Here is a 57,671-nt window from a genome sequence, read left to right as displayed (position 1 = left end):
ATTGGGTTTATCGTTGGGGTAATTCTAATGATACTACCTCAGCCGCATATTTTTATTGTTAGCGATCTATTGAATGCTTTAAGCGGGGGAGACATCCTTGATGGTCTTATCCATAAATTTTTGGGAACCATCGGCTTTGTTCTCGTGTGTATTTTTGGATATAAAATAGTTACATCCGTTCTTCGGGAGAATTAATAAGGTAACGGAAGGCGGAAAATACATTGAAGAAAATATATCGTATCCTGCTTGTTGTTTGTCTTTGTTGTTTTCTGGCCTCATGCGGGAAAATTAAGGTGTTTGAAGATCGTATAGACACAATCGAAACCAATGAATTAATGGTCAATTGCTCGGCTGAAGTAACTAAAGGTCAGTCGCAAGTTAACGATATCGGATACTTATGCCGTGTACATATAGATGAGAATACGGTCATTCAGAACGAACGAGGTGAGCCTGTCCAATTGTCGGAGCTGACTACCGAAGATATAGTTCGGATCGTTCCCGTGAAACCTCAGAATGTGAAAAAAGGAAAAAGAGAATTTACGGCCAAAGAGATTACCGTACTGGAACAAGATAAATAGAGGAGCGAGAAACAAGAAATGAAGCCTATTCGAAACTCAGCAAAAGCTATTATTATTGAGGACGAGAAAATATTATTGACCGTTAATAAGGATGATGCTGGGCTCTTTTACTTGTGCCCCGGCGGGGGGCAAGAGCATTCCGAGAGTTTGAGGCAAGCGGTAATAAGAGAATGTCTCGAGGAAATTGGAGAAGAGGTAGAGGTTCAAGATCTTGTCTGCATACGTGAATATATCGGCAGGAACTATATTGACGGCGATCCAGGAATGCATCAGGTTGAATTCTTTTTCGAATGTAACCTGGTTTCCCCGAATCCAACCTTCGAACATGTGTCGGTTCCGGATGACCATCAAGTAGGAGTTGAATGGGTTGAGGTAAGCAGGCTGGATGAAATCCGATTCTATCCAAGCGAATTAGGGGTCCGAATAAAAAATAAGGATAAAAGCAAGCGTTATCTGGGTGATATAAATTAGAAACGCTGGTAAAGGAGGCTAAAAATATCCTTAAATCTCTTTCAGTCATTTTATTTATTGTTATGATTTTGAGTTTATCGGCATGTTCAATCTCATCTGGAGAAACAAAGTCTCAGACTCCATTTGGGAATGATATTTTGAAATCCTTCGGAAAAGAAGATGTAGTACGAATGCAGCACTTCATTAATCGTTTTCATGATCATAAATTTGATTATGTTCTCGCCATTCCGCCATTTTTAGATGGAGGTTATGTCATCTATGATTTGATCGCCGATGATGGCGAGGTCAAGGTAAGATTGGACTCAACGCGGGATATTTATAGCAGCGACGCCGGTTTGCAGTTAACTTGCAAAGCTATAGAGTTCGATAACAAAGGAACTGTAGTGGTCAGGCAGTGTACAGGCCCGGAGAGTGTGGAAGTTTCCCATTACTCTTTGTTTTCATTTGATCCCACGCGAAAATAAGGAATAGGAGCATGAATGGTGAAAGTCGTAAACGCAGAGAAAGAAGATATAAAGCAGTGGTTAGTATTGGCTGCTGAGGTGGAAAAGCTGTTTGGACCTATGGTTGATGATCCTTTGTTTGTTCAAACGCTTGAACGGAATATCCGCGAGGGCAGGGCTTTTTGCATACGGGAGGATGACGGTTTTCCCGGAGAACAGCTGCTTGGCGGTATTCTCATCTCAACGAAAAAGGCTCCCTCCTATAAAATCGGCTGGCTGGCAGTATCTGAGCAATCAAGAAACAAAGGGGTGGCCTCCGTGCTTATGAAGCATGTCCTTGAACATTTTCAATCCCCGGCAGAGGTGTCGGTTGTTACTTTTGGCGAAGATGTGAAGGACGGACTTCCGGCAAGAAGGCTGTACGAAAGGTTTGGGTTTGCGCCTCAAGAGGAGCCTGTTCCGAATGGACCGGAAGGCGGCAGCAGGCAGCTATTCAAGCTGATCAAGAACTAATCTATTCGGGAGGTGTAACATGCGGTTTAAAGCCGTACTCTTTGATCTGGACGGAACGCTGCTCGACCGCGATGCCTCTTTGGCTTTATTTATCGATGATCAATATGAACGTTATCCGGCGTTTCAGAAGGTGCCGAAGGATGTTTTTACGAAGCGGTTCATTGAGCTCGATCATCACGGCTATGTATGGAAGGATAAGGTATATCAGCAGCTGCTGGCAGAATTCCAAATTCCAGGCTTGCGCTGGGAAGAGCTGTTAGAGGATTATTTGCAGTCGTTTCAAAAGCATTGCGTCGGGTTCCCTCATCTCATTCAGATGCTCTCCTCTTTAAAAAGCTGCGGAACCAAAATCGCCTTAATTTCAAACGGCTACGGCCAGTTTCAATATGATAATTTCAAAGCATTAAATATCGCTCCTTTTTTCGACGAGGTTCTTATATCGGAATGGGAAGGGCTTCGCAAGCCGGATCCGGCTATTTTTGAGCGGGCGCTCTACAAGCTTGGCGTGAAGGCCGAGGATGCGCTTTTTGTTGGCGACCACCCGGACAGCGATATAAGAGGCAGCCGCGCGGTTGGCATGAAAGCCGTGTGGAAGTATAATTCGAACTTTTCTCCCGATGTACAAGCTGATGGCGTTATTTATGATTTGGAAGAGTTAATCTCCGTTATGAACAGATAGATCTGCATTGATATGGTAAAAGAAAGCAACGGCTTCAGCTCGATGAGCGGGATTCGTTGCTTTTTCTTTCATTTTGACACCAATCGTAAGATCGTCTACCCGCCCCTCCTAGCAGACCTTATTTTTGTATCCCTAAATAGAGCGTTTTATCGGTTTGGCTGGAGATGCAAACACGATAAAGTAAGGATTAAAGAAAGCACTTACATTTTTCGTGAAGCGCTTTCTCCAATAAGAGAGGGGTAGTCGAAACATGAGAACAAAGAAGAAAGCCGGAATGATGCTGACCGCCGGGATGGCGCTTGCGCTAGCCGTAACGGGATGTTCTTCGTCCAACGGCGGCGGTAACGCGGATAACAAAACGAATGCCGGAAACGCAGGAGGCAAGAGCGGCAGCCCGGTAGAAATTACGTTCTGGAATATGTTCGGCGGCGGCGAAGGGGATTTCGTCGATCAGATTATTAAAGGATTTAACGATTCGCAGCAAGAGGTGATCGTGAAGCAGCTGCGTCTGGAATCAAACGAATATTATGCGAAGCTAGGCACGGCGCTTTCTTCTTCCAAGGGACCGGATGTAGCCGTAGCCCACGTCGACCGGCTTTCTCCTTTTGTAAAAGCGAAGCAGATTGTGCCGGTTGACGAGCTGGCGAGCAAAGTCGGATTTGATCTTGGACAGATCAGCGAATCGAATATAACAAGCGTTACTTATGAAGGCAAGCCTTACGCGGTACCGCTCGACACTCACTTCCATATGCTCTACTACAATAAGGACATTCTCAAAAAGGCGAATCTCTTGAATGACGATGAGACTCCTAAACTCGATGATGTAAGTCCCGAAGGTTATTTGAATACGTTAGCTCAAATTAAAACAGCCGTTCCGGATGTGCAGGCGATGGCCGTTAACACGCCTTATTTCCAAGAGCCCTTCCTCAATATGTATTATGAAGCCGGTGGCGATATCCTCTCGCCGGATTTGAAGAAAGCGGCTATCAACAATGACAAGGCACTAAGCGTATTGAAATTCTACGATGATATTTATACCAAGCAGTACGCGGATATTAACGACAAGAATCCTTGGGATACGTTTAGCAACGGCAAAGCCGCCTTCTGGTTTGGCGGGGTATGGGAAGCTGGGGTGCTGCTTGGAGATGCCTCGAAACATATCGGCGCAATGCCGCTGCCTGCAATTTTCGGAAGCCAGACGCATTGGGGCAGCTCGCATACGCTAGTCATTCCGTCGTATGTTTCTGCGGAGAAGCAAGAGGCTGCTGCCAAGTTCATGAAATACTTCTCTGAAGTGGGAGGACAGACTTGGGGTAATGCGGGTCACGTGCCTGCGAACAGCAAGGTGACGGCAAGCGAAGAATACAATAAGCTGCCCTATCGCCAGTTCTTTATCGAAGCGCAGAAGACCGTCAAATTCGCGCCGCAAACGGATAACTATACGACGATCATTACGACGATTGCCGAATCGCTGCAAAACATCATTTTCCATAACGAATCGGCGGAAGACGGCTTGAAGGATTTGGAGAAGCAGATTAACGAGATTTTGGCTAACTAACTAATACAGTTCTTGAAGGGTAGGCTGGGCAGGAACGGCGTTACTACTGCCTGGCCGACTCTAGATAAATGAATGACGTAGAGAAGCAGGGAGAAACACATATGGATACCAAACCGATTGAACTGCGCAAGAAAAGAGTATCGGGCAACCGAGCAAAAGCCGAGCTGAAAGCGATCCTGTATATTGTTCCCTTTTTGATCCCGTTCGCCCTATTCTATTTGTGGCCCGTCCTGCGCGGCACCTGGATCAGCCTGCATGTCTGGAATATTCAAGGGATGCAGCGGTACGTGGCGCTCGACAATTACAAACGAATTTTCGAGAATAGCGATTTCTACAAGTATTTATGGAACTCGTTTTATTTTGTACTCATCTGTGCTCCGACGGTTCTCATATTGGGGCTGATTCTGGCGCTCATTATTAATCAACGGATCTGGCTGAGAACCTTGATTCGTTCCGTTTATTTCCTACCTTATGTCTTGTCGGTTTCGGTAATCAGCTTTATTTGGCTGAAGCTGTTTGATCCGAAGAACGGTCCGGTCAACGGCCTGCTGGGACTTCTTGGCTTGCCTCAGGACATCAATTGGCTGACGGATCACCGGTTTGTATGGTGGGCGATTACGTTTGCGACGGACTGGTGGACGGTTGGATTCGTTATGGTGCTGTTCCTGGCGGGTCTTCAGGAAATTCCCCAGGATCATTATGAAGCAGCTACGATCGACGGGGCTGGAACATGGAGTAAATTCTGGCATATTACGATACCGGGATTGTCCAGAGTCATGAAGATTCAAGTCTTCTATCAGGTCATCAGCTGCTTGAAATTGTTCGGTCAAGTTCAGATTATGACCGGCGGCGGTCCGGGGAACTCTACGAACACGATGATCCGTTATATTTACGTGACGGGCTTCAAGAAAGATATGTTTGGTCTTGCCTCCGCGCAGTCCATCGTATTTTGCGTCATCATGCTGCTCATTGCGGTCATTCAATTTAAACTTACGGATCGAAAGGATTGAGGGGATTAACATGAACAAGTGGGCTCTTAACATCATTGCAACGGTACTGGCGGTTCTTTTCGTGTTCCCGCTCATCTGGATGCTGCTTGTCTCCTTGAAGCCGGACGGTACGAATGTTTATGCCATGTCCGACTGGGTTCATTTCGCGGATTTGACGTTCAGCAATTACAAGAAAGTGATTACCGGCTCCGAGATTCTCAGATGGACCTGGAACAGCACGGTTATCGGCGTCATTACAACGCTGTTATCCATACTGCTCAGCTCCCTGGCCGCGTATTCTTTCTCCAAAATGCCTTTTAAAAGCAAAGGTTTTTTATTTGTCCTCATTACCTCGGGACTTCTTATTCCGACCGAAGCGATTCTGATTCCGTTATACGAAACGACGCTGCATCTGAATCTGATCGATAATAAGTGGGCCATTATTCTCCCCGGCCTTACGAATCCGATTGGCATTCTTCTTCTCAAGCAATTTATGGACGGCGTTCCGAAGGATTATATCGAAGCCGCTCAAATTGACGGAAGCGGAACCTTCCGGATCTGGTGGAACATCTGCCTGCCGCTGACGAAATCGGCGATGGTATCGGTTGGCATATTCTTTCTGATTTTATCCTGGAATAATTTCCTCTGGCCGTATCTGACGATTACCTCGGAAGAAAATATGATATTGTCGGCAGGACTGCCTACGTTTTTATCGAATAATAATATGTCCTTAAATATGATTATGACGGCAAGCGGCATTGCGGCTATCCCAACGATTCTGGTCTTTGCCATTCTACAGCGCCATATTGTGCAAGGGGTGGCGATGTCTGGCGTGAAGGGCTAATGAAATGATCGGGAAGACGTTTGCCAATAAAAACGGCATGTCCGGCAGGAGCAGCGAGGTACAATGAGAAAACAATCCGGCTGGGCAAGGTTTTTGCCCTCGATGAATATATGGAAGAGCAGCATACGCTACAAATGGATGCTGCTCTTATTTCTATTTTCCCTGACACCGTTAATCGTGATGGGTACGATCTCGTATTCGCTCTCCAAATCCACAATTAACGAAAAGGTAACGGAGTATTCGGAGCAGCTGCTCAAGCAGACGGCGGATAACATCGATACCCGCTTGGGCATTTATAAAGACCTGATGATGCAGGTCGTGAATAACGGCGAGATTATCCGGATGCTGCGGGATCTGGATAAGACAAGCGCGGCTAAGCCTTACGATATCGACAGTTTGTCGCTGACGACAAAGCTTTCCACGATTATTGCGATTAATCAGGACATTCAATCCATATCGTTTATTTCCAAGGATCATTATATAAAAGGAATTTACCGATGGAAGAACCGCACGCCCGAAGAGGTAAGCGGTTTCTTGACTACGCTTGAGGACGGAAGCAATTTCAGATGGTTTCCGACCCGGCTTAACACGTATGTAGACAGCTTGAACACGCAAAACGTCCATGTTTTTTCGCTCTCCAAGCAGATTTACAAAACTTCGGACGACAGTCCGGTAGGGATTATAGCGGTACTGGATATCCGCGGCGAGGTGCTGAAGGAGCTTGGTTCAAGCTCAACCAACAACAACCGGGATATTCAAAGCTTCGTTATCGACGGTCAAGGCCAGATTGTTTCTTATGGCGAGAATGACATGATCGGGAAAAATGTAAAAGAAGTACTCGGGGAACAAGGTTATAATCAGATCGTTCATTCCGGCCTGGAGGAATACCGCTTTCCTATTAAGGAACAAGGGAAGAAGCTGATTGTGAATTACAAGAAGCTTCACACCAATGACTGGATAGTCGTGAATGTCATCTCCGAATCGATTCTGTATCAGGATTCCGACCGTCTGCTGCGGACGATATGGGTTATTGCGCTGCTCTGTATCGTGTTCTCCATTATAACGGCCATTTTTCTCGCAAATTCGATCAGCAATCCGATTCTGAAAATGATCCGGCTCATGAGACAGGTCATGTCAGGGGATTTGACGGTTCGGTTCCGGGTCAAGAAGCATAGCGACGAGTTTGATATATTGGGCAATAATTTCAATTACATGGTTGCCCGGATTGATGAGCTGCTGAAGACGGTGTACGAGGAGCAAAATCAGAAAAGAACAGCGGAACTAAAAGCTTTGCAAGCGCAGATCAATCCTCATTTCCTGTATAATACACTCGATATTATTAAATGGACGGCCCTGATCCAGAAGGCGAATAATGCCGCGGAGATGGTCAGCCTATTGTCCCGTCTACTGCGGATCAGCTTGGACAAAGGGAAAGAGACGGTCACCGTTGATGAGGAAATCGAGCATGTGCAATGTTATCTGGGAATCCAGAAGTTCCGGTTTAATTATAAAATCAATACGGAGGTCTATGTGGAAGACGGTGTCCGTCAACTGCAGACCCCGAAGCTGATCCTTCAGCCGATTGTCGAAAATGCGATCCTGCATGCTTTTTCCGATTCGGAGCAAGAGGGGCAAATCGATATTTCCTGTACCAGAAGCCCGGACGGAGGCATACGCTTTCAGATTGCAGATAACGGTAAGGGAATGGATCCGGCTTACGCAAGGAGTCTTCTCCGGAATCAGAATCAGGAGCAGGGCGGCAAGACGGGAGGAATCGGGCTCGCGAATGTGGATGAACGGATCAAGCTCATTAGCGGCAAAACGTACGGCATCGATATTGCAAGCGAACCGGAAGCGGGAACAACGGTTACGATCAAGCTTCCGTATTTGGAATAGGAGAGATTATGGCAGATGTACCGAGTGATGATTGTTGAGGATGAGTTTATCGTGCGCTACGGTATTCGCTCTATGATCGATTGGGAGAAGGTAGGATTGGAAGTAACGGGCGAAGCCGCCAACGGAAAAGAGGCACTGGAGCTCATTCGCCGGGATCCTCCCGATATTCTGATCACGGATATCAAGATGCCGGTTATGGACGGGATTCAGCTTATTGAGGAAGTCCGGAGCAGCGGATTTACGATGAAAGTGATTATTTTAAGCAATCTGGAAGAGTTCCAATATGCCCAAAAAGCCATTCGTTACGGAGTTTCGGAGTATATGATCAAGTCGGATATGATGCCAAGGGATTTCGAAAAAGCATTAATGAACGTTAAAGCTTCATTGGATACGGCCGAGTCAGATCCCGAAATCAATGCAAAAGCGTCTATTGTTGAACCGGCACGGAAGGAAAAGCTGCTGCTGGGATTGATTGAAGGAAGCCGCACGGAAGAAGGGGAAGCCGGTTCGATTCCGGAGGAAGCGGAGCTTAATGGCTTGCATCTGCCTGCCTATCTCCTGTACACGCTTATTCACACGAGAGACTGCGGGCTGTTCGAGAAGCAGCAGGTCATTCATGAAACGTTCGAACAGATCGGAAGCGATCGAAGCTTTGTTGTGTTTGCGGATAAACAAGGGGAAATTAACGTCCTGCTTCCGGTTCCGCAGCATGAGGCGGTCAATTCGGAAGGGATTAAGCAGCTGGCGGAACGGATCATCTCCCATCTATCGCAGGCTTACGGACTTGCATGTACGATTGGGTTAAGCGGAAGAGTAGGCGAATGGACGGAGCTAAGCAAGGCATACGGCGAGGCTTTGGCAGCTGCCAAGCAAAGCATGTTCGCCGGGATCGGGAAAGCAATCTCGTATTCGGAGCTTGCCGGGGCCAAGGAAGCAGACGGCGCGCCAATCAAGGTAAGCCAATCCCATATTCATACTTTGCTGTATGGGCTGCAGTCCAAGGAGCTTCACGATTATGTGTACGGCTTATTCGATCAGCTGGGCAGGCGGCAGGATCCGGATCTGGTGCAGCTCATCTCCCTTGAATTGATTATGATTCTAACTGCGATATGGCCGGATGTCTCCCATGATCAGCAGCAGGTGGTCCAATTGAAAAAACAGTATTTCGACCAATTATCGAAGCTGGAGACGATTGAGCAAAGCCGCGACTGGTTCCTCCAAGCCTTCGCGGAGCTTCTTGAGCATATGATCCGCATTTATAACAGTGACCGGAACAGTATAATAAAAGCAACGCAGTACATTCAGCAGCATTACCAGCAGGAAATATCCCTGCAGTCCATTAGTCATTTCGTTCATCTGAGCAAAAATTATTTTGCGAATCTGTTTAAGAAGGAAGTCGGGGAAAGCTTTCTGGAATACGTAACGAGAGTACGGATTGAGAAAGCAAAGGCGCTGCTGGCCGGTGAGATGAGAGCTGCCGACGTCGGGCAGATGGTTGGCATTCAGGACCCGAAATATTTCTCGAAAGTATTCAAGAAGATTACGGGAGCAACCCCTTCGGAATATAGAAGCTTGGTCAAGGAGAATAAAGGGAATAAAGAAAGCTCTGAAACAGGGCAATAAATATGTCTGCGGAAGGTGAAAGTGTGGGGAAAAAGCTTTCTGCATGGTTGTTCGTTATGGTGGCATGCATGGGATTGCTGGTCGGATGCGACGGTTCGGACAAAGCGGAAGCACCGGTCCGTAAATCGGCCAAAGCACCGGTTGAAATCTTGTTCTGGAATCCGTTCGGTGGCGGAGAAGGAGACTACGTTGGCCAAATCATCAAAGATTTTAACGAGTCCCAGCAGGGAATCGTCGTCCGGCAGCTTCGACTCGAATCCAATGAATATTACGTCCGGCTAAGCACGGCATTATCTTTCGGGAAAGGCCCCGATGTGGCCGTTGCCCATGCGGACCGGGTATCGCCTTTTGTGAAGGCGAAGCAGATTATTCCGCTCGACGGGCTGGCGCAGCTTGCTGGATTAGATTTCAGTCATATTGAGTCAACAAACCGAAATAGCGTCGTGTATAACGGGGAGACGTATGCGGTTCCGATCGATACGCATTTTCACATGCTGTATTACAACAAGGATTTGCTGGCTAAAGCCGGATTGGGCGAGGACGAGGTTATTTCCAAGCTCCGCCATCTAACGCCGCAGGAGTTTATGGATTTCCTTACTTTGCTTCAGAACCGTTTGCCCGGCGTACAGCCGCTTGCGGTGAATACGCCTTTTTTCCAGGAACCGTTTCTGGATATGTATTACGAAGCCGGGGGCGAGCTGCTTACTCCCGATATGAAGCATGCGGCGATCAATAATGAGAAGGCGCTTGAGGTGCTCCGGTTTTACCAGAAGCTGTTCGCCAGCGGTCTAAGCGACCTTAACGATAAAACGCCTTGGGATACCTTTCATAACGGCCAAGCCGTATTCTGGATGGGAGGAATATGGGAAGCGGGTCATCATCTGAAGGATTCGTCCTTTCAGAGCGGAATTGCGGAGCTCCCATCCTTGTTCGGCGGAAATAAGCAATGGGGCAGCTCGCATACCTTGGTTATTCCGACCTATGTGACGAAGGAGAAGCAGCTCGCGGCGATGGCTTTCATCCGTTATTTCTCGGAAGTCGGCAGCTTGACCTGGGGGGAAGCGGGGCATGTTCCCGCCAACAGTACGGTGCAGAACGACTCCCACTACCAGAACCTCCCGTACCGCAAGCTGTTCCTGGAATCGTCGCGTCATGTGAAGCTGGCTCCCAATACGGACAAATATTCCGCTTTGTACACCGTTCTGTCGGAGGAGCTTCAGAATATTATTGCCAATCGGCAGGATCCCAAGAAAGGCCTCGTTGATCTGGAGCAAAAGTTAAACGAGCTGTTAGCGAGCTGAGAAAAGGAATAAATGCGGTCCTTCCGTGTCCCGGAGGTCTATGGAGGAAAAAGTACTAATCACAATAAAAAAGGATAGAGAATTCGGGATACCATCCGAATCTCTATCCTTTTTCATTTCCTCTCTCTCCGAGAGAAGGAGGAATAGAGGAAATGTATCTCCTGAGGAGTGAAACGTTCGCCTTTGTCTGTACTTTGCCACCATTGAGAATAGTTCAAGCAAAGTACAGACAACAGCGACCGAAGGAGATACATTTCTGCCATTCCCCCACATCCTCGACATCTATTTATCGATTTCTCCCATTGCTTTGTACAAATCATCACTCCCACCATCAATTTAAATGGCGAAATCCTCAATTCCCCCTTCTCAAATCCCCATTTGATTGCATCTTTTGCCCATATCGACTCTCCTCCTGCTCCTTTACTCTGTGGATGTAGCCATTTTCACTACACAATTAAACGGAGGTAGGGTCATGAAAAAATGGGTAGCAGGTTCGCTCAGCATCGCTTTGCTGGGAACAATGCTTGCAGCGTGTTCTTCCAATAATGATAAGAACGGCGGCAGCTCGAACTCGGGCAATAACGGCAACAGCTCGGCGGAACAGCCGGCGGAAGCAACAACGTATCCGATTAAGACGGATAAGACGCTCTCGTATTGGGGCGAGATTAACGGTCAGCTGATCGGCGTAAAGGAATCCCACAAGGATATTCCGTTCTTCCAGGAATGGCAGAAGAAAACCGGCGTACCGCTCGAATTTACGGAGCCGCCAACCGGTCAAGTAAAGGAAGCGTTTAACGTGATGCTCGCATCCGGCAAGCTGCCGGATATGGTGGAGTACAACTTCATCGGCGACTTCCCGGGCGGTCCGGAGAAAGCGATCCAGGACGGCTATATCGTGAAGCTGAACGATCTGATCGATAAATACGCGCCTAACCTGAAGAAGTATCTGCAAGATAATCCGGACATCGACAAAATGGTGAAAACGGACAGCGGCAGCTACTACGCCTTCCCGTTTATCCGCGGAGACGAATACCTGCGCGTGTTCCAAGGTCCGATTATCCGCAAGGACTGGCTGGATGAGCTTGGCCTGGCTGTACCTGAGACGATCGACGACTGGACCGCGGCGCTTACCGCATTTAAAGAGAAGAAAGGCGCTGCTGCACCGCTTACGTTCAACAGCAAGCCGCGTTTCTTCAACGACGGCGGCAACGGTGCCTTTATGGGCGCGTTTGGAGTAACGCGCGGCTTCTACCAGGAAGACGGCAAGGTCGTGTTTGGTCCGGAGCAAGAGGGCTACAAGCAATACCTGGAGCTGTTCCGCGACTGGTATTCGAAAGGCCTGATCGACAAGAACATTGCAACGGCGGACACCAAATCGGTTGACGGCAACATTGCTTCCGGCGCAACGGGCGCTTCGATCGGCAATGCCGGCGGCGGTATAGGCAAGTGGCAGCCGCTTGTTGAAGCGAAGGATCCAAAAGCCGTTCTGATCGGCGCTCCTTACCCGGTACTGAAGAAAGGCGACACGCCGAAATTCGGCCAGCATAACACCGCTTACGCATCCGAAGGTACGGTAGCGATCACGACGCAAGCGAAGGATCCTGAGCTCGCTGTCAAAATGCTCGACTACGGCTACAGCGAAGAAGGCGGCCTGTTCTTTAACTTCGGTACGGAAGGCGTCAGCTACAACATGAAGGACGGCTACCCGACTTACACCGATCTTCTGCTGAAGAATCCGGACAAGCTGGCTCCGGCGCAAGCGATCTCGCTCTATACGCGCGGCAGCTACAATGGTCCGTTCGTTCAGGACAAACGTTATGCCGAGCAATTCTTTGCTCTTCAGTCGCAGCGCGACGCGGTAACCACATGGCAAAAAACGGACGCGGCGAAATACCAGCTGCCGCCAATCACGCCATCGCCTGAGGAAGCTTCCGAGTACGCGGCCATTATGAACGATATCAACACGCTGGTGGACGAAATGTCCCTGAAGATCATTCTGGGCACGGAGCCGGCCGATGCGTTCGCCAAATATGTGGACAAAATGAAATCGCTCAATCTGGATCGCGCGATCGAAATTCAGCAAGCGGCGCTTGACCGTTACAACAATCGTTAATAGATAGCAAGAGAGGAGAGGGCCTTGAAAGCCCTCCTTCTCCCTCAATAAGGAGTGAGGCATGTGGGGAAAAACCGCTTTATACGCGATTTTAAGCTAAACAAACTGCTCTATCTGATGATGCTTCCCGTCATCGCGTATTACCTTATTTTTCACTATATTCCCATGTACGGGGCGTTAATTGCCTTCAAGGAATACTCCCCGATGAAAGGCATCCTGCACAGCGATTGGGTTGGCCTCAAGCATTTCCATGATTTCTTCGGCAGCTATTACTTTACACGGATCCTTAAGAATACGCTTGTCATCAGCTTGTATTCGTTAATCTTCGAGTTCCCCGCACCGATTATATTGGCGCTGCTCATTAACGAGGTTCAGAGCAAGACATTCAAACGGGTAGCCCAAACGATTACGTACATGCCTTACTTTATTTCCCTCGTAGTCATTTGCGGGATCATTACGGACTTTACGAACGCTGACGGCATTATCAATAGATTGTTTATGCTGTTTGGCTACGACGGCCAAGCGATGCTGCAGAAGCCGGAGCTGTTCCGTCCGATTTACATTTTGTCGGAGATCTGGCAGCGGATCGGCTGGGAGTCGATTATCTATATCGCGGCGCTGATGAGCATCGACCAGGAGCAGTACGAAGCGGCCAGAATAGACGGCGCAAGCCGGATAAAGCAGATCTTCTTCATTACGCTTCCGGGCATCCTGCCGACGATTACGATCATGTTCATCCTGCGGATGGGCAATATGCTGAATGTTGGCTTCGAGAAAATCATTCTGTTGTACAATCCGGTTACCTACAATACGGCGGACGTGATCTCGTCCTTTGTCTACCGGAAAGGTTTATTGGAATTTGGATGGAGCTACAGCTCGGCAGTCGGATTGTTCAACTCCGTTGTTAACCTTGCCTTGCTCGTTACCGCCAATTACATCAGCCGCAAGGTGAATAAAAGCAGTCTATGGTGAGGTGAGAATCCATGCAAATGAAGGCGACTTTATCCGAGAGAGTGTTCGATGTCGTTGTATACGCCGTCCTGATCCTCCTCATCGTGTCAACGTTGTATCCGCTGCTGTACGTTTTGTTCGCTTCCTTCAGCGACGCGGGGCAGCTTGTAGCCAATAAAGGCATCTTATGGCATCCATTAGGATTAAGCTTGGATGCGTATACGAGCGTGTTCAAAAATCCGGGCATTACGACCGGTTACAAAAATACGCTGTTTATTCTCGTATGCGGTACGGTTCTCAACCTGATTATGACCGCGCTGGGCGCGTATGTCTTATCCCGCCGGGATGTCATGTGGAACAATCTGTTCATGGGCATGATTTTGCTAACGATGTTTTTCAGCGGCGGCCTCATTCCGCTATACCTCGTTGTAAAAGGCGTAGGCCTCTTGAATACGTTATGGGCAACGATTATTCCGTTTGCGATCAGCACGTTTAACCTGATCATTATGCGTACCGCGTTTAAAGGTATTCCGGAAGCGCTGGAGGAATCGGCCAAAATCGACGGAGCCAACCACTTTACGATTTTGTTCCGGATTATCATTCCTCTCTCGATGCCGGTTATCGCGGTTATGATCCTGTATTATGCGGTAGACAAATGGAACGGCTGGTTCTACGCCTCGATCTTTATCCGCAGCCGGGAGCTGTTCCCGCTGCAGCTGGTGCTGCGCGAGATTCTCATCGCGAACTCGACGGACAGCATGGCATCGGGCGCATCGGCAGGAGACCGGTTCCAGATTGGCGAAACGATTAAATACGCGACCATTATGGTGGCTACGGTTCCGATTCTATGCGTTTATCCGTTTGTGCAGCGCTTTTTCGTCAAAGGCGTTATGGTAGGCTCGGTTAAAGGCTGATTTATTTCATAGTCCAAGAGAATAATCCGGGAGGCAGGGAACATGCAAGCAAGCTCGACTCAAAGCAAATTGGATGTAAAGCGCATTTGGAAGCAGCTTGAAGAGAAGGTAGACCGCATGATCGTTCAAATCGGGGAGAAATCCCCGCATGCGGCCAAGGCGGACGGCATTTACGATGATCAAAGAATCGACTGGTGGACTTCGGGTTTCTGGCCGGGGATTCTGTGGCTGATGAACGAAACGACCGGCAACGAGAAATATAAAGAGGCTGCCTGGAGCTGGGATGAGCGGCTGGAAGCGCAAATGCTCCGGCCGAACTCCTTCGACCATGACGTAGGCTTCCACTTCCTGCCGACGGCGGTTGCGAAATACCGGATTACCGGAGACAAAGACGCGTTGCGCCGCGGCTTGTTCGCCGCGAATTTTATGGCGGGACGCTTTAATCTGAACGGGCGGTTTATCCGCGCCTGGAACGGCGACATGCATGGCTGGTCGATAATCGATACGTGCATGAATCTGTCGCTTCTGTACTGGGCATCGGCGGAGAGCGGAGATTCGCGCTTTGCGCATATAGCCAGCGCGCATGCGGATACGGTATTGAAACATTTTATCCGCGAAGACGGCTCGGTGAACCATATTGTCTGCTTCGATCCGGAGACGGGCGAATTCGACCAGGTACGCGGCGGGCAAGGGGCAGCGCCGAATTCCGGCTGGAGCCGCGGCGCTTCCTGGGCCTTGTACGGAATGGCGAACACTTTCCGTTATACCGGCAATATCGAATATTTGCGGGCGGCGCAGCGCGTTGCGCATTATTTTATCGCGAATCTGCCGGAGGATCATGTTCCTCACTGGGATTTCCGCGCGTCGGAGCAGATGGACGAAGAGCCGCGCGATACGTCGGCCGGAGCGATTGCCGCTTCGGGCTTGATCGAATTGGCCGCTCTGCTGGCCGAGAAGGAAGGACGTATCTACCGCGAAGCGGCAGAGCGCATTCTGGCGTCGCTTTATTCGAATTACGGCACATGGGCCGAACCTTCGCATGAAGCGATTCTGAAGCATGGCACCGGCCATAAACCGGCTGGGCAGAACGTGGATGTGTCTCTTATCTACGGAGACTACTTCTTCGTCGAAGCCATCGCGAAGCTGAACGGCTGGAAGCAGCGTATGTTCTAATACCAAATATCGTATAATGGCAAATAGCCCGATTGGATGATTCCAACGGGCTATTTGTGCTGTTTTTGGGGCTCCAGTAGAGCTATCGTCAATCGTTTTGCACATATTGCAACTTCCTCTGGCGCCTTTTGTATGCGTATAATAAGGTTCTAAAGCTGGCAAACAACATGAGCAACCTTAACATTTACGTACAGGCGAGGAGATCTTGGTTTGAATATTCGATCCATATGGGAGAAACGGAAAAGCATCATCGTAACGTGGCTGATTTCCTATTGCGCGGTATTATTCGTACCGATACTAATCAGCTTAATTGTATATTCGCAGTCGAGCGCGGCGCTTCGAAGCGAGATTCACCGTGCCAATGATTCGCTGCTCAAGCAGGTGGGCTACACCATCGATAATCAGGTGGATCAGATGAAGCGCCTGACCATGGAGCTGACCTGGAATGCAAGGCTTCAGACCTTGATGTATTCAAGCAGAACGGAAGCGGATGCGCAATTCGATGCTTATCAGCTCGTGAAGGAATTTCAAACCTATCAGACTTCTTATGCTTCGATAGATGAGTTTTACGTCACCTGGGAGCGGGAGCATGCGGTATTGCGCTCCGGCAATGTCCGCGATATGAAGACGGCCTTTGCCACCCTTCACGACACCGGCCAGATGAGTTATGAAGATTGGCTGGCTGCCGTAGAGACTTCGGAGCATAACCAGTTTACGCTGCTGCCGCTTATGGATGCAGGGGCTACGCAGTCTTCAATCGCTTACATTACTCATTTGCCTAAAGATCTGAACGGCAGGCAAGCAGGCACGGTAGTGGTGATGTCGGATTTGGCCAGATTCCAGAATGCCATCAAGAGCATCTCCGGCTTCAGCGGAGGGTACGTTCTCATTTTGAACCGGAATAACGAGGTGCTGCTGTCCAATCTGCCGAAGAAGCAGGGCGAAGAGGTTATCCTGCAGAAGGTTCGGAGCGGCGGCGAAGAGATGCCGACCTCGATGAAATCGGGAGATTCGGAAATCTTTTACCTGCAATCATCCGTATCGGATCTGAAGTACGCGCTGGTGATCCCTAGCAGCATTTATTGGCAGAAGGCCGAATATGTCCGGAAGCTGACGCTGGTGAGCGTACTGATCAGCGTGATGGGGGCAGGCGTGCTTACCTGGTTCTTTATGCGCCGCAACTATTCGCCGATCCAGAAGCTTGTAGAGTCGTTAACCGACAAAAATAACGATGAAGAGCATGCGGAATGGAACGAGCTGAATTTCATTCAGCGGGCGGTCAGCCGGACGCGAAGCGAGAAGGACAAAATCGCGATGCAGCTCCAGATGCATCACAACGTGCTGCGGTCGAACATGCTCAGCAGGCTGTTGAAGGGTCGGCTGGATTCGCCTATTCCTTACGAGGAAGCCTTCAAGACGTACCGCATGGAGCAAATCTCGGATGATTACGCGGTTATTTTATTTGTTATCGAGAATGATGAAAGCCTTTACGAGAAGCTGCCGGGCATTGACGACAATGAACGGAGAAGATTCCTTCAATTCATTATCAGCAATGTGGTGGAGGAGCTTGCCGGACGTTACGATCATGCGGGCTACGTGGCGGAAATGGACGACATGATGGTCTGTCTCGTGAATTTAACCTGCGGAAGCGGGGACGAAGAGCAATACAAGAAGGATTTGCATGAGATCGCGACCGAGGCGCAGCGCTTCCTGAAGCGCTACGATATGGATCTTACGGTGGCGATCAGCGGCAGGCATAGCACCTTGACGGGGATTGCAGCCGCTTATAGCGAAGCGGTAGATGCGATGGAGTATAAAATGGTGCTTGGCAAAAAAGGCATCATAACCTATGACGATATCCGTAAGACGCCTTCCGATGCCGTTCAATTCGGTTATCATTATCCGCTTCAGGCGGAGCAGCAATTGATTAATCTGATCAAGAGCGGCGATTTCGAACAGGCTTCCGCTTTTATGAATGAGATTGCGGACCGCAACTTCCAGCAGCCGATGATGAATCTGACGCTGGCCAAATGCTTTATGTTTAATCTGGTCGGAACGATGGTGAAGGCCATTAACGAGCTTGGCGACGGCAAGGGCAGCGTTCTGAACGATAATCCGAATTGGATGAATGGCATTATGGCTTGCGATACGGTCCAGGAGATGCGGCAGGAGCTTCATTCTTTGTTAAGGGATGTATGCGCTTTCGCCTCTGCAAGGCTCGAATCCAATATGACGCATGAGCGCGCCGAGTCCATCCGCGATTTGTCGGCCCGCGTGGCCGGATACATTGGGGAGAATTACGGAGATTCCAATATGAACGTTAATACGATCGGCGAGCATTTCGATTTGAAGGGAAGCTACTTGTCCAAGCTGTTCAAGACGCAGACAGGCGAAGGGCTGCTGGACTATTTGCATAAATACCGGATTGCCGAGGCCAAGCGGCGGATGACGGTGCTTCAGGAATCCGTAAGCGACGTATCGCGCGCGGTTGGATACAACGATGCCGCAACGTTTATCCGTGTATTCAAAAAGTACGAAGGCATAACGCCGGGCAAATACAAGGAAATGAACTAGGGGGATATCACAATGAAGAACTACCGCATAATTGCCATCCTCCTGATTACCGCTGTTTCGCTAAGCTGTCTGGCCGGCTGCAAGCAAACGGGCCATAACGGACAAAATTCAACGGCCCAGAAGAGGGAGGAACGGCAATCGCCGGCAACAGGCGAGACATTGACCTACTGGGCCGAGTTAAACGGCAATGCGGCGAGCGTCAAGCCGCGTTTTCAAGACGTTCCTTTTTTCCAGGAATGGCAGAAGCGCACCGGCGTCAATTTGAGATTCATCCAGCCTCCCGCCAACCAGGCGAAGCAGGCTTTGAATGTCATGCTGGCTTCGGGGGAGCTGCCGGATATGATCGAATACGAATGGGCGACTTTCCCCGGCGGGCCGGAGAAAGCGATAAAAGACGGCTATATCCTGAGGCTGAATGATCTGATTGATCGATACGCCCCGAATTTAAAGCGGTACTTAAGCGAGCATCCAGACATTGACAAGCAGATCAAGACGGCGGACGGCAGCTATTACGTGTTCCCTTTCATTCAGGGGGATGCGAGGCTGCGGACTTACCAAGGCCCGATTATCCGCAAGGACTGGCTGGAGGAGCTTGGCTTGTCCGTTCCGGTGACGATCGACGATTGGCATGCGGTGCTGAAGGCGTTCAAGGAGAAAAAGGGCGTGCAAGCGCCGCTTACGTTCCTTAGTACGCCCAGTCCGCTGTTCGGCGTGGAGAACGGCGCGTTCGTCGGAGCATTTGGCGTGAAGAAAGGGTTCTATCTGAAGGACGGGCAGGTCAAATTCGGCCCTATAGAGCCGGGATACAAGCAGTTCTTGTCCTTGTTCCGCGACTGGTATGCCGAAGGGCTGATCGACCGCAACATTGCGACGGTGGATACAAGAACGATTGATTCCAGCATGCTGAACGGCAGAAGCGGCGCAAGCATCTGGAATGCCGGATCCGGGATCGGGACCTGGCTGCCTCTGCTCAAGGAGAAGGATCCGGACGCGGAGTTTGTGGCGGCGCCTTATCCGGTCCTTCATCAAGGGGAGCGGCCGATGTTCGGCCAAAGAGTGAATCCTTACATGAGCAGCGGCGGCGTTGCGATCTCGACGAAAAGCAGCCATGCCGAAGAGGCGGTTCGGATGCTGGACTACGGTTACGGCGAAGAGGGGCATCTGCTCTTCAACTTCGGAATTGAAGGCGTAAGCTATACGATGCAAGGCGGAAAGCCGACGTACACGGATCTGATCCTCCATAATCCAGATAAGCTGGCTCCTTCCCAAGCCATTGCGATGTACAGCAGGGCGAGTTACTTCGGCCCGTTCGTGCAGGACGTAGCTTACATGGAGCAATATTATATGCTTCCGGAGCAGAAGGAAGCCGTGAATATATGGGCGGATACCGAAGCGGAGAAGTATATGCTGCCGCCGGTTCAGAAGACCGAGCGGGAAAGCGCGGAGTTTTCCGCCATCATGCAGGATGCCATGACGCTCGTGGACGAAATGTCTTTGCGCATTATTCTGGGAATCGATCCTCTCGACTCGTTCGATGATTACGTCGCCCAGCTCAAAGCGCTTAATATTGACCGGGCGATCGCGATCCAGAAGGCGGCGCTTGACCGCTATATGGCCAAATAGCCCGTTTGATAGAATGTATACCATTCGAACAAGCACCCCTTATTTTATCTGCATAGAATAGATGGATTACTTGCAGAAAGGGGTGACGAGAGATGCAGTTAGTCATGGTGTGCTCGGTTAGCGGGATTATCGGCTCTGTGATTACGTTTGCATTCGGCGGATGGATGGAATCATTAACTCTATTGGTAGTGGCGATGGGCATTGATTACGTTTCGGGCATAACCGCGTCAATTAAAGAAGGGAGAGGATTGAACAGCTTTTTCGGAGCTTGGGGGCTGGCACGAAAAGGAATGATGCTGCTCGTCATTCTTCTTGCGCATCGGATTGATATTTTGCTTGAGCTCGATAATATTACCATGGGTGCAGCTATCTATTTCTATATAGCGAATGAGATCATTTCCATTATAGAGAATTACGGCCGGATTGGTCTTCCGCTTCCCGACCGCATACGCAAAATAATTGAGGTGCTGAAGGATAAAGAGAAGTAAGATTAGGGTTGCGTTGTACAAGCGGCGTTCGCTATAATGAGAACAAGTGTTCGATTTATAGGAGGCGATAGCAAATGGCTATCCGGTATGCTGATGAACAGGTACGCGAGCGGGAGTCTCCGGCCTATTCGGCAGAGGACGAAACAACGCTTGTGCAGCGCTACGTCCTGCTTGGAATCGTGATGCTCGTATTGGATCATGATATAAGAGTAATGGGGACGGGCTCCATTAAGCTACCGAGACTGTATGAATCGCTGCTCCGCGGCATACAGGACCGGGTCTTGCTGGAGCAGGCCGCGCTGCGCATGCAGTTCAGGAAGGCGGGCATCAAGCTGTTGGAGGAACGAAGATTGAAGGAAGGCATGGAGACGGTCTACATATGCCGCGGCAGCACAAAGCGCTGCTATCTGCCGTGGAGCTATTTGAAGGCGGAATCGGAGCAGGCCATTAAGCAATACTTTAAAAGTTAAAGTCACAAAAAGTTCATTGTTTTGTCATATTCGGGAAAAAACTTTTCCTGATTCTGCAGTTTAATGTTGAGAACTTCGGACGATCTTATGTAATATAAGAATTAAACACTAAGACAATAAGATCGCAAAGGGGAGCACGTAGCAATGCACAAATGGATCATGTTCGTACTATTATCAGCGGCATCTCTTCTCGGGGTATACTTGCTGACATTCGGCCTCCCAGCCAAACCGGTAGACGAATCTGCTTCACTTCCTGAAGGTACGGTACTCGTTAAAGTTGAAGCGAACAGCGACTTTACTTACGGTCAAGAGGAATACCATGTCAAGGTTGGCGACAAAGTTATCCTGAAGCTGCAAAATAAAAGCGGTATCCATGGTTTGAAGATTGAAGATCTGAACGTAGATCTCGAAGGCGATAATCTCGAGACCAACCTGGAATTTGACAAGCCAGGCGAATACGTGATGCATTGCTCCGTCCCATGCGGCGCAGGTCATGCGGATATGAAAGCGAAGCTTATTGTAGACGCGGCATAATGATAAGGAAAGAGGAGCCTCAGGGCTCCTCTTTCGATTTGTATTTATGCTCTATCGCGGTCGCGGCTTCTGCCGCGTTCAATCAGTCTGTCGGCGATAAACCCTAGAAGGGCCCATGTCGCGACGGTAAGTACGTACATAAGAAGAACGTTTACCTTATGGATGTCGACGAACATGTCCACGATCCATGCCGGAGGGCTAAACATGAAAAACACGAAATTATGCGGGTCGTAACCGGTTGAATTATAAACACATAGGGCAAGACCTATGAAGGTAGCCACAAACATAACGGGATAGCGCATAACGTACCGTTCCTTTCTCAGGCTAATGTTGCCGTAATGCGACTGCTTGGGTTATTATGTGACAAAAGGATATTTGTCATTCGACAAGTTGAAGGGAGCATGACCATTTATGATTACGCATATCGTATTGTTCAAGCTGAAGGACGGAAGCAGTGAAAACGTGGAACGCACGGCTCAAGTATTGCGGGATATGGAAGGCAAAATCGACGAGCTGAAATCGATCGAAGTTGGGCTTGACGTTATCCATTCGGCACGCTCTTACGACATCGCTCTGATCACGAGATTCGAGTCGATGGAAGCGCTTGAAGCGTATCAGGTTCATCCCGTACATAAAAAGGTCATCGAGCATATTAACGAAGTTCGCGAAGCTGTTGTTGCCGTTGACTTCGTAAGCTAATCGGACAGGGGAGCGCGAACCGTTCATGGGAGACGTCTTTGAGATTATGACTTATTTGATCGTGATCCTCATCAGCAGCGTTGTGATGGTGGCATGGTTAAAGAAAAAAGGAAAAAAGAAGAAAGCAAGGCTGAAAGCGGGCGAATAAAGACATGTATTATGTAAATAAAGAACAAATTGCAGTTAGACTAAAGGCTATACCGGATATCGCAACGGCTCTTGAAGCATTGGCTTCAAGCTGGCAGGGTACGCTGCTTGAAGGTCTGGCACAGGAGCGGGCTTTGCATCTCGCGATTGAGACCGTTACGGATGTCGGCAGTTACCTGATTGACGGTTTTATTTTGAGGGATGCGAGCAGCTACGAGGATATTGTGGAAATTGCCGGAGAAGCGGGCGCTTTCCCGGAAGCGATGCAGCCGCTGCTTATCGAGCTGGTTAAGCTCCGCAAACCGCTTGTTCAGGATTATTACAGCTGGCCTAGAGCCGAGCTGCATGCCCTGACGAGGGATATTCCGCAGCAGCTTCGTTTGTTCGGCGAGTCCGTACAGCAGTATTTGGAGCGCGAGCTGCCGGACGAATCCGATTTACGAAAAGATTGAAATACGTTACAATGACCCTAACAATGCCTGCAAAGGTGGTGATGGGTTGATGCTGGAGAAGCAGCGCGCGATGGAAACGGAATCCCGCAGCGTGGAAGGAACAACACGGAGCCGGATCTTGTTCTTGCTGAAGACTAACGGTCGATTAAGCGCAGGACAGCTATCCGGAGAGCTGGGAATAACCGAAATGGCAGTAAGGCGGCATATGTATGCGCTCGAGCGTGAAGGCAGCATCAGCATCGTCTCCGTTAAGCAGGGGATGGGGCGGCCGGTGCACGCTTACGAGCTGACGAGGCTTGCCGATGACCGCTTCCCGAAAAACTATAATCTTCTTGCGCTTGATCTGCTTGAGGAGCTGGCGGAAGACCCCGAGACGGCAGGGCTGATTACCCGCATGTTCGAGGGACGTCAGCAAAAGCTTCTGGACCGGTACGAGCCAAGGATGACCGGCAAAAGCCTGTCGGAGAAAGTAACGGAGCTGGAAGCGATTCAGAATGCCGGCGGCTATATGGCTAAGGTAGAAGATAGGGATAACGGTCAATACGTTCTCCATGAATATAACTGTCCGATTGCGCAAGTCGCGGGTAAATACGAGCAGGCTTGCAGCTGCGAGCTTTCCTTGTTCGAGTCTTTGCTCCAGACGAAGGTGGAGCGGACGGAATGCCTTGCCAAAGGCGGGGGTAGATGCAGCTATACCATCGGAATTGAACATCAGGCTAACGGTTCTTAACGAATCGTTAGCTTTTTTATTGCCTTCTTTTGTGTCAGGTCAAGCCCATGCTGCTTATAATGGCAATACGAAATGGGCATTCGCCCGCTCAAGCAAAAGGAGGGAAATGGTCATGACGGTTATGGAATGGAGTGCGCTGATTGCTGCCATCACGTTTGTAATTCTTGCTGCGGGCCTGTTGATCGGCGTCCGTACTGCGCTTAACAGGCTGTCGAGGCTGCAGCTTCAGGCGGAGGCGATGCAGGAGGAAATCCGGCAGACTTCCGGTAAAATGGGAGCTTTTGCCGATACGGCCCAGCAGACGGTCAACACCGCGCATCTTCAACTGCAGCAGGCGAACCGGCTGTTTGAAGCGGTCGGACAGATCGGGGATACGATTGGACATACGACAACGGCGATTCATCGCGTATCCAGCGTTATTTCGCAATCCGCGGTCAAACATGCGGAGAGTGCGGCGGCAGAGCGGCAGGCGAGTTCCATGCTGGAATGGATGGAGCTTGGTATGGCTTTCTGGCAGCAATGGCAGACTAACCGTAAACGTTATGAACCCTCCAACAACGGGCAGGGCGAATAGCTCTAATTTGAAGGGAGCGATTTTTTATGGCATCAAGTAAACAAACAAAAGGGTTTCTGTTTGGCGCAATCGCAGGAGGTATCATTGGTTCGGTGACGGCATTGCTGTTCGCGCCTAAAGCGGGCAAGGAGCTGCGCCATGACATCTCGGAAGGCGCAAGAAGAGTTCAGGAGCAAACGGTTAGAGCGGCAGGTCAAGTATCCGATACAACGGTTAGAATCGCCAAGCAAATCGGCAATCAGGCGACTGAGCTTGCGGATACGGCAAGAGCAGCAGCAGGCGCCGCTGTATCCACCGTGAAACAACGCCGTGCCGAGCCGGCAGAATCGGTAGAGGAAGTTACCGATGAAGTGACGGATACTTTCGAAGAGGCGGCGGAAGAAGTTTTCGAAGACGCAAAACAGCTTCAAACCATCAACTAATTAAGACCCGCACGTATCGGAATCGGTTGCTGCAATTACCCGCGTCATCCTTGTGATTTCCTTGAACCTGTATTGGAATTGAGATAAGATGATGGAGGTACATTTTTGTGCCTCGTTTCATATAGTATTGAAGCTTCAAGGTCTCCTTTACATCAAAAGTTCAAGAAAGCGGTGTGTTTGTGCAGCAACCGATTGCGATACTCGACTCAGGCGTAGGCGGCCTTACCGTTGCCAGAGAGGTCATGCGCCAGCTGCCGCGTGAAAAAATCGTTTATTTTGGCGATACCGCCAGAGCTCCTTACGGTCCGAGAGACCCGAAGGTCGTGACTCGTTTTACGCGTGAAATCGTAGATTATCTCATTCAATTTCGTCCTAAAATGATTGTAATAGCTTGCAATACCGCAACCGCATTCGCTTTGGAAGAAATACGCGCAATCGTGGATATCCCCGTAGTTGGCGTCATTAAGCCGGGAGCAAGAGCGGCGCTTGGCCGGACGATTACGGGCTGTATCGGAGTAATCGGCACGGAAGGCACGATAAACAGCGGCGCTTACGAGCATGCTTTACTCGAAATTTCTCCTAATGTGCATGTCATTAGCGAGGCGTGCCCTCTTTTTGTTCCGCTTGTAGAGAAAGGGAATTTCCGTTCTTTGCAAACCTATGAAACCATCCGCAGCTCGATAGGCCACCTTCGCAAATTCCCGATGGACAGCTTGATTCTGGGCTGTACCCATTATCCGTTTCTCGCTGATGTTATTCAGGAGGTTGTTGGTCCCGACATCAATCTGATTAGTTCCGCCGACGAGACTGCGCGGGAAGTAAGTAATATCCTGCAGGATCAAGGGATGCTGGCTCGGGGAGAAGTCATGCCGGTCCATCAATTTTTCTGCAGCGGAGAACCGCAAATGTTCAAATCGATTGCCCAGCAGTGGCTTGGAGAGCAAATTGAGTTGACTCCTGTCGTATGGCAGGTGCCGCAGATCGGATAACAAATAACGGCTGTCCTGATTCGCGTTCCGGGCGAAAGCGATAGGGGCAGCCTTTAACCATTTCATTTTATACATAATGACTCTAGCAGGGATGGGTGGACAACCTATGAACAAGGAAGATCAGGTCCTAACGGGTTTCAGGGAATTATATAACAAGCTGGCGTGGCTTAATAAAACGAAGATGGAAGTCAGTCTTAAAGGTTATAAGTCTTCCGAAGTGCATTGCATCGAATACATTGGAAGAAATGCGGATTCCAACGTGACGAAACTTGCGGAATCCTTTTATATGACAAGCGGTGCGATCAGCAAAATGACCAAGAAGCTCATTCATAAGGGGCTTATCGAAAGCTACCAAAAGCCAGAAAACAAGAAGGAAATCTATTTCAGGCTTACCGAGCAAGGGAAAGCTATTGATAAGATCCATAACGATCTTCATAAAGAGTTTCAAGAGCGGGATAAAGAAGTATTCGAGCAGGTTACCGACGAACAATTCGAAGGAGTTCTTCGATTCGTGGAAAAGTATAGCCGGCATTTGGATGCAGAGATTAAGAAACAAGGTTTGGATCTCAAGTCGGAAAATGAATAAAGTGGAACGTCAACCGAATGAAGCCCGGCTCAATTGAGCATGGGCTTTTTTTCATTGCGGTTTTTGTTGACAAGGAAACAAAAACGCGTTACGATGTTTTTGCTTCCGAGGAAGGAATAATATCGTATCAAGGAGAGCTTATGACCATACAGAAATCACAGCAACAATCACAATCAGAGCCAATCGTAGACAAGCATGCCTTACTATTCGGTCTTATCTCCGTGTTTCTTTGCGGGTTAGGGTTTAGTATTATAGCGCCAGTCGTCCCTTTCTTAGTCCAGCCATATGCCGGCAATCCGGGCGAACAGGCGATCTTTGTTACGCTTCTAACTTCCGTTTATGCGGTCTGCGTGTTTTTTGCGGCCCCCGCGCTAGGCGCTTTGAGCGACAAATACGGACGCCGCCCGCTGCTCTTAATCTGTCTGCTCGGTTCCGCAATCGGTTATTTCGTATTTGGCTTGGGAGGGGCCCTGTGGGTGCTCTTTGCCGGACGCATCATAGAAGGAATAACGGGCGGGAGCATCGGCACGATCTTCGCCTACTTTGCAGACATCATCTCTCCGGAGCAGAGAACCAAATATTTCGGATTGGTGAGTGCCGTTGTTGGCGCCGGAACCGTTATTGGCCCTGCTCTAGGCGGGTTGCTTGCCAAGCTTGGTTATTCCGCCCCCCTCTATTTCGGAGCCGCAATTACGTTATTGAACGTGGTGTACGGATACCTGTTTATGCCGGAGAGTCTCCACAAACATTATCGATTGAAGCAGATTACCTTCGTTAGGCTGAATCCATTTATACAGCTTGCAAGCCTGCTTTCCATGAAAACCTTAAAAAGGCTGCTTGTCTCTGCGTTCTTGCTCTGTATTCCGAGCGGATCTTTGCAAGCCGTCTTCTCGCAATTCACAGTGGATGCTTTCAACTGGAAGCCTGCCGTAATCGGACTTATGTTTTCCATAATGGGGATCCAGGACATCCTGTCGCAAGGCTTCATTATGCCCAGGCTTTTGAAAAGGCTCCATGATAAACAGATCGCCATTCTCGGAATGGTCTCGGAGATGATCGGCTATGGTTTTATTGCAGCATCGGCCGTGTTCTCCTTTTATCCTCTGCTTATCGCCGGCATGTTTATATTCGGGTTTGGCGATTCGATCTTTGGCCCTTCCTTCAACGGGATGCTCTCCAAATCGGTCGATTCCAGCGAACAAGGACGGATTCAAGGCGGCAGCCAATCGATTCAGGCTTTGGCAAGAATGATCGGTCCGATCGCTGGAGGCCAAATCTATGTGATGGTTGGCCAAGCCGCGCCAGCTTGGATGGGGATGATTCTTATAGCTGCGGCAATACCTGTTCTATATAGGAGTACGCAAGCGACCTGAAGGTATTTATTTTTACAAGGAATATAAGCCCCGGTGTTGGCATGCGCCGCAATTCACATGAATAGCATGATAAAAGATTACAGCCAATGTTCGATAACAAGGGGGAGTAGCGGCATGGAAGAGCTCGTAAACGGGCAATACGGGTACCGGGACACGGTGGAGGATTGCGACAGACTGATGCGTACTTATCCTTTTGTCCGGGGATACGTCATAGGGCATAGCGTGCTTGGAAGACCCATCGTAGCGCTCAAATGCGGGGAAGGCACGCGGCGTATCCATATGAACGGCTCTTTCCATGCGAATGAATGGATTACCACACCGCTGCTCATGCGGTTCGCTGAAGAATGGGCCGCGGCATGCGCGCAGAATGGTTCATTGTTCGGGGAACAGGCTTGTCAGCTGTACCGGGAGACGGAAGTATGGATCGTTCCGATGGTGAATCCCGACGGCGTTCAGCTTGCGCTCGAAGGCATTGATGAGGCGAATCCGTTCCGGCAGCAGCTATTGCTGTGGAATAAAGGCTCCGAGCAGTTCGATCAATGGAAAGCGAATATACGCGGCGTGGACCTGAATGACCAGTTTCCTGCCCACTGGGAAGAGGAAAGGCTTCGCAGAGGAATGGAAGGACCGGGTCCACGCGATTTTCCGGGGCCGTTTCCGTTAAGCGAGCCGGAAGCCCAGGCACTTGCCCGACTTACGCAGTCGCTGCAATTCGACTCGGTGCTTGCCTTACATACGCAGGGCGAGGAGATCTATTGGAATTACCGGGAATACGAACCGGAGCATGCCGAAGGCCTTGCGGACCGGCTTGGCAAGGCGAGCGGCTACAAGCCCGTAAAGCTTACAGGCAGCGATGCCGGATATAAGGACTGGTTCATCAAACGTTTTCGCAGGCCGGGCTTTACGGTTGAAGCGGGTTACGGCGTGAATCCGCTGCCTCCCGGAGCGTTCAACGGCATTTATTCGAAGATCGGTCCTTTGTTGACGGAGTATCTGCGGCTGCACCGCTGACGGACATAAAGATGATTCCGGGGCACGCCTATGCTATAATGATCGGCAAAAGCTGATGAAGGTGGTGTGCCTCATGCGCAAATGGTTGTCGCTTCGGCATTGGAAGAGCACATTTGTCCGGATCTATAAGCTGATCGTCTCCAGAGAAGTGGCCATTACCGATAAATTATTGTTTCTTGTGCCGGTTATTCTATATTGGGTGCTGCCGGACGCGATTCCTTTCGTCCCCATTGACGATATCGCGGTGACGATGCTGCTTGCCGAATGGTTTGCCCGGAGAATGGAGAAGAAGTATAATAGGATCAGGTAATGTTAACCATTGAGTTGGTATAGGCTTACGAATTCACAATTCTTTTTTAGGAGTGGAATAGAATGAACGTCAAAATTACGCGCAACGCGGCAAAAGTACTGAAATTGGAATTGGACAAGCCCGAGAACGAGGGCAAGAAGCTTCGCGTATACGTGACGCATTCGCATGGCGACCATGCGCATTACGGCATGGCGATTGACGAGCCTAACGAGAAGGACGTTGTGGTATCGACGGATAAAGAGATCGACGTTATCCTCGAGAAAGACAACGAATTCCTTGACGGCGTGCGTATTGATTACTTCTACGTGCCGGAAGAAGGCTTTGCGGTAACGAACCCGTCCAAAGGCAACAGCGGCGACCACTAAGAGCAGGAATAGATACGATTGGATTGGAAAAGACTCAACATCAGATGTTGAGTCTTTTTATTACCGTAACAGGGGGAAGGGACGTTCAGATGGTTCGTCATGCTCGTTATTATGTGGCCGGGATCATTGCGGTCATGCTGTTTATCCTTGCCGCAGAGCTGATCTGGCTCCCCGCGCCGCTGCGGACCTCCTCAGGCATGCTCTGGATCGATATGATCGACGATCTGCTGTACGGCCTTGCCGTTATCCCCTTGTTATGGGGGATCGGAGCACTGATTGGGATCCGGCGGTTATGGACGGAGCAGGGCCGATTAGGCGCTGGAAAAAGAAGGCTCTTGCTTACTGTCCGCATGCTGCTTCTAGCGGTAAGCGCGGCGGGAGTTGTATTCCTGCTCGTAAAACCGGATGATCTCTTGATCGGCCTTGGCGTGCTCGCGATTGGCCTGATTCTGCTATTTGTCGATCTAATCTGGAGTGATGCCGTATACCGAAGGCTTGCGGGCAAGGGAGAGGGACTTAGATGGCCTTGGCGAAGCGTTGTAGGTCTTGTCGCGACGGCTGCGCTATTTGCCTGTCTGGCTTTTCCTACGTCTTATAATGTCACCTATCCCGGTCTGACGATGGGCATGAACCGGTACGCGCATGTAGACGGAGGCAAGCCGGTAGGCAGCATCAGCGGCGTGCTTGTCTTCGAACGGATTGCCGTGCCTGCGGATTGGCTGTATGCCAAGCTGCTGCCGATGTACAGCTTCGAGAAGAGGAGCAAAAATGAACCGCCGTTAACGGAGTCCTACACCGAGGTTGTGCAGATGAAGCAAGGCGCCGATGACGTGGCGGGAGCTATCGCAATGGGCAAGGCGGGGATAGGCAAAGGGATTGAACTTACCGGAGCCCGGGTGCTTGCCATCGCGGACAACGCGCCGGCCAAGTCCTTGATTAAGGCGGGCGATGTCATTATCGCGTTAAACGGCAAATCCATTAGCAATATGACCGAGCTGACGGATTATATGGTGAACCAGGTCAAACCGGGTGATACCGTTGAAGTAACGCTCCGGCGGGGTAAAGAGACGATTAAGGCACAAGTGCCGACGGGTGAAGCGGAGGCGTCCGGAGATTTGCCGAAGCGTGCCGTATTCGGCATTGGGGCGGAGAACGACTGGCATGCGGATATCCCGCGCCAGATTGCGTACCATCATTACATTGCGCATATCGGCGGACCTTCGCATGGCGCCATGCTGACGCTTGCGCTGATCGATCAGCTGACGCCGGGCGGGGTAACGCATGGCGTGCGGGTAGCCGGCACCGGCACCATCGAGCCGGACGGCTCGATCGGTCTTGTTGGCGGCATCCCGCAGAAGGCCTACGCCGTCAGCCGCACCGATGCCGAAGTGTTCTTCGTGCCCGCCGCTTCGCTTGAGGAAGCGAAGAAGGCAGCCCCGGGGCTCAACATCGTGCCGGTGAAAACCATCGACGAGGTGCTGGATTGGCTGAAGGCGCACGCGAAGGAATAAGGGATAAAAAAGGCTGTCCCCTCATGGTCGATTGACCGAGGGGACAGCCTTTTTGATGTGCGCGGCGCTACTTGCCCGCGCCGCTTGTATTGACGGCGGTTGCCTCGCCGCCGTCCGCGCTTGCCTCTACGGCGGCTGCGCGGAAGGATGCAATCAAATCATGCTGCACGATTTGATCGGACATGGACAGCTCGGTGCGCGCGTCTTCCACCGCACCGAGGCATTTCTGCACATCGCCAAGCTTATTCGCCGCGATGTTCCAGCACTTTCCATTCTCGGCGACGGCATCGCCGGAAGGCATGTAGTAGACGGTGCCGTCGGTGAAGGCACCGTTCCTTTGCACGACCAGCTTGCTTTGCGGCTGGCTTGTCAGGAGCGGCTGGCCAAGCAGCGTCATGTCAGCCGTCGAGATGCCAAGCAAATGCAGGATGGTTGGCGTGACATCAAGCTGTCCGCCTACGTTCGTATGCGTGCCGGCGTATTTGCCGTCAGGCAGATGGACGATAAACGGCACCTGCTTCAGAATCATTTCCCGCTGCAGGTCGTTCAGCGGCTGTCCAAGGAAGGTCTCGAACAAGCTCCAATCCCGGATCGAGTTGTCATGGTCGCCATAGAAAGCGACGATCGTGTTGTTCCATAGTCCTTCAGCCTTGAGCCGGTCGATGAAGGTGCCAATTGAGGCGTCGACATAATGAACGGCCTGCAAATAGTCGCCCATAATCGTGCCGTCCAGCTCGCCGACATTCAGCTTTTTCTCCGATTCCGGCATCGTAAACGGATAATGGCTGGATAACGTAATCAGGAACGAATAGAACGGCTGCTGCTCCTTCGACATCAAATCGACGGACTGCCGGAAGAACGAATTGTCGCCTAGCGACCAGCCTACCGGCTCGTCCATTTCGTAATTCTTTTTGCTGTAAAACGTATCGTAGCCCATATTGGCGTACATCGTATTCCGGTTCCAGAAGCCGCCCTCGTAAGCATGGAATGCGGCCGTTGCATAACCGTTATCCTTGAGAGTGCTTGTCATGCAGTTGTACTGATGATTCGGGTACTGGATAAAGACGGAGCCGCTCATCATCGGCTGCAGCGAACAGTTGCTTAGGAAATCGGCGTCCGAAGTCCGGCCTTGGGCCGTTTGGTGGTAGAATTGGCTGAAATACGCACTTTCCTTCACCAGCTTATTCAGATTCGGCGTAATTTCCTGGCCTCCAACCGATTTGCCGATCATAAAGTTCTGGAAGGCTTCCATCTGTACCACGATGACATTGCTGCCTTTGTATTCGCCAAAAGTAGGATCTGATTCAAGCGATTGGCGCTTATCGCCGCGGGCTTCCGTCCAAGCCATCGCCTCGGCTGTTTCTTCGGCGGAAGCTTGCTCGGAGTCGATCCAATGCAGCTTCGCGTAACGGTAGACATCATAGCCGTGGAAACCAACGATACCGGTGACATTATACAGCGAGACGTTCCACCAGTTGCCGTCGAACAGGCCAAGCGCCCATGTTTTTTTCGCTTCGTTAACATTGCCGATCGACATCGACATCCCGATTGCGAAAATCGCGGCGCTAACGGCGATCCGAATGACGGCTTTACGCCAAAGGGGCGTTTTCCGCATGGAGGAATAGCCGTATCCATAACCATGGGAATCTCTGCGGAGATCCGAGCGGCCTTTCCAGATCACATAAACGCCAAACGGAATGATCAGCAGCCAGTCTACTCCAAGCAAAAAGTCTTTCGCATGCATTAACGTCCCGATGCTCTCGCCAAGCGAATCTACTTGGTTCGCCTGAAGAAGCACGGGTACGGAGATAAAGTCCTGGAAGTAACGGTAGTAGATTAAGTCTGCGTACATGATAAACGATAACAGCAAATTAAGTACAATCAGGGCCATAATCCGGCCGCGGGTCGGCAGCCAGAATGTCCAGAAGGTGACAAGAGCCAGCGTGCCGATCGCAACAACGGTATCATAGCCGTCCATATCCATATTCGGAACATGGATCAGCTTGTTGAACCACAGCTGCTTTAACAGCATGACGATAAAAAAGAGAATAACGTCGACGCCTTTGAGGCGGTTCAGCCATTCCAGCGTGAATCGCATCAAGCGGCGTACGGCGTTAGGTTGTTCGGTATAACTTAACATAAACGCAAAAATTCCTTTCTCTTATTTCCGGGGAGGCAGCGGGCCGAAGAACTGGTAGTAGTTGCATTGGATGCGGCCGTTAAAGAGCTTGCGCTTCTTATCCGCCGGCTTCCCGAAATAATGCTCGACGCTTGCGGACGGGCTGATGGCAAAGAAGGACCAGGTCGGCAAATAAAGCGCGGAGCGTCCGAATTGCATCAAAGCCATTTCCGCATCCTTGTCATCGCCCAACCGCTCGCCGTAAGGCGGATTCGTAATAATGACGCCATAATCGCCTTCAGGCTTGATTTTGGCCACCGGCATAACCTTTAACTTAATTTCTTTGCCAAAACCTGCCTTTTTAACCGCGGCTTCCGCAATTTCTATCGCATATGGATCAATGTCGGAGCCTGCGATTTGCAGAGGGATATCATCCTTCACGGCGTCAAAAGCTTCTTCCCGCGCTTTATCCCACAGCTCGTCAGGGACAAGCGGCCAGCCTTCCGCGTTAAACGAACGGCGAAGGCCGGGAGCGATATTCCAGGCAATCATGGCAGCCTCCACGAGAATCGTGCCGGAGCCGCAGAACGGATCATACAGCGGACGCTCCGGACTCCAGCGGCTGAGGTCAACAAGAGCAGCGGCCATCGTTTCGCGGATTGGCGCTTCGGTCGATACTTTGCGGTAGCCGCGCTGATGCAGGCCCGCTCCCGTTGTATCAAGCGTCAGCATCGCCATATCGTTCATAAGCGTTACTTCAATGACATAACGTCCGCCGTCCTCGTGGAACCATTCGGTGCCGTAGCGGTCCTTCATTTTCTCGACTACCGCTTTCTTGACGATGCTTTGGCAGGCGGGAACGCTGGTCAGCTGCGACTTATGCGAACGGCCGTTAACGGGGAACTCCCCGTCCTCCGGAATCCATTCCGGCCAATCCAGTGCTTTTGTTCCTTCGAAAAGCTCTTCGAAGGTTGTCGCTTTGAACTCGCCCATATTGACGAGAATCCGTCCCGCGGAGCGAAGCCATAGATTCGTGCGGCAAATATCGATCGGCTGCCCGGTGAAACGGACGCGTCCGTTCTCCACCTGAAGGTCTGTGTAGCCGAGCGTTTTCAGCTCGCGCGCAACGACCGCTTCCAGTCCCATCGGTGCGGTAGCGATCAGATTAATCGTTGTCATGATTACAATTCTCCCCTTACCTGTGAAAACATGAGTTGTATCCACACGGTCAAAATCATACAATCAAGTATAGGACAAAGAGGGTAGCTTTTACAAATTGTAAAAATAGAGAGGCTGAGAGTAAATTGACAGACGAACAATATGTTGACGGGCTATATGGCGAAGATCAGGATCTGGTCCGTACGAAAAAAGGGATCGCCGAACGCGACATGCCCGATATATCGATAGCTGACGGATACGGCAGGCTTCTGACGATGCTAGCCAAGATGAACGGAGCGAAGACGGCGCTTGAGATCGGTGCGCTTGGCGGCTATAGCGGGATCTGCATTGCCCGGGGGCTCGCCGAGGGAGGATTGCTTACTTCATTAGAGCTGAAGGCGGAATATGCGGAAGTAGCCAAGGTGCATATGACGGAAGCGGGTCTAGGCGACGCCGTCGAATATATAATCGGGGATGCCCGCGAGAGTCTCGTGAAGCTGCAGGAAGAGGGACGAACATTCGATTTCTTCTTTATTGATGCGGACAAAGAAGGTTACCCGGTTTATTTGGAGCATGCGATTGCGCTCTCCAATCCGGGTGCGGTTATTATCGGCGACAACATCCTGCTGCGGGGCCGTACAACGGATCCGGCCAAGGAAGGTCCGTCCGTCAAAGCCGTCCGCAGCTTCAACCAGCAGATTGCAAGCGACGAACGCCTGATGAGCACCGTTCTCCCGGGGTATGACGGACTTGCGATTGCGATCGTAAAATAAAGCAAGCAATAGAGAAGAGCAATGATGCTGCGCGGCATCGTTGCTCTTTTTTTGCGTTGTTCTTTTATGGTTCTTTAGACTTAGTTTATTTACGGTAAATCTATGAAATTAGAATCACTATTCATGGTAAAAAAAGCAAGATTATAGTAAAATAGAAGTAGTTTTTCGCAAAAAAAAAGAAGGCGGATCGTAGGTGCTAATGATATGAAATGGATTCGGCATGGCAATAAGGAATCCGGATTAACCTTGGTGGAAGTGCTGGCTGCACTTGTTATTTTATCCGTTGTAAGCCTGGTGCTGACTTCCTTCTTCACGAATGCACTTACTTACGCGAAAGGCAACCAGAGCAAAACGGTTATGGTCAATCTGGCCCGCAACGCGTTGTTTTATATGGAGAAGCAGCGCTTTGAACCGATCCAGACCTACTTCTCGAATACCTCAAACACGGCTATTAACTGTCCTCTAACCGGATGCAATACCGCTGTGAGCAAGCTGGCCGAAGATTCGGCTGTCTTGCAGCAGATTTTAAATCCCAATATAAACGGCGTGCAGTATACCATTTCCGTAATCTACCAGAGAGATATGCATGACGCAATGCTCCACGATGCGGACAAGAAAAACATGGCGGAAGAGCTGTTGCCCGTTCTGGTGCGGGTAGAGAAGGCCAACGGATCAGCTAGCGCCCGTAATGCGGCGGAAGTGGAGGGATATATCGCCAGTGAGAGAGTTCGTTAAGAAGTGGCGGAACGAGGAGCAGGGGCTGACGCTGGTGGAGCTGATTGCGGCTATGACGCTGCTGTCGATCGCCGCGGGCATTATTTTTTCCGTCGTTACCTTCGGCATGAATACGTATAACCGGATCGAAACGGAGAATGCTTTGCGGGATGATGCGGATCTGCTGATGTCCTCCATTATCACGGAGCTGTATGCTTACGGTCCGGATCTGATTTCAACGAATGGGAACGGCATTACGCTGGTACGCGATGCAGGAACCAGGGAAGAACAGAAGATTTTTATCCGGGACAAACAGCTTCATATCGGCAGCAGAACGGTGGATACCCGCTCGGATGTGGATATGCCGAGTCAGACGGAACCAACCTCTGAGGCCTCCTCCATTGAGCTTAAATGCAAGACGAATGTAACGGAATGCGGCAGCGGTCTCATCGAGATCCGGCTGGTGCTTGAGCAGAATCATAACGGGCGTAATCAGCAGCTGACTCTGGAAAGCAAATTCGGGTTTTAGGGGGAAGGGTGCATGGGGAGCGAGAAAGACCGCGGATACGCTCTGGTCTTGGTTCTGTTTATGATCTTGCTGCTGACCATTCTGGGTACGGCGGTTGTCAGTTCGACGTTAGGCGGGGCAACGCGGGCAGAGACGCGTGAAAATGATGTGCAAAGCCTTCATTTGGCGGAAAAAACGTTAAATGAAGCGGCCTCTTATCTTGTCACGAAGTATAACGGCAGGGAAGATATTGCGCCGGAAGAGCTCTCGCAATTGCTGCAAGCCGGCATTGATGAGCTGCAACGGCTTAAGACCAGCACTGACCTGCCGGGGGCCAGCGGAAAAATTACGGATGTAACAACGGAGCAGGTAAGCGTTGGCGATCAGACCAGCTATAAGCTCAACCTGACGGCGGAAGCAGTGGTTCATGGCGTGACAAGACGGCTTACCCAGCAGATTACGATAGGCGCTTATCCGGATTTCCTGAATTACGCCTTTGGGTCGGAGAACGATGTCATTATTAACGGTGCTGCCTATGGGATGGGCAATATTTATGCCGGTCACGATTTTCTTATCGATAACACCGCGAAATACATTTACAACAATGACCCGAATAAAACAAAGGATACGAAATATCCGTTTTTTGAAGGCAATATCTTTATTCAAAATATGGACTCCATTAAAGTGTTGGACAAAATCACGGGCAACTACCAGCCGTATTCGCGAACGGATCTGACTCTGCAGCAGATTCTTGGGGTGGACAACAGCAAAATTCAGCTCCGGGATCAAAAGAAGTTTATCTCGATTAACGTAGCGGAATCCTTCATTGATAAGGCTGAGGAAGCAACCAACGTGGACCGTAACAGCATAAAGGCGGCCGTTGATTATGGATTGGCGCATAGCGGAGAAACGGGCAGGTTCAATAACCTGGCGGCTGTTTTGAAGAATGGCAGCGGTGTTACGGTGACCTCCGGTCCTCCCGAGAAGCCAACTTTGCCTACGGATTTGGACGATACGGCAGCTATGGATGCTTATAATGAAGCTTTGAAGGAATACGATGCTTATTTTATGCAATTTAACTCCTTATCGAGCACCGTTCTGTTTAATGGAGACTTGAAGCTGGACGGCTTGGATTATAAGAGCTTGATCTTCACGGATTCGGCCAAGCAGGACAATCACAAATGGCTGATCGTAAACGGGGATTTAACGATATCGAACTATTCCAGCGATCCGTTGGTGGTGAAAGCCAATATTTTGGTTACGGGCAATGTGTTTATAAGCGACAGCGTTCAAGTTGATTCAACCGTGTTTACGCTCGGAAGCACGACTATTGAAGACGCGCAAATCAAAGGAATTACAACCGACAAAGGGGAACGCAAGCAGCTGATCATGATCTCGAAAGGACCGGTTCTGGTCAACAAGGTTGACTCCTTCCAGGATTATGGCATATATAACCCCAAAGACGACGATAAAAGTCCCAAGATTCTCGATGCGTTCTTTTATACGGATGAAGATGCGGAGCTGTATGGCGTAGGTTCAATCTTCTGGCTGCGCGGAGGCTTCTTCTCCAAGGGAGATTTAACGATTAACGCCGTGCTTGGCAAAGCCTCCGAAGGTGCTTCGGATATTATGTTCGATGCAAGGCAGCAAAGCACCATCCCATTTAATGAATCGCGGTTTATCATCAACTACGATTATGATTTCTTCGAGAACCAATACGAAGGCTTGCCCCGCGTCAAGAAGTTAAGCGTTATTGTGGGGAAAAAGCAGCTGGTATCCTCTGCTGTGCCTTGAAAATACGAAGTAAACCTTGATACGGCAGCCGGAGCGGCTGTCGTCTTTTTTTGCGCTGCTGAGGAAAGCATCTCTTACATCAAAGTAACTAGATGAACTTTTTTTCAGTACTACTAGCGAAAAGACAGAACTGATATACTTGAAAATGGAAATTTCTTCACTGCTCTCGAACAATTCATAATTATCTCTAAGGAGGCTGCAAGATGACGATACCGCAACGCAAGCTTGGTTCGACAGGGATAACCGTGGGTGAAATCGGGATGGGCGGAATGCCTCTCTCCGTTAACGGACGCCCTTCAGAGGAAGAAGGCATTAGAGCAGTGCATGCCGCATTGGAGCAGGGCATTACCCTGTTCGATACAGCGGATTCGTATTGCTTGGATTCGACCGAAAAAGGCCATAACGAACGCCTGCTCGCCAAAGCTTTACATAACCGTCCGGAAGTGCTCATTGCAACCAAAGGCGGGCACATTCGCCCGGATGGACGCTGGGAAACGGATGGCCGTCCAGAACACTTGCGTCAAGCGTGCGAGGACAGTTTGCGTGCTCTCGGCGTGGAAGCAATCACGCTCTATCAATTCCACCGTCCGGATCCTAAGGTTCCGTTTGCGGAATCTGTGGGAGCAGTCTCTGAATTGCAGCGGGAAGGGAAGATCGTTCACGTGGGACTGTCGAACGTTTCCGTTGCACAACTGGAAGAGGCTCGCAAAATAGTAACGGTCGCGTCTGTTCAAAACCGTATGAACTTGTTTGACCATTCTTCCATGGACGTGCTGAAGCGCTGCGAGGAGTACGGAATTGCTTTCCTGCCTTACAGCCCTCTAAACGGCATGGGTAATGCGCAAGGCATAGGCAGCAACGAGACGCTTTCGCGGATCGCCAGAAGCCATGATGCGTCGCCGCAGCAGGTCGCAATTGCATGGCTGCTCCAATTGTCGCCAATCATTTTGCCGATTCCCGGCGCCAGCAAAGCGGTGAACATCGTTAATTGCGCGGGGGCATCCAACTTGGAGCTTTCCGCCAAAGAAGTGGCAGAATTGAACGGGATCGCTGCTCAAATCACCGCCTAATGCGACTCCATTTAAAAGCCCCGATCCTGTTTAGGATCGGGGCTTTTGTTGATGCGGAATTAATATTTCTCGCCGCTGGTATTGCTTCGCTCCACGATAATCGTTGTTTTTGCCGTTATGGACGAATCATTTCTGTAAGTGACCGTGATGGTGACAGTACCCGTTTTTACGCCGGTTACGCGGCCGCTGCTGTCCACCGTAGCAATGGATGGATTGCTCGAAGACCACTGCAGATCGCCCTTAATGTTGGATTTGCCTGCGGCGGGACTGGAGGCTAGAGCAGCGAACAAATCCTTGAATTTGCTAACCTGGATCCGGTAGGAGCTTTCCAGCCTTAGAGTAACCGATTTGACGGTAACCTCCTGTTCGGCAATGTAGACCTTTCCGTTCTTCGTATGAACCGTAACCTTGATTTTGACTTTACCTGGTTTTGTTCCGGTAAAATTCAATGACTTGCTTGTGGTCGAACCCTTAATATTCGCTTTGCCCGGTTCCTCTGTAATAGCCCATTCATAGGACGTAATAACATCACCGGTTGCCATTGTTAGGTCAACGGATAAGGTCCCGTCCGTTCCAAGCTCGATTGCGCTTGGTCCCGAAATAACGGGAACCGGATCAATGACCTTAATGACCGCACTGCCCGTCACCCCGCTGCCATCCTGCGCCTGAACGGTGATCGTTGCTTCTCCAACGCCAACGGCGGTGACAAGGCCCGAACTGTTCACTGTTGCCGCGCTTGAGTTGCTGCTCGGCAGCCAAGCTATGGATTTATCCGTTGCGTCCGCTGGACTTATGACCGGATTAAGCTGATAGGTGGAGCCTACGATCATGGTCGTACCAGTCAGAGTGATAGAGGTTACTTTTTTAAATACGGCAATATTCATCTCTTTTGTATACGTATGATTCTGATCGGTTCCCACCGAAAGACGGACGGTAGCTTTACCTACGTTTTTGCCCATGACGGAAACGGTGTTGCTTGTTGTTCCGTTTAAGCTGATATAGCTCGAGCCGTCTTTAATACTCCATTGATAGCTTGTTATTTTCTCATAATCCGCGGTATACAGGTTGGCAGTCAGGTCGATTGAATCTCCTGATGCAACGCGGTCCTGACCAACAATGTTAAGACCAGGTACAATGGCGGTTACCGCTGCCGTTGCGGATAATCCGCTGCCATCCGTTGCTCTTGCGGTGATATGGGCTGTACCTGCTGCCAAGCCTTTCATAATACCGGAACTGTCCACCGTTACGAGATCCGGACGATCCGATTCCCAAATATACGTTGAAGCATACGTTGCGTTAAGCGGCGCATAAGTCGGAATCATTTTCCGGCTGTCGCCAACAAGCAGCTTTGTATCGGTTAAGCTAAGCGAGGTTAGTCTGGTTACGGCTTCCAGAATATAACCAGGGAATGTCAAGGTTCTTGCGGATTGCTGACCGATATCGTTAAACGTAAGCGCCGCGTTTTGAAGCGGGTATAAACCGTCAGCCGTAGGCTTCACTCCAATCTGGAAGGTCACAGGTGAAGCGATATAGCTGTTGCCGTTTAAGTTGTACGTAATGGCAGCGAGGGTACCCGAAACGGTATATCCGGTTGCTGTCGTGCCGGTTTTTGTCCAGCCTGACGGAAGACTGGTTACTTCCAGCTTCGCAGGCAAGGTTTCGCTGAATGTTATGTTCGTAATCTTCATCTTGTCTGCGGACAAGGCGTCGCTTGACGGAATCGCCTTTGGCGTTACGGTATAAGTGAAAGTAGCGGTTGTATTCGTCTGTACCCGGTTATCCGTTACATTGCTCGATACCGTGCGACTAAGATCAATGTTGGATTCTACTTTTACGACTTTTACGTTAATCGTTTGGCTAACTTGAGCACCGCTCTTATCTTTAGCGATAATCTCAACCTTCAAGTCACCGCCGTTTGGAAGCGGGTTAGCAACTTGTTGGTTAATTGTACCGCCGGACAGCATGGTTTTGTCTTTGAAAATCTCGTGAGACTGGCCGCCGTAAATAAAGTTAACGGTTGTTTTGAGCTCACGGTCCGCAAGGTCAAAGTCATCGACCTGATAGTTCAGCAAAATATTTTGATAGGACGGAATAAAATTATTGCTTGCCGAATTGTACTCTGTCGGCGAGTTAACCGTCAGTTGAGGAGCATGGTTAGAACCGATATACGCCCGGTACATGGTATTGACGAACAACTGCTGCTCCCAGTCCGGGAACCTGCTGTTCGTATGCCCGGAACCGGAATACGTTACATTCCCTTTGGAATAGGTGTAATAAGAATTCCAGCTGTCGCCGGAAGTCCGTTTGCCGCCGCTCATGTTATACCAAGGGATAACGGTCGAATCCTCCAAGTTAAGTGTGTAATACTGGTTATGCGTTGTGGCTACATTCGTTGTATCGCTCAACAGAAAAGGAAATTGCGTCAATAAGCCGTCATTCACTTTTTCCGTTGTTGTTGAAGCTTCAGGCGCTCCGAGACCTAGATCGGTTCGCGGTGCAATCTGACCGGTAATCGCCTGGAATTTGTTGAGCCAGTTGCTGCTGTTCGAGTTACTGCTGTTATAGATCGTATCATGGGTGAACATGACGCTTTGCCCGGTGTTTTTAAAGGCGATTACGGCTGCCGCGGCATCATCGTTAATTGGAGCGTTGTTGTTGTAAATATCGCCAAAGCCAAAGATCAGCATATCGTATATGCCGTTTAAGGTTTTATAGCCCGTGCTGTTAAACGTGTTCATATTCATAACATCGATGCTTATGCTATAAGCGTCTTTGTTATTGCCGGATGTCGGAACGAGATAGGATGAACTCATATTGTTGGTATTGTTCAAAGTACTGGCACTGCTGTCGTTAGGCATGACTTGAAGAACCTTGATCGTAATCTTCTGATCCTGGAAACGGTAAACCCCCGAACTATAATCCTTCAGCTTGGTGTTGAAATCCACCGCTTCGAGCCGCCAATATTGAATGCCGGAATAGCCCTTGGGCAGCGTGTAAGAGATCGTTCCCGTTGCGCTGTCCGCTTGCTTGGCAGCTACCACCTGTTCAGCGCCAAAAGGCAAGGAGCTATCCGTACTGATGTAAAGGTTGAGATCAATATTTTTCTGGCTGATATCTCCTACGTTATCAATCGTGTAATTGAAGTTGATCGTGTTTCCTGCGTTGTATTTATTCGCCTGGTTAGCCGTATACTCGGTTGGTTTGCTTGTTACGGTTAGTTGCGGGCGAATATTGGCTTTCTCGAGCAGATTTGTCTTGCTCAAGAAGTTAGCTGCGGAAGAGATATGGGATGAATCCACGTAAATAGCGTTTGCCGTGCTTCCGTCTTTGTAAGAAAGAAAGTTCTTCTTCAGCAAAGCTTTGGAGCTAGAGCTTAAATCCGCTTGATACTCGATGCCATTCCTCGTTGAGGAATCGTTGTAAAAGACAACCGGCAGACCTTTTTTAATAAAATCGTTCGTAATTTCGTTTGCCTTGAGCTGCGTGATATCGTTTTGAATACTGCTTGTGTTATGGTTATTGCTTTGCGTTGAACTTCCGGAGGATTGCGCGCTAAGCAAGGACATGCTGTATGGCGTCTTTGCCTTGTTGTCCTTGTCGACCAAGGTGCCTTTTCCGATGTATACCGCATCGTATTTGCCATCCAAATCATCACGTGATGCAACAAATTCCTTCATGCTGTATGTATCGATAGTGAACGGAACGGGGGAGCTGCTGCCGAGTATGGAGGAGAGATCCGATGTTCCGGATTCGGTTACTTCCAGTATGCGAACGGAATCGCGGAAGGAGGTAAGCTTGAATTTCTGGGAACTGGTAATAGAGGTGCCATTCAGAGTCAGATTGTTATTACTGCCTGAAGTACTGATATAAGTATTTTCACTTCGTGATTTGATGGATACCGTTCCGTCCGTATTTGTTGTAATTGAGAATTTTTGCGCATTTGTTGAACTGGAAGTACTGTCGGCAGCTAATGAACTGCCGCTGGACTTTATATATTTACCCGTATTATTCGATTTCAACGTGTAATAGCTGCCTGACTTCGCCAATACGAAAAGCTCTTCGGTCCATACCTTGTCCGAGTCGGCGGCAGGAGTAGAGTTGTTTGACGTTACCCTCACGTATTTGCTTTTCTCGGCTGACTTTAGCGCAACAAGCCCCAGGTCGAACGTATCCGCAGCTTCGGCCTGTTTTACCGGAAAGCCTGCAAATGCGAATATCGACGCAAGGAGAGTAACGGCTAAGATGATGGAAATTTTTTTCTGAAAATCAACCAGTTTCATAGTTCTATCCTCCTATTTTTACATTCTCTTTACTTAGTTCTATTTACCTAATAAACTTCTTGAATTCTAGTAATAATGCGCTATAATCAGTTTAAGTCAGTGGGTCGATAGATGCAACAATTAATATAATAAATATTGCCAAAATTGGTTCCGTGGTCTAGAATTCTGGGTATAAAGGACCCAGCAGGATATAAGAGAATGGGGCTGTTAAGAGATGGTGGCTATTAAGAAGAGACTAGGAGATTTATTGGTCGAGAGCGCCATAATATCCGAGGAACAGCTGCAGAAGGCGCTGCTAGAGCAGAGCAAATCGAAGCAGAAGCTTGGCGACTTGCTTATCGCGCAAGGGTACATAACGGAGCAGCAGCTTATTGAAGTGCTGGAATTCCAGTTAGGAATTCCGCATGTTAGCTTGTATAAATACCAGATTGATCCGGAAATCACCCAGATCATCCCCGAAAGCATGGCCAAACGCTACCAGGCGATCCCGCTTCAGAAGGACGGCGGCAAGCTGATGGTCGCAATGGCGGATCCTCTTGACTACTTCGCGATCGAAGAGCTGCGAATGAGCACAGGCTTCCGAATCGAACCGGCTATTTCCAGCAAAGACGAATTGCAGCGGGCTATCGCAAGACATTACGGCCTGCAGGACTCCATGAGCCAGATGATGATTGATCTTCCGACTCAGGAAGAAATCCGCGAGACCGAAATCACGGACGAAGATTCTCCCGTCGTGCGGCTCGTGAACCAGATGATACAACAGGCGGTACAGCTTAGAGCCTCCGACATTCACGTTGACCCGGGTGAGACAAGCGTAACGATCCGTTACCGGATTGACGGGGTGCTTCGCACGGAACGGGCTTTGCCTAAGCAGATGCAGGGCTTTATTACGGCAAGACTGAAAATCATGTCCAAATTAAATATCGCCGAGCGGAGGCTTCCGCAGGATGGCCGGATGAAGATGCAGTTCGAGTTCAAGACGGTAGATATCCGCGTCGCTTCCTTGCCTACCATTCACGGCGAGAAAATTGTTCTTCGTCTGCTTGATTTGAGCACTGGCGTCAAAGCGGTTGACCAGCTTGGCTTCAATAATCACAACGTCCAGGTATTCAAAGAAATGATTGAGCGTCCGTACGGCATATTGCTCATTACCGGCCCGACGGGCAGCGGCAAAACAACCACTTTGTATTCCGCGCTCAGCCACTTGAATGAAGAGGATACCAATATCATTACCGTTGAAGATCCGGTAGAGTACCAGCTCGATGGCATTAACCAGGTCCAGGTTAACCCGACCATCGGCTTAACCTTTGCAACCGGTCTGCGCTCGATCCTCCGTCAGGACCCTAACGTGGTTATGGTCGGCGAAATTCGGGATACGGAGACCGCTGAGATCGCGATCCGCGCCTCCCTGACCGGCCACTTGGTATTATCCACCTTGCATACGAATGATTCCGTCAGCTCCATTACGCGTTTCCGGGACATGGGGGTCGAGCCTTACCTAATCGCCTCTTCGCTTATCGGAGTTGTCGCGCAGCGTCTTGTCCGACGGATATGCAGCGACTGCAGGGAAGCGCAAGAGCCGACTGAACAGGAAAGATTGTTCTTGAGAAGCCGGGGGATTCAGGCGCAGACGCTTTACCGCGGCCGAGGCTGCGGCAACTGCGGCAGCACGGGTTATCGGGGCAGGGTGGCTATTCACGAGGTTTTGCATATCAATAACGAAATTCGTGAGCTTATTACTTTAAACGGTTCGTTAAGCGAGCTTCGCGAGGCAGCTAACAAGCAAGGGATGATCCAGCTGATGGACGACGGATTGGAGAAAGTTACCCGCGGCATTACGACACTGCAGGAAGTTCTTCGCGAAACCGTGGCCAATTAATTCACGCTTACGATGTAAGAATGACCGCATTAGCTTCGGTGCAACCCATTGATGTGGTCATTCTTTTAGGAGGACAGCCGTGTTTAACGAAGTTATTATGAATTGGCTTAAGCAGGCCTATGAGCTCCGGGCGTCGGACTTGCATTTGTCGGTTGGCAATGTTCCCGTATTCCGGATTAACGGAGAACTCCAGAAGATTGGTGACACTGCCATTACGGCACAAGCAGCAGAGACAATGGCATTAAGTCTGCTGTTAAGCGAGCAGGCGGATAAACTACGCGCGACGGGGGAGGTTGATTTTTCCCTCACATTGCCGGGTTACTGCCGTTTCCGGATCAATGTATACAAGCAAAGAGGCTTCATCAGCCTTGCTGCCAGAACGATTTCGACGCAAATTCCTACCTTGGAACAGCTCCAGCTGCCGCCGGCTCTTGCCTCATTAGCTGAGAAGCATCAAGGGCTCGTCCTGGTGACGGGACCAACGGGAAGCGGAAAATCCTCGACGCTTGCCGCTTTAATCGATCATATTAACCGGACGCAAGCGAGACATATCGTAACTCTTGAGGATCCTATTGAATTCATACATACAAGTCATTCTTCGATTATTGATCAAAGAGAAGTTGGCCAAGATACAGGCAGCTTTTCAAGCGGTCTTCGCGCCGCTCTACGGCAAGATCCCGATGTCATTCTCGTTGGCGAGATGCGTGATCTCGAGACGATTTCGGCTGCTATTACGGCAGCAGAGACCGGGCATCTAGTGCTGGCAACCTTGCATACATCCGATGCACCGCAGACGATTGACCGGATCATTGACGCGTTCCCGGCTCATCAGCAAGGACAGATTCGTACACAGCTAGCTTCCGTGCTTGTTACCGTCGTGTCGCAGAGGCTGCTTCCGAAGCGGGGAGGAGCAGGCAGAGCATGTACAACGGAGATTCTGGTTAATACGCCTGCCGTCTCCAACCTGATCCGGACGGATAAGGTGCACCAGATTAAAAGCGTTATGCAGACAAGCCGTGCCCAAGGCATGCACACGCTGGAAATGTCCGTGAAGGAGCTGCTTCATTCCGGCGTCATTCATCCATCCGCGGCTAAGTCGTATATGGCGGAAGGAGGTCTCTAATGCCGCAATTTGCTTATCATGTGAAGACAACCGGGGGCAAGCAGCTGCAGGGCAAGCTGAACTCCATGGACAAGTCGTCGGCGGTAGAGGAGCTGCGTAAGCGCGGGTTGACGGTTTTGTCCGTAGAAGAGATACGCAAAAGTGTACTATCAACCGATATTTACATTGGCAATCCGGTAAAAAGCATTCATTTTATTATTTTCTGCCGTCAATTCTCAACGCTAATCCGGGCTGGGGTAACGATCGTAGAAGCAACAAATATCCTTGCTGCCCAGACGGAAAGCAAACCGCTCAAGAAAGCGTTAGCCGACGTAAGCTCAGCCCTTCTAAGAGGTATTCCTTTCTCGCAAGCCGTTCAAGAACATAAGCGGATTTTCCCGCCGTTATTTGTCAGCATGATCCGTGCCGGGGAAGAGACGGGGGATTTGGAAGGCACCCTTGACCGGTTGGCACTGTTCTTCGAGAAGGCTCATACGACCAAAGAAAAAATTAAATCCGCGATGACCTATCCGGCGGTTGTTGGTCTGATGTCCATCGCTTCCGTTATTTATTTACTGCAAGGCGTTGTGCCGCAGTTCGTCACGATGTTTGAATCGTTTGATACCGAGCTGCCTGCCATTACGAAGATTGTGTTGGCACTCAGTAAAAGCATGTCCCATCAATGGTATTACTGGGTCATTTCGTTTGTTGTCCTTATTGTGGCCTATCAGCTATACAAACGTACGGAACGGGGCCGGTATGTGCTGGATTACGCCATGCTGAAGGTACCGATCTTCGGAAAGCTGGCTCAAAAAGGCGCAATCGCCCAAATGTCGAGGACACTCTCCTCGTTATATGCAAGCTCCGTGCCGGTGCTCCAATCTCTGACCATTGTGGAGGAGGTGGTAGGCAATAAAGTGATCGGCGGATACATACGGAAATCGGGAGAGTCGCTGCGTCAAGGTAATTCCTTGTCGGAGCCGTTTAAGAAAGCATGGGTATTCCCTCCGCTGGTAACGCAGATGATTGCGGTTGGGGAAGAGACCGGCTCGCTTGACCAGATGTTGGCCAAGATCGCGGACTTTTACGAGATGGACGTCGACAATACGGTTGACCGTCTGAAATCTCTGATCGAACCGCTCTTGATCGTTTTCCTAGCGGGGGTAGTCGGGCTGATCGTCATGGCGATTATTTTACCGATGTTCACCTTGTATTCCAGTGTCCATTAATACCTTGGGGTTTACAAGCAAGACAACATAGAAGAGACAAAAATTCAAATTTAGGAGGAAACCTACATGTTGAAAAAAATGATGAAACGTCTGAAAAAAGAAGAAAAAGGCTTTACTCTGATCGAGCTTTTGGCTGTTATCGTTATTCTTGCAGTGATTGCGGTAATTGCGGTTCCTTTGATTGGTAAGATTATTGATAATACGAAGCAAGATGCGGATGTTGCGACAGCACGTCAAGTGTACGATGCAGCGAGGCTATATATTACTGGTGAAGAAGATGGCGTTTTTGAATCTGCTGCTAGTGCTCCTGTTGTATCAGTTTCAATTAGTGAACTGAAGAGTGCAGGCTATCTAGCTAACGATACAGTTCTGCCAAGTTCAAAAGCACCATTAACTGGTGGCACAGTAACCTTTAAACACGATGGAACTCTAGATACTGTTTCATTAACGACTGGAACAAATACTACTAAGACAATTGATGCAGATAAAGTATTAGCAGGAAAAAACTAAATAAATCCATATTATAGACAGGTTAGAATCGGTTCAACCCCGTTCTAACCTGTAATTCCCTAGAAAGCGGACCCGCCTATGACCCTATTTCTCGTTATCTACTTATTCTTTTTAGGTTTAATAGTAGGCTCCTTTTTTAACGTTGTTGGGCTAAGAATTCCGATCAAGCTTTCGGTTGTATCGCCGCCATCGCAATGTCCGAAATGCGGGATGCGCCTTAAGCCGCGAGATTTGATGCCCGTCGCGAGCTATCTCTTGTCCCGTGGACGCTGCCGCCAGTGCGGCAAACGGATTTCTCCTGTATACCCGCTTGGGGAGTTGGCCACCGGCCTTTTGTTTGTATGGATCTATCTTACCTTCGGAAACAGCTGGAATACGGTAATTGGACTGCTCCTGGTCAGCATGTCGGTGATCCTTACCGTCTCCGATTTGAAATATATGCTTTTGCCCAATCGCATTTTGCTCTTCTTTGCTCCACTATTTATTGTGCTTGGATGTCTGTTTTCGGCAGGCTCCATCTGGCTTCATCTTGGAGGAGCATTTGCCGGCGGCGGGGTTCTGCTTGCAGTTGTTATTCTTACAAGAGGCGGCATGGGACTTGGCGATGTCAAGCTGCTTTTCCTGCTGGGCTGGATCCTTGGGCTGCCGAATTTGATACCCGCCTTTATTTTGGCTTGTTTCTTCGGCAGTGCGGTAGGCGGATTATTAATGCTGTTCAAGGTAGTGAAGAGGAAGCAGCCTATTCCGTTTGGACCGTTTTTACTGCTTGGCGCTTTGCTGGCCTTTGCTTACGGCGATGCAATGATTGATTTATACCGTTCAATTCTAATGTAGTGGGATGTGAGAAAGAATGCTCGACAGCAGCAAGCGTGTTGGTCTAACGATCGATCATGGCGGAGTACGCTACGCGAGAGTAAGGAAGAGGAAAAAGGGCTGGGAAATCGAGAAGACCGGCTTCCTGCCTTTTGCCGATGGAGTCATTCTTGAGGATCAATTCACGAACATGGAGGAGCTTCGCACGAGTCTGAAGGATTGGGTGAAGAAAGAAAGGCTTAACGGTACTTCGATTACGTTATCCATTCCGACTTCGCAAATCATTATCCGGAAGCTTCAGATCGGGACCGTTAACGCAAAAGAGCTGGACCAGCTCATTAATCTCGAAGTCGAAACGGCGCTTCATCTTCCGTTTGAAGATCCGGTCTATGATTATATAGCTGCCGGATCGGAACAGCAGTCAACCCATGTGCTCGTATACGCCTCCCCGCAAAGATGGCTCAAGCAATGCATTGAGCTGCTCGAAAGCACGGGACTGAAGGTCAAATACGCCGAGCTGGCCTCAACGGCTTTTGCGAGAGCGATTCAAGCAAGATATATTGATTCGCTTGAGAATACGATGCTCATTCATCTGGATAAAGCGAATGTGGAAGTGTACATGTTCCATGAGGGGCATCCGGTCTTTATGCGGGTCATTAATGAATATGATTACAGCGGCTCCATTGACGGAACGTTTACCCCGGAGCTGATCTCCAGCATTAATGCCGAGATCTCCAGGCTTCTCAGCTTCTATCAATACAGTATTCATGAAGGCAACGCGCGGATTAATCAGGCGATTATCGCAGGTGAGCTGGCCGGACGTACGCAACTGGCAGCCGAGCTGCAGCAGGCGCAGCCAGATATGCGAGTCGAGACCGTCGAGCTGGAATCGCCGCTTCGCAAGCGGGTTCGCAGGAAGCTTGATGAATACATGATTCCGTTTGGTCTTGCGATTCGCGAGAAAACGACCCCCGGCATTAATCTAATGCCGGAGAAAGCCAGAAAGACCAAGCCCATTCCGGCCAAGCTGCTGGCTGCAGGCATTCTATGGCTGCTTTGCCTTGGCGCCATACTCGCTTTAAATACAAACAACAGGCTTCAAATCTCGGATTACGAGCATACCGTGCAGGTGATCAAAGATAAAACGGCCTTGCTCCAGCAGCAGATGTCGACGCAAAAAACGGAGGCGCAAGCGGATGCGGATCCGCTGGCTGTCGTGAAGTTTATTAATGATAACAGACAGGATGCCGTTGCCGTTCTGGACGGGCTGACGAATCGGCTGCCTTATGGCTCCCGGCTAACTACGATTGAATACAACAAGCCCGGAACGCTTTCCCTTACTTTCAAAAGCACGGATTTAACCGCGTTGTCCACTTACTTGACGAGTCTTCGGGCCATGCCGTTTGCCGGAAACGTTCATCTGCAGTCTTTTGCCGATAATAACGGCCAGTGGGTGGCAAGCTACGAGATTGCTTGGAAAACAGCGTCTACTTCAGACAATAAAAAGGCTGACGCAGGAGGCTCGGACAATCATGGATAATTCGAAAAACCGTTCGCTTGGCCTCATCGTCATAATGGTGCTCTTCCTTGTCCTGCTTCTTTTATACGTCGTCTTGCTTCAGCCTTCAAGCAGCAAGCTGTCGGACCAGAAGAAGCTAGCGGAACAATCCCAGCTGCAATTAAATGCTCTTCAAGCCAGCGTGACCAAACAAGAGGAGGGGAGCGGCCTTGCGGAGCAGGATATACAAGCCGCGCTTCCTCTATGGGATAATTCGGAGCAGCTTGTTGTTACGCTCAAAAGCTTAAGTGTGCAGACCGGAGCGAAAATAAACAGCGCAACCGTTGACCTTCCGGACGAAAATAAGCTTAACGCCTTATCCGGCAGCGCCGATCCGTTATACCCAACCGTGAAGGAAGTTAACGTGCATGTGTCTTTGCTTGGCACATACGCGCAGGTGAAAAGCTGGATGGCTCAGCTGCAGCAGCAAAAGCGCCTTATCGTTATCAACGACTTTACCCTGCAGCAGACCGACAGCGGAATGAATACGACGGAGCTGTCTTTTACCGCGTATTTCGATCCGTCCTACAAGTCGTTATTGAAGGATCCAATCTTGCCGGCGACGGCCGAATAAGAGAAATCACACAGCAGTCGAGGTGCCCTGAACGATAGGGAAAGCCTTACTGCTGTCTTCTTTTTTTGACGGTTAATATTCATCGGTTCTTCATGCAGGGAAAGGTTGATTGTCATACTATTGTCATAGGAAGCAAGGCGAGAATGGTTGTTAGGGGTAACGAAAACGGGCATAATGGAAATTAGTGAAAAATTATAGAAAAGAGGAACGGCAACATGAGCTATAACGACCGTTTCATTCGGGCATGCCGGAAGGAACTTGTAGACACTGTACCGGTCTGGTACATGCGTCAGGCAGGACGATATGATCCTGAATACCGTAAGATTAAAGAGAAATATTCTCTACTTGAAATTTGCAAGCAGCCAGAGCTTGCGGCGGAAGTTACGATGATGCCGGTACGCAAGCTGGGCGTTGATGCGGCTATTTTATATTCGGATATTATGAACCCGGTCGCTTCGATCGGGATTGATTTCGACATCGTTGCCAACATAGGACCGGTTATTCACAATCCGATTCGCACGGCAGCAGACGTGGAGCGGTTAACGCCAATTGACGTAGAGGGCGATCTGGGCCATGTGCTCGAGACAATCCGCATATTGGACAAAGAGCTGGAAGTGCCGCTAATTACGTTCGCTGGCGCTCCGTTTACCATCGCAAGCTATTTGATCGAAGGCAAACCTTCGAAAAACTATCTGCGGACAAAAGCGCTTATGTATAGCGAGCCGAAAGTTTGGTTCAGCCTTATGGACAAGCTTGGCGATATGGTTATCGCTTATCTTCGGGCCCACATGGCAAATGGCGGCAAGGCATTCCAGTTGTTCGACAGCTGGGTTGGAGCTCTTACACCTGCCGATTTCAGCAAATTTGTTCTGCCAACGATCGAGCGGATTTTCGCTGAGCTGTCGGATCTTCCGCAGCCGAAAATCTACTTCCCGGGCGTCAGCTCGGGAGAGCTTCTGCCGGAGCTGCGCAATCTGAAAGCCGATGTTATCGGCCTGGATTGGCGCGTATCGATTCCGGAAGGCCGCCGCCGTCTGGACGGCAAATACGCGGTGCAGGGCAATCTCGATCCGGTTATTCTGACAGCGCCTATGAGCGTTATCGAACAGTATGCGGCAGAGATTATCGACCAAGGAATTCAGCAGCCGGGCTTTGTGTTTAATCTGGGCCATGGTCTGTTCCCGGAAGCTTCGCTTGAGAAGTTGACAGAGTTAACGGCATTCATTCACTCCTATTCGGAGAAAGCTATTGCAGCGCGAGAGGGGAAGGAAACGAGCCATGTCTGAGACGAATAACAAGATTGGCGTTCTGGTGATGTCCTATGGCACGCCGCAAAGCCTGGATGACGTTGAAGCTTATTACACCCATATCCGCCGAGGCCACGCGCCAACGCCGGAGCAGTTGAAAGAGTTGACCGACCGCTATGAAGCAATCGTTGGCGGCGTATTCCCATTGCGCGAGAATACAAACGGACAAGTGGCAGGCCTGCAGGATAAGCTGGAGCAGCTCGCGCCGGGCCGTTATGTTTGCTACCAGGGATTGAAGCATGCCGTTCCTTATATCGAAGACGGCGTGGAGCAAATGGCCCGCGACGGTATTAAGGAAGCGGTAGGGATTGTACTTGCGCCGCATTATTCGATCATGAGCGTTGGTTCGTATAACAAACGCGCGCAGGAAAAAGCAGCCGAGCTTGGCATTAAGATGTCGTTCGTCAAAGAATACCATCTTCACCCGAAGCTGCTTCAAGCGCTTAGCGAGCGCGTAACGGACGGTTTGGAGCGTCTGGCGAAATCGTCCGGCAATGCAGCGCCGGTGAAAGTATTGTTCAGCGCGCATAGCCTTCCTGAAAAAATCCGCGAGATGGGCGATCCGTACGAGCATCAGCTGCTTGCTACCTCGGATGAGGTTGCAAAACTTGCGAACGTGGATGCGCAGGATTGGCAGTTCACTTGGCAAAGCGCGGGCCGAACAAGAGAGCCTTGGCTTGGGCCGGACATTCTGGATACGCTGAAGGTTCTTGCGGATGAAGGGATTAAAGCCGTCTTGGTTGCTCCGGTCGGATTCGTATCCGATCATCTGGAGGTCCTGTACGATCTCGATCTTGAAGCAAAACAGGCTGCAGCCGAGCTGGGTATTACGCTTGAACGGATTACCATGTTGAATAAAGACCCTTTATATATGGACACGTTGGCAGAATCGGTAATTAACGCCGGTTCTTTGGAATAGCGAAAGGATGAAGAACATGCGGAGAATCGGAATGGTTGATCGAATTGTCGTAATCGGCGGGGGGATCAGCGGACTGAGCTCCGCTTTTTATTTGCAGCGGGAAGCGGAGCGGCAAGGCAAACAGGTGAAGCTGACCATTGTGGACGGCGCGCCTGTTCTTGGCGGGAAAATTAATACGCTGCAGCGTGACGGGTTCGTCATCGAGAAGGGGCCGGATTCTTTCCTGTCGCGCAAGCTGCCGATTATTGAACTGGCGAAGGAGCTTGGCATCGAGAACGAGCTGACGGCGCAAAACGAAAACGGCAAAACCGCTTATATTATGCGGAACGGCAAGCTTCATGCGATGCCGAAGGGCATGGTGCTTGGCATTCCGACGAATCTCGATACGTTTATGCAGACGACTTTGTTGTCGGAGGAAGGCAAAGCCCGTTCGCTTGAGGATTTGGAGATGCCGTCAGAGGCACCGGACGGAGATGAGTCGCTTGGCGATTTTCTATCCCGCAGAATTGGATCCGAGATTGTAAAGCATATTTCAGAGCCGCTTCTGGCGGGCATCTATGCGGGGGATCTCAGCAAGCTAAGCATTCAGGCGACATTCCCGCAGTTTGCCGAGGCAGAACGCCAGTATGGCAGCCTGATTCGCGGAACGCAGATGCAGCAAAAGAACAAAGCTCCGCATCAAGCGCCGGATTATTTGCCGGATGAATTAAAAAACAGTGTTTTCTTGAGTTTTAAAGATGGTTTGTCAACGATGGTGCATGCCCTTGATAAAGCTCTGCAAAGCGTAGAACGGCGTTTGGGTGATGCGGTTGTGGCCATTAAACCTCTTAACGGAGAGGATGCAGCTTCTAATTACGAGGTTGTTTTAGAGTCGGGCGAGGTAGTGCCTGCCGATGATGTGCTAATTACCGTACCGGCATTCCGTGCGGCAGAGCTGCTAGAGCCGCTGGTGGACGTTGATGAGCTACGGGCCATCAGCTATGTATCCGTCGCGAATGTGGTTATGGCGTTCGAGAAATCGACGTTTGACAGAGCCTTTGACGGATCGGGCTTCCTCGTGCCGCGTTCGGAGGGACTCCGCATTACGGCCTGTACCTGGACGTCGAACAAATGGCTGCATACCAGTCCCGACGATAAAGTGCTGCTCCGCTGCTATGTCGGCCGAGCAGGCGATGAAGAAGTGGCTAGGCTGCCGGATGACGAGCTGAAACAAGCCGTGCTTGAAGATATTCAGAAGGTGCTAGGTATCGATGCCGTGCCGATCTTTACGGAAATTACACGAATGCCGCGATCGATGCCGCAATATCCTGTAGGGCATCTGGAGAATACGGCAGCTCTCCGCAAACGTCTGGCAGCAGAGCTTCCAGGCGTATATGTTACAGGCGCAGCCTTTGGCGGAGTAGGATTGCCCGACTGCATCAGATCGGGGAAAGAAGCGGCTCTCGAAATTCTAGCGAATCTATGAAACCTTCGCAATCTAGAACTAACCTTGCTATAATAGAAGGGATATTCTGGCTGGAAGGAGCCGATCCATGTATTCATCCCGTTCTGAAGCGCATCAGCATGAAAAACGAAGACGCAAAAAAAGATTTCGCCTTCTGTTAACCGTGAATTTGATGATTGTTGGCCTGATTGTCGTTCTAATCGCGGTTTGGGCCTCTGCCGAGGACGGTGGCTTATTCCATAAGAATAACAAGCCACAGACGGAAGAATCAGCAGCTGCTGGTCATTCCCCAGACCCGACTAACTCTTCCGCAGGCGGCAATTCTTCCGCTGAAGCAAGCCCTGAGGCAAGTGCAGCACCAATTGAAACGTCCACAGCCGACAACGGAAATGCTAGCGGTGCGGATAATGGCGGAACCAAAGAAGACAATTCAAGCGGACAAAGTGACCCAAGCACGACACCGTCAGGGGGCAGCTCATCAAGCGGCGGAGCGTCTGGCGATACGGTTAGCCTTGCATTTGTAGGAGATATTCTGCTGGCGGAAAGCGTCGGCGATATGATGAAGCAATACGGTGACGACTATCCGTATAAGGAAGCCTTATTTCATCTAAGCGAGCCGGATCTGACGGCGGCGAACCTCGAATATCCGGTTACAAACCGCGGAATACCTGCCGAAGACAAGCAATTTGTTTTTAAAGGCGATGCGGGCGCGCTGCCGGCACTGAGGGATTCGGGTATCGATATCGTGACGTTAGCGAACAACCATACGCTGGATCAAGGCGTTGAGGGCTTGATGGACACGATGACTCATTTGAACAAGGCCGGCATTAATCATGTGGGCGCCGGCAAGAACGATACGGAGGCTTTTGCCCCGGTCATCAAGGAAGCAAACGGCATTAAGGTTGCCTATATCGGCGTCAGCAAGGTTGTGCCGACAGGCGATTGGAAAGCAGACAAGAACCGCGCGGGCGTAGCCGAGACCTATGATACAACAAGAACCAAAGCGGCGATCAAGAAAGCGAAAGAAAAGGCTGATCTCGTCGTTGTGATGGTTCATTGGGGGATTGAAAAGGCGGAAACGCCTGAGCAATACCAGCGGGATTTTGCGCGGGAATATATTGATTCAGGCGCGGATCTTGTTGTTGGCAGCCATCCGCATGTGCTGCAGGGGTTCGAGCAGTATAAAGGCAAGTGGATTGCCTACAGCTTGGGCAATTTTATTTTTAGCGCGTATCCAAAAGGGGCTACGGCAGATACGGGCGTACTGAACGCGGTTTGCACCAAATCGGGTGACTGCGACCTGAAGTTTGATCCGATGAACAACAATCTTGCCCAGCCGAAGCCGGTTGACGGTGACAAAGCGAAGACGCTGCTGGATCATTTGACGGCGTTGTCGTTTGGCGTGAAGGTGCGCGGCGACGGCACGATTGCAGCGAAATAAGGTAAGCGAAAGGATGGTCAGCGCCTAATGAGAAATGCATGCGTAGCGCATCGGGGCTGGTCCGGACGCGCTCCGGAGAATACGCTAGCAGCCATTCAATTAGCAATTGATGAGCCGGATATCGAGTGGATCGAGCTTGATGTGCAGCTATCGAAAGACAATATACCTGTCGTTATCCATGATTACAAGCTGAAGCGGACAACCAACGGACGCGGCGACGTGAAAAGCCTGACGGCGGCCGAGCTGCAGGCTTTGGATGCAGGAAGCTGGTTCTCTCCGCTGTACAAGGGAGAAGGCGTGCCTGCGCTAAGTCAGGTGCTCGATAAGGCCCGCGGGCGTATCCGTCTGAACATCGAGCTGAAGACGGATGGGATCCGTTATCCGAAGCTTGAAGATTATGTGGTTCAGCTTATTAAGGATTACGGGATGGAAGACGAGGTAGTTATTACGTCGTTCCACGCCGGAACGTTGTTTAATACGCATAAGCTGACGGGCGGCAGCATCCGAACCGGGCTTATCCTGGACGGCTGGCGCAATTCGCTGCCTGTTGAGCTGCAGCAGCTTGGCGCCCAGTTTCTGTCGATCGAGCATGGCCGGTTGAACGCCTCCCGTCTGGAATTGCTGAAGCAGGCGGGAATCCAAGTGATGGCCTGGACGCCTAATGACGAACGCTCCATCCGCAAGCTGATTGCGCTTGATCCGGAGCTGATGATCTGCACGAATTATCCCGACCGCTGGAAAAATGCAATGCAGCAGGTTGGGGTGTAATATAAGCAAGCAGCGGACCCCTGTTGGGCTGAAACCAGTCTGACAGGGGTTTAGTTTAAACTCGCTGGATAAGCTTTTTTTGTAGAGAGTTACGGAGATTTATAAGGCTGAAATCAGCCTTACAGCGTGGAAACAGGCAGCATGATGAATGGAAAGGCTGCCGCTAAGGAGCGAGGAATATGGTTGGATGGGTAGACGAGTGGTGGCTGAGGCTGCTTGCGGGTCTTGTCGGGAGCGGTTTGATTGCCGGTGCAGCTTATCGAACACGCTCATTATCAGGCTCGGGAGCGTGGTCGGCTATGATCATGGGAACGGGCTTTGTTACGTTAGGCGAGCCGGTCTGGTTCGGTTGCCTTATTGCGTTCTTTGTATCTTCGACCATATGGTCGAAGTGGAAGAAACGCCACCGGGCCAAAGCCGCCGCGGAAGCGAATTACGAGAAGACCGGCAGGCGAGACGCCGGACAGGTCTGGGCCAATGGCGGCATCGGTCTGCTCTTGTGCGCGGGCAATGCGCTCTGGCCGGATACGGCCTGGCTGTTCGCTTATATCGGCGTGATGGCCGCCGTAAACGCGGATACTTGGGCCACGGAAATCGGGGCCCTAAGCCGTACCGCGCCGCGGTCGATCACGACCGGCAAGCGGGTAAAGCCGGGCACGAGCGGCGCGGTTACGCCGCTCGGCACGCTTGCAGCGCTGGCTGGCGCCGCCTTCATCGGTGGCGTCGCGACTGCGCTGCTGGCGCTCCCGCAGCAGGCTGACGCCGCTGCGGGCAGCGCCCCAGGCGGCGCGGCGGCGGTAGTCATCG

Annotated in this window: 55 protein-coding genes; 51 read left to right on the top strand and 4 right to left on the bottom strand. The window is 50.3% G+C overall.

Annotated features, from left to right (window positions below; translation table 11 throughout):
* Positions 1 to 221: 221 nt before the first annotated feature.
* The 20 genes from PGL01S_RS23405 to PGL01S_RS23310 all read left to right on the top strand — a co-directional run bounded on the left by PGL01S_RS23405 (position 222) and on the right by PGL01S_RS23310 (position 21,735).
* Positions 222 to 578: a hypothetical protein gene (locus PGL01S_RS23405; RefSeq protein ID WP_127496949.1), complete on the top strand. Its 357-nt coding sequence runs from the start codon at positions 222 to 224 to the stop codon at positions 576 to 578.
* An 18-nt stretch (positions 579 to 596) separates the two neighbouring features.
* Positions 597 to 1,049, top strand: a complete 453-nt coding sequence (locus PGL01S_RS23400; RefSeq protein WP_127496948.1) for an NUDIX domain-containing protein — start codon at positions 597 to 599, stop codon at positions 1,047 to 1,049.
* Positions 1,050 to 1,219: 170 nt separating this feature from the next.
* A complete protein-coding gene (locus PGL01S_RS23395) occupies positions 1,220 to 1,513 on the top strand; it encodes a DUF4362 domain-containing protein (RefSeq protein ID WP_164775573.1) in 294 nt (97 codons plus the stop codon).
* Positions 1,514 to 1,528: 15 nt separating this feature from the next.
* Positions 1,529 to 2,005 (top strand): GNAT family N-acetyltransferase, encoded by a 477-nt coding sequence (locus PGL01S_RS23390; RefSeq protein ID WP_127496946.1) that lies wholly within the window; start codon positions 1,529 to 1,531, stop codon positions 2,003 to 2,005.
* Between the two features lie 19 nt (positions 2,006 to 2,024).
* Positions 2,025 to 2,684, top strand: a complete 660-nt coding sequence (locus tag PGL01S_RS23385; protein ID WP_127496945.1) for an HAD family hydrolase — start codon at positions 2,025 to 2,027, stop codon at positions 2,682 to 2,684.
* Positions 2,685 to 2,934: 250 nt separating this feature from the next.
* Complete coding sequence (locus PGL01S_RS23380) at positions 2,935 to 4,242, top strand: ABC transporter substrate-binding protein (RefSeq protein WP_127496944.1); 1,308 nt, start codon at positions 2,935 to 2,937, stop codon at positions 4,240 to 4,242.
* 101 nt (positions 4,243 to 4,343) lie between these two features.
* Positions 4,344 to 5,252 (top strand): carbohydrate ABC transporter permease, encoded by a 909-nt coding sequence (locus PGL01S_RS23375; protein ID WP_164775572.1) that lies wholly within the window; start codon positions 4,344 to 4,346, stop codon positions 5,250 to 5,252.
* 10 nt (positions 5,253 to 5,262) lie between these two features.
* A complete protein-coding gene (locus PGL01S_RS23370; RefSeq protein WP_015843665.1) occupies positions 5,263 to 6,075 on the top strand; it encodes a carbohydrate ABC transporter permease in 813 nt (270 codons plus the stop codon).
* A 63-nt stretch (positions 6,076 to 6,138) separates the two neighbouring features.
* Positions 6,139 to 7,971 carry a sensor histidine kinase gene (locus PGL01S_RS23365; protein ID WP_127496942.1) on the top strand — a complete coding sequence of 611 codons (1,833 nt, stop codon included), beginning with the start codon at positions 6,139 to 6,141 and terminating at the stop codon, positions 7,969 to 7,971.
* Positions 7,972 to 7,986: 15 nt separating this feature from the next.
* The gene (locus PGL01S_RS23360; protein ID WP_127496941.1) at positions 7,987 to 9,594 is read left to right on the top strand and encodes a response regulator; all 1,608 of its coding nucleotides are present in this window, start codon (positions 7,987 to 7,989) and stop codon (positions 9,592 to 9,594) included.
* 23 nt (positions 9,595 to 9,617) lie between these two features.
* Positions 9,618 to 10,895, top strand: coding sequence for an ABC transporter substrate-binding protein (locus tag PGL01S_RS23355; protein ID WP_244935720.1), 1,278 nt, complete (start codon positions 9,618 to 9,620; stop codon positions 10,893 to 10,895).
* Positions 10,896 to 11,367: 472 nt separating this feature from the next.
* Positions 11,368 to 13,008 carry an extracellular solute-binding protein gene (locus tag PGL01S_RS23350; protein ID WP_127496940.1) on the top strand — a complete coding sequence of 547 codons (1,641 nt, stop codon included), beginning with the start codon at positions 11,368 to 11,370 and terminating at the stop codon, positions 13,006 to 13,008.
* Between the two features lie 117 nt (positions 13,009 to 13,125).
* Positions 13,126 to 13,980, top strand: a complete 855-nt coding sequence (locus PGL01S_RS23345) for an ABC transporter permease (protein ID WP_244935722.1) — start codon at positions 13,126 to 13,128, stop codon at positions 13,978 to 13,980.
* Positions 13,981 to 13,991: 11 nt separating this feature from the next.
* Entirely contained in the window at positions 13,992 to 14,873 is an 882-nt protein-coding gene (locus tag PGL01S_RS23340; protein ID WP_127496938.1) for a carbohydrate ABC transporter permease, read from the top strand.
* 42 nt (positions 14,874 to 14,915) lie between these two features.
* Complete coding sequence (locus PGL01S_RS23335) at positions 14,916 to 16,046, top strand: glycoside hydrolase family 88 protein (protein WP_127496937.1); 1,131 nt, start codon at positions 14,916 to 14,918, stop codon at positions 16,044 to 16,046.
* Between the two features lie 210 nt (positions 16,047 to 16,256).
* A complete protein-coding gene (locus tag PGL01S_RS23330; RefSeq protein WP_127496936.1) occupies positions 16,257 to 18,620 on the top strand; it encodes a helix-turn-helix domain-containing protein in 2,364 nt (787 codons plus the stop codon).
* Positions 18,621 to 18,632: 12 nt separating this feature from the next.
* Positions 18,633 to 20,243: an extracellular solute-binding protein gene (locus PGL01S_RS23325; RefSeq protein ID WP_127496935.1), complete on the top strand. Its 1,611-nt coding sequence runs from the start codon at positions 18,633 to 18,635 to the stop codon at positions 20,241 to 20,243.
* A gap of 92 nt (positions 20,244 to 20,335) precedes the next feature.
* The gene (locus tag PGL01S_RS23320; protein ID WP_127496934.1) at positions 20,336 to 20,731 is read left to right on the top strand and encodes a phage holin family protein; all 396 of its coding nucleotides are present in this window, start codon (positions 20,336 to 20,338) and stop codon (positions 20,729 to 20,731) included.
* A gap of 74 nt (positions 20,732 to 20,805) precedes the next feature.
* Entirely contained in the window at positions 20,806 to 21,201 is a 396-nt protein-coding gene (locus PGL01S_RS23315; RefSeq protein WP_127496933.1) for a YhjD family protein, read from the top strand.
* Positions 21,202 to 21,345: 144 nt separating this feature from the next.
* Positions 21,346 to 21,735, top strand: a complete 390-nt coding sequence (locus tag PGL01S_RS23310; RefSeq protein WP_015843678.1) for a cupredoxin domain-containing protein — start codon at positions 21,346 to 21,348, stop codon at positions 21,733 to 21,735.
* A gap of 44 nt (positions 21,736 to 21,779) precedes the next feature.
* On the opposite strand, the gene PGL01S_RS23305 is transcribed toward PGL01S_RS23310, so the two are convergent.
* Positions 21,780 to 22,037, bottom strand: a complete 258-nt coding sequence (locus PGL01S_RS23305; protein ID WP_015843679.1) for a hypothetical protein — start codon at positions 22,035 to 22,037, stop codon at positions 21,780 to 21,782.
* 109 nt (positions 22,038 to 22,146) lie between these two features.
* Between PGL01S_RS23305 and PGL01S_RS23300 the strand changes: the two genes are divergently transcribed.
* From PGL01S_RS23300 to PGL01S_RS23245, 13 genes are all read left to right on the top strand, one after another.
* Complete coding sequence (locus PGL01S_RS23300; protein WP_127496932.1) at positions 22,147 to 22,434, top strand: Dabb family protein; 288 nt, start codon at positions 22,147 to 22,149, stop codon at positions 22,432 to 22,434.
* 25 nt (positions 22,435 to 22,459) lie between these two features.
* A complete protein-coding gene (locus PGL01S_RS31490) occupies positions 22,460 to 22,582 on the top strand; it encodes a hypothetical protein (RefSeq protein WP_015843681.1) in 123 nt (40 codons plus the stop codon).
* Positions 22,583 to 22,586: 4 nt separating this feature from the next.
* Positions 22,587 to 23,033, top strand: a complete 447-nt coding sequence (locus tag PGL01S_RS23295) for a DUF86 domain-containing protein (RefSeq protein ID WP_127496931.1) — start codon at positions 22,587 to 22,589, stop codon at positions 23,031 to 23,033.
* A gap of 49 nt (positions 23,034 to 23,082) precedes the next feature.
* A complete protein-coding gene (locus PGL01S_RS23290) occupies positions 23,083 to 23,763 on the top strand; it encodes a helix-turn-helix transcriptional regulator (protein ID WP_174806591.1) in 681 nt (226 codons plus the stop codon).
* A 112-nt stretch (positions 23,764 to 23,875) separates the two neighbouring features.
* On the top strand, positions 23,876 to 24,337 hold the full coding sequence (locus tag PGL01S_RS23285) for a DUF948 domain-containing protein (RefSeq protein ID WP_164775571.1): 462 nt from the start codon (positions 23,876 to 23,878) through the stop codon (positions 24,335 to 24,337).
* Positions 24,338 to 24,363: 26 nt separating this feature from the next.
* A complete protein-coding gene (locus PGL01S_RS23280; RefSeq protein ID WP_127496929.1) occupies positions 24,364 to 24,759 on the top strand; it encodes a YtxH domain-containing protein in 396 nt (131 codons plus the stop codon).
* 179 nt (positions 24,760 to 24,938) lie between these two features.
* Positions 24,939 to 25,748 carry a glutamate racemase gene (gene racE, locus PGL01S_RS23275; protein WP_127496928.1) on the top strand — a complete coding sequence of 270 codons (810 nt, stop codon included), beginning with the start codon at positions 24,939 to 24,941 and terminating at the stop codon, positions 25,746 to 25,748.
* A gap of 106 nt (positions 25,749 to 25,854) precedes the next feature.
* Positions 25,855 to 26,334: a MarR family transcriptional regulator gene (locus PGL01S_RS23270; RefSeq protein ID WP_127496927.1), complete on the top strand. Its 480-nt coding sequence runs from the start codon at positions 25,855 to 25,857 to the stop codon at positions 26,332 to 26,334.
* A gap of 140 nt (positions 26,335 to 26,474) precedes the next feature.
* Entirely contained in the window at positions 26,475 to 27,707 is a 1,233-nt protein-coding gene (locus tag PGL01S_RS23265) for an MFS transporter (protein WP_127496926.1), read from the top strand.
* Between the two features lie 114 nt (positions 27,708 to 27,821).
* Complete coding sequence (locus tag PGL01S_RS23260; RefSeq protein WP_127496925.1) at positions 27,822 to 28,718, top strand: M14 family metallopeptidase; 897 nt, start codon at positions 27,822 to 27,824, stop codon at positions 28,716 to 28,718.
* A 73-nt stretch (positions 28,719 to 28,791) separates the two neighbouring features.
* Positions 28,792 to 29,028, top strand: coding sequence for a hypothetical protein (locus PGL01S_RS23255; RefSeq protein ID WP_127496924.1), 237 nt, complete (start codon positions 28,792 to 28,794; stop codon positions 29,026 to 29,028).
* Between the two features lie 62 nt (positions 29,029 to 29,090).
* On the top strand, positions 29,091 to 29,393 hold the full coding sequence (locus PGL01S_RS23250) for an iron-sulfur cluster assembly accessory protein (protein ID WP_127496923.1): 303 nt from the start codon (positions 29,091 to 29,093) through the stop codon (positions 29,391 to 29,393).
* 89 nt (positions 29,394 to 29,482) lie between these two features.
* The gene (locus PGL01S_RS23245) at positions 29,483 to 30,904 is read left to right on the top strand and encodes a PDZ domain-containing protein (RefSeq protein ID WP_164775570.1); all 1,422 of its coding nucleotides are present in this window, start codon (positions 29,483 to 29,485) and stop codon (positions 30,902 to 30,904) included.
* 67 nt (positions 30,905 to 30,971) lie between these two features.
* On the opposite strand, the gene PGL01S_RS23240 is transcribed toward PGL01S_RS23245, so the two are convergent.
* Both PGL01S_RS23240 and PGL01S_RS23235 read right to left on the bottom strand, forming a co-directional pair.
* Complete coding sequence (locus PGL01S_RS23240) at positions 30,972 to 33,044, bottom strand: LTA synthase family protein (protein WP_127496921.1); 2,073 nt, start codon at positions 33,042 to 33,044, stop codon at positions 30,972 to 30,974.
* Positions 33,045 to 33,065: 21 nt separating this feature from the next.
* Positions 33,066 to 34,202, bottom strand: a complete 1,137-nt coding sequence (locus PGL01S_RS23235; protein ID WP_127496920.1) for a THUMP domain-containing class I SAM-dependent RNA methyltransferase — start codon at positions 34,200 to 34,202, stop codon at positions 33,066 to 33,068.
* A gap of 125 nt (positions 34,203 to 34,327) precedes the next feature.
* Here PGL01S_RS23235 and PGL01S_RS23230 point away from each other — a divergent pair, with 125 nt between their 5' ends.
* The 5 genes from PGL01S_RS23230 (at position 34,328) to PGL01S_RS23210 (ending at position 39,040) form a co-directional block, all read left to right on the top strand.
* Complete coding sequence (locus tag PGL01S_RS23230) at positions 34,328 to 34,954, top strand: O-methyltransferase (RefSeq protein ID WP_127496919.1); 627 nt, start codon at positions 34,328 to 34,330, stop codon at positions 34,952 to 34,954.
* A 204-nt stretch (positions 34,955 to 35,158) separates the two neighbouring features.
* Entirely contained in the window at positions 35,159 to 35,689 is a 531-nt protein-coding gene (locus tag PGL01S_RS23225; protein ID WP_127496918.1) for a type IV pilus modification PilV family protein, read from the top strand.
* Positions 35,673 to 36,197 carry a PulJ/GspJ family protein gene (locus tag PGL01S_RS23220; protein ID WP_164775569.1) on the top strand — a complete coding sequence of 175 codons (525 nt, stop codon included), beginning with the start codon at positions 35,673 to 35,675 and terminating at the stop codon, positions 36,195 to 36,197. Before PGL01S_RS23225 ends, PGL01S_RS23220 begins: the two co-directional genes overlap by 17 nt.
* A 12-nt stretch (positions 36,198 to 36,209) precedes the next feature.
* Complete coding sequence (locus tag PGL01S_RS23215; protein ID WP_127496916.1) at positions 36,210 to 37,970, top strand: hypothetical protein; 1,761 nt, start codon at positions 36,210 to 36,212, stop codon at positions 37,968 to 37,970.
* A 203-nt stretch (positions 37,971 to 38,173) separates the two neighbouring features.
* The gene (locus PGL01S_RS23210) at positions 38,174 to 39,040 is read left to right on the top strand and encodes an aldo/keto reductase (protein WP_174806589.1); all 867 of its coding nucleotides are present in this window, start codon (positions 38,174 to 38,176) and stop codon (positions 39,038 to 39,040) included.
* A gap of 59 nt (positions 39,041 to 39,099) precedes the next feature.
* On the opposite strand, the gene PGL01S_RS23205 is transcribed toward PGL01S_RS23210, so the two are convergent.
* A complete protein-coding gene (locus PGL01S_RS23205) occupies positions 39,100 to 43,320 on the bottom strand; it encodes an Ig-like domain-containing protein (protein WP_127496915.1) in 4,221 nt (1,406 codons plus the stop codon).
* A gap of 214 nt (positions 43,321 to 43,534) precedes the next feature.
* Between PGL01S_RS23205 and PGL01S_RS23200 the strand changes: the two genes are divergently transcribed.
* The 13 genes from PGL01S_RS23200 to PGL01S_RS23140 all read left to right on the top strand — a co-directional run.
* The gene (locus tag PGL01S_RS23200) at positions 43,535 to 45,199 is read left to right on the top strand and encodes a GspE/PulE family protein (RefSeq protein WP_127496914.1); all 1,665 of its coding nucleotides are present in this window, start codon (positions 43,535 to 43,537) and stop codon (positions 45,197 to 45,199) included.
* 79 nt (positions 45,200 to 45,278) lie between these two features.
* Positions 45,279 to 46,322: a type IV pilus twitching motility protein PilT gene (locus PGL01S_RS23195; RefSeq protein WP_444980857.1), complete on the top strand. Its 1,044-nt coding sequence runs from the start codon at positions 45,279 to 45,281 to the stop codon at positions 46,320 to 46,322.
* On the top strand, positions 46,322 to 47,530 hold the full coding sequence (locus tag PGL01S_RS23190) for a type II secretion system F family protein (RefSeq protein WP_127496913.1): 1,209 nt from the start codon (positions 46,322 to 46,324) through the stop codon (positions 47,528 to 47,530). Before PGL01S_RS23195 ends, PGL01S_RS23190 begins: the two co-directional genes overlap by 1 nt.
* A gap of 66 nt (positions 47,531 to 47,596) precedes the next feature.
* Complete coding sequence (locus tag PGL01S_RS23185) at positions 47,597 to 48,040, top strand: prepilin-type N-terminal cleavage/methylation domain-containing protein (RefSeq protein WP_127496912.1); 444 nt, start codon at positions 47,597 to 47,599, stop codon at positions 48,038 to 48,040.
* Positions 48,041 to 48,118: 78 nt separating this feature from the next.
* Entirely contained in the window at positions 48,119 to 48,874 is a 756-nt protein-coding gene (locus PGL01S_RS23180) for a prepilin peptidase (RefSeq protein WP_127496911.1), read from the top strand.
* A gap of 16 nt (positions 48,875 to 48,890) precedes the next feature.
* Entirely contained in the window at positions 48,891 to 50,393 is a 1,503-nt protein-coding gene (gene pilM, locus PGL01S_RS23175) for a pilus assembly protein PilM (protein WP_127496910.1), read from the top strand.
* A complete protein-coding gene (locus PGL01S_RS23170) occupies positions 50,386 to 50,985 on the top strand; it encodes a GspMb/PilO family protein (RefSeq protein WP_127496909.1) in 600 nt (199 codons plus the stop codon). The genes pilM and PGL01S_RS23170 overlap by 8 nt, the downstream gene beginning before the upstream one ends.
* Positions 50,986 to 51,200: 215 nt before the next feature.
* Entirely contained in the window at positions 51,201 to 52,271 is a 1,071-nt protein-coding gene (gene hemE / locus PGL01S_RS23165) for a uroporphyrinogen decarboxylase (protein ID WP_127496908.1), read from the top strand.
* Complete coding sequence (gene hemH / locus PGL01S_RS23160; protein ID WP_127496907.1) at positions 52,264 to 53,211, top strand: ferrochelatase; 948 nt, start codon at positions 52,264 to 52,266, stop codon at positions 53,209 to 53,211. The genes hemE and hemH overlap by 8 nt, the downstream gene beginning before the upstream one ends.
* 16 nt (positions 53,212 to 53,227) lie before the next feature.
* Positions 53,228 to 54,676, top strand: coding sequence for a protoporphyrinogen oxidase (gene hemG, locus PGL01S_RS23155; RefSeq protein WP_244935718.1), 1,449 nt, complete (start codon positions 53,228 to 53,230; stop codon positions 54,674 to 54,676).
* A gap of 67 nt (positions 54,677 to 54,743) precedes the next feature.
* Positions 54,744 to 56,096, top strand: a complete 1,353-nt coding sequence (locus PGL01S_RS23150) for a CapA family protein (RefSeq protein WP_127496906.1) — start codon at positions 54,744 to 54,746, stop codon at positions 56,094 to 56,096.
* Positions 56,097 to 56,123: 27 nt separating this feature from the next.
* Positions 56,124 to 56,864 carry a glycerophosphodiester phosphodiesterase gene (locus tag PGL01S_RS23145; RefSeq protein WP_127496905.1) on the top strand — a complete coding sequence of 247 codons (741 nt, stop codon included), beginning with the start codon at positions 56,124 to 56,126 and terminating at the stop codon, positions 56,862 to 56,864.
* 179 nt (positions 56,865 to 57,043) lie between these two features.
* Positions 57,044 to 57,671 (top strand): DUF92 domain-containing protein (locus PGL01S_RS23140; RefSeq protein WP_164775568.1); only part of this gene is annotated, 628 nt, incomplete at its 3' end.

Origin of the sequence: Paenibacillus glycanilyticus NBRC 16618 (genome assembly GCF_004000805.1) — a bacterium.
In the GTDB taxonomy this organism is placed as follows: Bacteria; Bacillota; Bacilli; order Paenibacillales; family Paenibacillaceae; genus Pristimantibacillus; species Pristimantibacillus glycanilyticus.
This window is presented reverse-complemented; position numbering and strand designations above follow the sequence as displayed.

Excerpts from the sequence above, each read along its gene's own strand:
- PGL01S_RS23270 (WP_127496927.1), top strand. The coding sequence starts at position 25,855 with ATGAACAAGGAAGATCAGGTCCTAACGGGTTTCAGGGAATTATATAAC.
- PGL01S_RS31490 (WP_015843681.1), top strand. The coding sequence starts at position 22,460 with ATGGGAGACGTCTTTGAGATTATGACTTATTTGATCGTGATCCTCATC.
- PGL01S_RS23240 (WP_127496921.1), bottom strand. The coding sequence starts at position 33,044 with ATGTTAAGTTATACCGAACAACCTAACGCCGTACGCCGCTTGATGCGA.
- PGL01S_RS23390 (WP_127496946.1), top strand. The coding sequence starts at position 1,529 with ATGGTGAAAGTCGTAAACGCAGAGAAAGAAGATATAAAGCAGTGGTTA.
- PGL01S_RS23200 (WP_127496914.1), top strand. The coding sequence starts at position 43,535 with ATGGTGGCTATTAAGAAGAGACTAGGAGATTTATTGGTCGAGAGCGCC.
- PGL01S_RS23380 (WP_127496944.1), top strand. The coding sequence starts at position 2,935 with ATGAGAACAAAGAAGAAAGCCGGAATGATGCTGACCGCCGGGATGGCG.
- PGL01S_RS23235 (WP_127496920.1), bottom strand. The coding sequence starts at position 34,202 with ATGACAACGATTAATCTGATCGCTACCGCACCGATGGGACTGGAAGCG.
- PGL01S_RS23245 (WP_164775570.1), top strand. The coding sequence starts at position 29,483 with ATGGTTCGTCATGCTCGTTATTATGTGGCCGGGATCATTGCGGTCATG.
- PGL01S_RS23350 (WP_127496940.1), top strand. The coding sequence starts at position 11,368 with ATGAAAAAATGGGTAGCAGGTTCGCTCAGCATCGCTTTGCTGGGAACA.
- PGL01S_RS23280 (WP_127496929.1), top strand. The coding sequence starts at position 24,364 with ATGGCATCAAGTAAACAAACAAAAGGGTTTCTGTTTGGCGCAATCGCA.
- PGL01S_RS23210 (WP_174806589.1), top strand. The coding sequence starts at position 38,174 with ATGACGATACCGCAACGCAAGCTTGGTTCGACAGGGATAACCGTGGGT.
- PGL01S_RS23180 (WP_127496911.1), top strand. The coding sequence starts at position 48,119 with ATGACCCTATTTCTCGTTATCTACTTATTCTTTTTAGGTTTAATAGTA.
- PGL01S_RS23190 (WP_127496913.1), top strand. The coding sequence starts at position 46,322 with ATGCCGCAATTTGCTTATCATGTGAAGACAACCGGGGGCAAGCAGCTG.
- PGL01S_RS23170 (WP_127496909.1), top strand. The coding sequence starts at position 50,386 with ATGGATAATTCGAAAAACCGTTCGCTTGGCCTCATCGTCATAATGGTG.
- PGL01S_RS23215 (WP_127496916.1), top strand. The coding sequence starts at position 36,210 with ATGGGGAGCGAGAAAGACCGCGGATACGCTCTGGTCTTGGTTCTGTTT.
- PGL01S_RS23300 (WP_127496932.1), top strand. The coding sequence starts at position 22,147 with ATGATTACGCATATCGTATTGTTCAAGCTGAAGGACGGAAGCAGTGAA.
- PGL01S_RS23185 (WP_127496912.1), top strand. The coding sequence starts at position 47,597 with ATGTTGAAAAAAATGATGAAACGTCTGAAAAAAGAAGAAAAAGGCTTT.
- PGL01S_RS23305 (WP_015843679.1), bottom strand. The coding sequence starts at position 22,037 with ATGCGCTATCCCGTTATGTTTGTGGCTACCTTCATAGGTCTTGCCCTA.
- PGL01S_RS23295 (WP_127496931.1), top strand. The coding sequence starts at position 22,587 with ATGTATTATGTAAATAAAGAACAAATTGCAGTTAGACTAAAGGCTATA.
- hemG (WP_244935718.1), top strand. The coding sequence starts at position 53,228 with ATGCGGAGAATCGGAATGGTTGATCGAATTGTCGTAATCGGCGGGGGG.
- PGL01S_RS23335 (WP_127496937.1), top strand. The coding sequence starts at position 14,916 with ATGCAAGCAAGCTCGACTCAAAGCAAATTGGATGTAAAGCGCATTTGG.
- PGL01S_RS23400 (WP_127496948.1), top strand. The coding sequence starts at position 597 with ATGAAGCCTATTCGAAACTCAGCAAAAGCTATTATTATTGAGGACGAG.
- hemE (WP_127496908.1), top strand. The coding sequence starts at position 51,201 with ATGAGCTATAACGACCGTTTCATTCGGGCATGCCGGAAGGAACTTGTA.
- PGL01S_RS23340 (WP_127496938.1), top strand. The coding sequence starts at position 13,992 with ATGCAAATGAAGGCGACTTTATCCGAGAGAGTGTTCGATGTCGTTGTA.
- PGL01S_RS23255 (WP_127496924.1), top strand. The coding sequence starts at position 28,792 with ATGCGCAAATGGTTGTCGCTTCGGCATTGGAAGAGCACATTTGTCCGG.
- PGL01S_RS23225 (WP_127496918.1), top strand. The coding sequence starts at position 35,159 with ATGAAATGGATTCGGCATGGCAATAAGGAATCCGGATTAACCTTGGTG.
- PGL01S_RS23315 (WP_127496933.1), top strand. The coding sequence starts at position 20,806 with ATGGCTATCCGGTATGCTGATGAACAGGTACGCGAGCGGGAGTCTCCG.
- PGL01S_RS23150 (WP_127496906.1), top strand. The coding sequence starts at position 54,744 with ATGTATTCATCCCGTTCTGAAGCGCATCAGCATGAAAAACGAAGACGC.
- PGL01S_RS23265 (WP_127496926.1), top strand. The coding sequence starts at position 26,475 with ATGACCATACAGAAATCACAGCAACAATCACAATCAGAGCCAATCGTA.
- PGL01S_RS23365 (WP_127496942.1), top strand. The coding sequence starts at position 6,139 with ATGAGAAAACAATCCGGCTGGGCAAGGTTTTTGCCCTCGATGAATATA.
- PGL01S_RS23395 (WP_164775573.1), top strand. The coding sequence starts at position 1,220 with ATGCAGCACTTCATTAATCGTTTTCATGATCATAAATTTGATTATGTT.
- PGL01S_RS23290 (WP_174806591.1), top strand. The coding sequence starts at position 23,083 with ATGCTGGAGAAGCAGCGCGCGATGGAAACGGAATCCCGCAGCGTGGAA.
- PGL01S_RS23385 (WP_127496945.1), top strand. The coding sequence starts at position 2,025 with ATGCGGTTTAAAGCCGTACTCTTTGATCTGGACGGAACGCTGCTCGAC.
- PGL01S_RS23360 (WP_127496941.1), top strand. The coding sequence starts at position 7,987 with ATGTACCGAGTGATGATTGTTGAGGATGAGTTTATCGTGCGCTACGGT.
- PGL01S_RS23375 (WP_164775572.1), top strand. The coding sequence starts at position 4,344 with ATGGATACCAAACCGATTGAACTGCGCAAGAAAAGAGTATCGGGCAAC.
- PGL01S_RS23345 (WP_244935722.1), top strand. The coding sequence starts at position 13,126 with ATGATGCTTCCCGTCATCGCGTATTACCTTATTTTTCACTATATTCCC.
- PGL01S_RS23205 (WP_127496915.1), bottom strand. The coding sequence starts at position 43,320 with ATGAAACTGGTTGATTTTCAGAAAAAAATTTCCATCATCTTAGCCGTT.
- PGL01S_RS23285 (WP_164775571.1), top strand. The coding sequence starts at position 23,876 with ATGACGGTTATGGAATGGAGTGCGCTGATTGCTGCCATCACGTTTGTA.
- pilM (WP_127496910.1), top strand. The coding sequence starts at position 48,891 with ATGCTCGACAGCAGCAAGCGTGTTGGTCTAACGATCGATCATGGCGGA.
- PGL01S_RS23310 (WP_015843678.1), top strand. The coding sequence starts at position 21,346 with ATGCACAAATGGATCATGTTCGTACTATTATCAGCGGCATCTCTTCTC.
- PGL01S_RS23250 (WP_127496923.1), top strand. The coding sequence starts at position 29,091 with ATGAACGTCAAAATTACGCGCAACGCGGCAAAAGTACTGAAATTGGAA.
- PGL01S_RS23320 (WP_127496934.1), top strand. The coding sequence starts at position 20,336 with ATGCAGTTAGTCATGGTGTGCTCGGTTAGCGGGATTATCGGCTCTGTG.
- PGL01S_RS23325 (WP_127496935.1), top strand. The coding sequence starts at position 18,633 with ATGAAGAACTACCGCATAATTGCCATCCTCCTGATTACCGCTGTTTCG.
- PGL01S_RS23260 (WP_127496925.1), top strand. The coding sequence starts at position 27,822 with ATGGAAGAGCTCGTAAACGGGCAATACGGGTACCGGGACACGGTGGAG.
- PGL01S_RS23370 (WP_015843665.1), top strand. The coding sequence starts at position 5,263 with ATGAACAAGTGGGCTCTTAACATCATTGCAACGGTACTGGCGGTTCTT.
- hemH (WP_127496907.1), top strand. The coding sequence starts at position 52,264 with ATGTCTGAGACGAATAACAAGATTGGCGTTCTGGTGATGTCCTATGGC.
- PGL01S_RS23145 (WP_127496905.1), top strand. The coding sequence starts at position 56,124 with ATGAGAAATGCATGCGTAGCGCATCGGGGCTGGTCCGGACGCGCTCCG.